Origin of the sequence: Cellulomonas sp. FA1 (assembly GCF_000986825.1) — a bacterium.
Classification (GTDB): domain Bacteria; phylum Actinomycetota; class Actinomycetes; order Actinomycetales; family Cellulomonadaceae; genus Cellulomonas; species Cellulomonas iranensis.
Map to the genome: position 1 here is coordinate 3,910,768 of NZ_LBMY01000001.1, position 57,473 is coordinate 3,968,240.

General features: G+C 74.8%; 54 protein-coding genes (2 of these 54 only partly in view). 39 read left to right on the top strand and 15 right to left on the bottom strand.

The window, feature by feature from the left end; all coding sequences use genetic code 11:
• On the bottom strand, positions 1-216 hold the 5' end (the start) of the coding sequence (locus GY42_RS17600) for an ABC transporter permease (protein ID WP_152667372.1). The gene continues 3,108 nt to the left of window position 1, outside the view; only the first 216 of its 3,324 coding nucleotides appear in the window; the start codon lies at positions 214-216; its stop codon lies beyond the left edge, outside the window.
• A 178-nt stretch (positions 217-394) separates the two neighbouring features.
• A complete protein-coding gene (locus GY42_RS17605) occupies positions 395-1,828 on the bottom strand; it encodes a class II fumarate hydratase (RefSeq protein ID WP_046530294.1) in 1,434 nt (477 codons plus the stop codon).
• Between the two features lie 134 nt (positions 1,829-1,962).
• On the opposite strand from GY42_RS17605, the gene GY42_RS17610 reads away from it, so the two are divergent.
• The 5 genes from GY42_RS17610 to GY42_RS17630 all read left to right on the top strand — a co-directional run bounded on the left by GY42_RS17610 (position 1,963) and on the right by GY42_RS17630 (position 6,738).
• Positions 1,963-3,219 carry an extracellular solute-binding protein gene (locus GY42_RS17610; protein ID WP_236686836.1) on the top strand — a complete coding sequence of 419 codons (1,257 nt, stop codon included), beginning with the start codon at positions 1,963-1,965 and terminating at the stop codon, positions 3,217-3,219.
• Positions 3,216-4,175, top strand: a complete 960-nt coding sequence (locus tag GY42_RS17615; protein ID WP_046530295.1) for a carbohydrate ABC transporter permease — start codon at positions 3,216-3,218, stop codon at positions 4,173-4,175. The genes GY42_RS17610 and GY42_RS17615 overlap by 4 nt, the downstream gene beginning before the upstream one ends.
• Positions 4,172-5,005, top strand: a complete 834-nt coding sequence (locus tag GY42_RS17620) for a carbohydrate ABC transporter permease (protein ID WP_046530296.1) — start codon at positions 4,172-4,174, stop codon at positions 5,003-5,005. The genes GY42_RS17615 and GY42_RS17620 overlap by 4 nt, the downstream gene beginning before the upstream one ends.
• A gap of 22 nt (positions 5,006-5,027) precedes the next feature.
• Positions 5,028-6,344, top strand: a complete 1,317-nt coding sequence (locus tag GY42_RS17625; RefSeq protein ID WP_046530297.1) for an ABC transporter ATP-binding protein — start codon at positions 5,028-5,030, stop codon at positions 6,342-6,344.
• A gap of 79 nt (positions 6,345-6,423) precedes the next feature.
• Positions 6,424-6,738, top strand: coding sequence for a DUF2087 domain-containing protein (locus GY42_RS17630; RefSeq protein ID WP_226236679.1), 315 nt, complete (start codon positions 6,424-6,426; stop codon positions 6,736-6,738).
• 133 nt (positions 6,739-6,871) lie between these two features.
• Here GY42_RS17630 and GY42_RS17635 read toward each other — a convergent pair whose 3' ends face one another.
• The 4 genes from GY42_RS17635 to xseA all read right to left on the bottom strand — a co-directional run bounded on the left by GY42_RS17635 (position 6,872) and on the right by xseA (position 10,188).
• Positions 6,872-7,540 carry a carbonic anhydrase gene (locus tag GY42_RS17635; protein WP_046530298.1) on the bottom strand — a complete coding sequence of 223 codons (669 nt, stop codon included), beginning with the start codon at positions 7,538-7,540 and terminating at the stop codon, positions 6,872-6,874.
• Complete coding sequence (locus GY42_RS17640; protein ID WP_046530299.1) at positions 7,537-8,487, bottom strand: carbohydrate kinase family protein; 951 nt, start codon at positions 8,485-8,487, stop codon at positions 7,537-7,539. The genes GY42_RS17635 and GY42_RS17640 overlap by 4 nt, the downstream gene beginning before the upstream one ends.
• Complete coding sequence (locus GY42_RS17645; protein ID WP_046531220.1) at positions 8,484-8,756, bottom strand: exodeoxyribonuclease VII small subunit; 273 nt, start codon at positions 8,754-8,756, stop codon at positions 8,484-8,486. Before GY42_RS17645 ends, GY42_RS17640 begins: the two co-directional genes overlap by 4 nt.
• 178 nt (positions 8,757-8,934) lie before the next feature.
• Positions 8,935-10,188, bottom strand: coding sequence for an exodeoxyribonuclease VII large subunit (gene xseA / locus GY42_RS17650; RefSeq protein WP_046531221.1), 1,254 nt, complete (start codon positions 10,186-10,188; stop codon positions 8,935-8,937).
• Between the two features lie 228 nt (positions 10,189-10,416).
• Here xseA and GY42_RS17655 point away from each other — a divergent pair, with 228 nt between their 5' ends.
• Complete coding sequence (locus tag GY42_RS17655; RefSeq protein ID WP_046530300.1) at positions 10,417-11,472, top strand: 4-hydroxy-3-methylbut-2-enyl diphosphate reductase; 1,056 nt, start codon at positions 10,417-10,419, stop codon at positions 11,470-11,472.
• 82 nt (positions 11,473-11,554) lie between these two features.
• Here GY42_RS17655 and GY42_RS17660 read toward each other — a convergent pair whose 3' ends face one another.
• The gene (locus tag GY42_RS17660) at positions 11,555-12,934 is read right to left on the bottom strand and encodes a DNA recombination protein RmuC (RefSeq protein WP_046531222.1); all 1,380 of its coding nucleotides are present in this window, start codon (positions 12,932-12,934) and stop codon (positions 11,555-11,557) included.
• A gap of 140 nt (positions 12,935-13,074) precedes the next feature.
• On the opposite strand from GY42_RS17660, the gene GY42_RS17665 reads away from it, so the two are divergent.
• The 7 genes from GY42_RS17665 to GY42_RS17695 all read left to right on the top strand — a co-directional run bounded on the left by GY42_RS17665 (position 13,075) and on the right by GY42_RS17695 (position 22,264).
• Positions 13,075-13,944, top strand: a complete 870-nt coding sequence (locus GY42_RS17665) for an ABC transporter ATP-binding protein (protein WP_082131645.1) — start codon at positions 13,075-13,077, stop codon at positions 13,942-13,944.
• Positions 13,920-15,476, top strand: a complete 1,557-nt coding sequence (locus tag GY42_RS17670) for a hypothetical protein (RefSeq protein WP_046530302.1) — start codon at positions 13,920-13,922, stop codon at positions 15,474-15,476. Before GY42_RS17665 ends, GY42_RS17670 begins: the two co-directional genes overlap by 25 nt.
• Before the next feature lie 75 nt (positions 15,477-15,551).
• Positions 15,552-16,637 (top strand): redox-regulated ATPase YchF, encoded by a 1,086-nt coding sequence (ychF, locus tag GY42_RS17675; protein ID WP_046530303.1) that lies wholly within the window; start codon positions 15,552-15,554, stop codon positions 16,635-16,637.
• A 54-nt stretch (positions 16,638-16,691) separates the two neighbouring features.
• Positions 16,692-17,342: a 4a-hydroxytetrahydrobiopterin dehydratase gene (locus tag GY42_RS17680; protein WP_046530304.1), complete on the top strand. Its 651-nt coding sequence runs from the start codon at positions 16,692-16,694 to the stop codon at positions 17,340-17,342.
• A 310-nt stretch (positions 17,343-17,652) separates the two neighbouring features.
• Positions 17,653-19,449, top strand: a complete 1,797-nt coding sequence (locus GY42_RS17685; RefSeq protein WP_233421087.1) for an ABC transporter family substrate-binding protein — start codon at positions 17,653-17,655, stop codon at positions 19,447-19,449.
• 212 nt (positions 19,450-19,661) lie between these two features.
• Positions 19,662-21,191: an ABC transporter permease gene (locus GY42_RS17690; RefSeq protein WP_046530306.1), complete on the top strand. Its 1,530-nt coding sequence runs from the start codon at positions 19,662-19,664 to the stop codon at positions 21,189-21,191.
• Positions 21,188-22,264: an ABC transporter permease gene (locus GY42_RS17695; protein ID WP_046530307.1), complete on the top strand. Its 1,077-nt coding sequence runs from the start codon at positions 21,188-21,190 to the stop codon at positions 22,262-22,264. The genes GY42_RS17690 and GY42_RS17695 overlap by 4 nt, the downstream gene beginning before the upstream one ends.
• Positions 22,265-22,293: 29 nt before the next feature.
• Here GY42_RS17695 and GY42_RS17700 read toward each other — a convergent pair whose 3' ends face one another.
• Positions 22,294-22,905, bottom strand: a complete 612-nt coding sequence (locus tag GY42_RS17700) for a PH domain-containing protein (RefSeq protein WP_052748495.1) — start codon at positions 22,903-22,905, stop codon at positions 22,294-22,296.
• A gap of 26 nt (positions 22,906-22,931) precedes the next feature.
• On the opposite strand from GY42_RS17700, the gene GY42_RS17705 reads away from it, so the two are divergent.
• The 10 genes from GY42_RS17705 to GY42_RS18485 all read left to right on the top strand — a co-directional run bounded on the left by GY42_RS17705 (position 22,932) and on the right by GY42_RS18485 (position 35,789).
• Positions 22,932-24,722, top strand: coding sequence for an ABC transporter ATP-binding protein (locus GY42_RS17705; protein WP_046530308.1), 1,791 nt, complete (start codon positions 22,932-22,934; stop codon positions 24,720-24,722).
• Positions 24,723-24,866: 144 nt separating this feature from the next.
• Positions 24,867-26,210 (top strand): ABC transporter substrate-binding protein, encoded by a 1,344-nt coding sequence (locus GY42_RS17715; RefSeq protein ID WP_160309432.1) that lies wholly within the window; start codon positions 24,867-24,869, stop codon positions 26,208-26,210.
• A complete protein-coding gene (locus tag GY42_RS17720) occupies positions 26,207-26,908 on the top strand; it encodes a hypothetical protein (protein WP_046530311.1) in 702 nt (233 codons plus the stop codon). The genes GY42_RS17715 and GY42_RS17720 overlap by 4 nt, the downstream gene beginning before the upstream one ends.
• 52 nt (positions 26,909-26,960) lie before the next feature.
• Positions 26,961-28,898 (top strand): translational GTPase TypA, encoded by a 1,938-nt coding sequence (gene typA, locus GY42_RS17725; RefSeq protein WP_046530312.1) that lies wholly within the window; start codon positions 26,961-26,963, stop codon positions 28,896-28,898.
• A gap of 23 nt (positions 28,899-28,921) precedes the next feature.
• Positions 28,922-30,676: a BCCT family transporter gene (locus tag GY42_RS17730; RefSeq protein WP_052748497.1), complete on the top strand. Its 1,755-nt coding sequence runs from the start codon at positions 28,922-28,924 to the stop codon at positions 30,674-30,676.
• Entirely contained in the window at positions 30,673-31,629 is a 957-nt protein-coding gene (locus GY42_RS17735) for a PIG-L family deacetylase (protein WP_046530313.1), read from the top strand. Before GY42_RS17730 ends, GY42_RS17735 begins: the two co-directional genes overlap by 4 nt.
• A gap of 5 nt (positions 31,630-31,634) precedes the next feature.
• Positions 31,635-32,006, top strand: a complete 372-nt coding sequence (locus tag GY42_RS17740) for a hypothetical protein (RefSeq protein WP_052748498.1) — start codon at positions 31,635-31,637, stop codon at positions 32,004-32,006.
• Positions 32,003-32,494: a flavin reductase family protein gene (locus tag GY42_RS17745; protein ID WP_046530314.1), complete on the top strand. Its 492-nt coding sequence runs from the start codon at positions 32,003-32,005 to the stop codon at positions 32,492-32,494. The genes GY42_RS17740 and GY42_RS17745 overlap by 4 nt, the downstream gene beginning before the upstream one ends.
• Positions 32,495-32,634: 140 nt before the next feature.
• On the top strand, positions 32,635-33,147 hold the full coding sequence (locus GY42_RS17750; protein ID WP_046530315.1) for a hypothetical protein: 513 nt from the start codon (positions 32,635-32,637) through the stop codon (positions 33,145-33,147).
• A complete protein-coding gene (locus tag GY42_RS18485) occupies positions 33,108-35,789 on the top strand; it encodes a VanW family protein (RefSeq protein WP_052748499.1) in 2,682 nt (893 codons plus the stop codon). The genes GY42_RS17750 and GY42_RS18485 overlap by 40 nt, the downstream gene beginning before the upstream one ends.
• Before the next feature lie 25 nt (positions 35,790-35,814).
• Here the strand turns inward: GY42_RS18485 and GY42_RS18490 are convergent, their stop codons facing one another.
• Positions 35,815-36,189: a hypothetical protein gene (locus GY42_RS18490; protein ID WP_236686837.1), complete on the bottom strand. Its 375-nt coding sequence runs from the start codon at positions 36,187-36,189 to the stop codon at positions 35,815-35,817.
• 94 nt (positions 36,190-36,283) lie between these two features.
• On the opposite strand from GY42_RS18490, the gene fdxA reads away from it, so the two are divergent.
• The 3 genes from fdxA (at position 36,284) to GY42_RS17780 (ending at position 39,325) form a co-directional block, all read left to right on the top strand.
• Entirely contained in the window at positions 36,284-36,610 is a 327-nt protein-coding gene (gene fdxA, locus GY42_RS17770; RefSeq protein ID WP_046530317.1) for a ferredoxin, read from the top strand.
• A gap of 26 nt (positions 36,611-36,636) precedes the next feature.
• Entirely contained in the window at positions 36,637-37,785 is a 1,149-nt protein-coding gene (gene dapC, locus GY42_RS17775) for a succinyldiaminopimelate transaminase (protein WP_175578568.1), read from the top strand.
• Positions 37,786-38,014: 229 nt separating this feature from the next.
• Positions 38,015-39,325, top strand: a complete 1,311-nt coding sequence (locus GY42_RS17780) for a citrate synthase (protein WP_082131647.1) — start codon at positions 38,015-38,017, stop codon at positions 39,323-39,325.
• A 34-nt stretch (positions 39,326-39,359) separates the two neighbouring features.
• Here the strand turns inward: GY42_RS17780 and GY42_RS17785 are convergent, their stop codons facing one another.
• Entirely contained in the window at positions 39,360-40,271 is a 912-nt protein-coding gene (locus tag GY42_RS17785) for a hypothetical protein (protein WP_082131648.1), read from the bottom strand.
• Between the two features lie 4 nt (positions 40,272-40,275).
• Positions 40,276-41,271 carry a 2,3,4,5-tetrahydropyridine-2,6-dicarboxylate N-succinyltransferase gene (gene dapD, locus GY42_RS17790; RefSeq protein ID WP_046530318.1) on the bottom strand — a complete coding sequence of 332 codons (996 nt, stop codon included), beginning with the start codon at positions 41,269-41,271 and terminating at the stop codon, positions 40,276-40,278.
• An 81-nt stretch (positions 41,272-41,352) separates the two neighbouring features.
• On the opposite strand from dapD, the gene dapE reads away from it, so the two are divergent.
• The 6 genes from dapE to GY42_RS17815 all read left to right on the top strand — a co-directional run bounded on the left by dapE (position 41,353) and on the right by GY42_RS17815 (position 47,566).
• Positions 41,353-42,462: a succinyl-diaminopimelate desuccinylase gene (gene dapE / locus GY42_RS17795; protein ID WP_046530319.1), complete on the top strand. Its 1,110-nt coding sequence runs from the start codon at positions 41,353-41,355 to the stop codon at positions 42,460-42,462.
• 76 nt (positions 42,463-42,538) lie between these two features.
• The gene (locus GY42_RS17800) at positions 42,539-43,420 is read left to right on the top strand and encodes a TIGR00730 family Rossman fold protein (protein WP_082131649.1); all 882 of its coding nucleotides are present in this window, start codon (positions 42,539-42,541) and stop codon (positions 43,418-43,420) included.
• Positions 43,417-44,343 (top strand): dihydropteroate synthase, encoded by a 927-nt coding sequence (folP, locus tag GY42_RS17805; RefSeq protein ID WP_046531232.1) that lies wholly within the window; start codon positions 43,417-43,419, stop codon positions 44,341-44,343. The genes GY42_RS17800 and folP overlap by 4 nt, the downstream gene beginning before the upstream one ends.
• Positions 44,340-45,650, top strand: coding sequence for a hypothetical protein (locus tag GY42_RS17810; RefSeq protein WP_236686838.1), 1,311 nt, complete (start codon positions 44,340-44,342; stop codon positions 45,648-45,650). Before folP ends, GY42_RS17810 begins: the two co-directional genes overlap by 4 nt.
• Before the next feature lie 139 nt (positions 45,651-45,789).
• Entirely contained in the window at positions 45,790-45,957 is a 168-nt protein-coding gene (locus GY42_RS18875) for a DUF3117 domain-containing protein (protein ID WP_082131650.1), read from the top strand.
• Positions 45,958-45,967: 10 nt separating this feature from the next.
• Positions 45,968-47,566 carry a leucyl aminopeptidase family protein gene (locus tag GY42_RS17815; RefSeq protein ID WP_046530320.1) on the top strand — a complete coding sequence of 533 codons (1,599 nt, stop codon included), beginning with the start codon at positions 45,968-45,970 and terminating at the stop codon, positions 47,564-47,566.
• A gap of 30 nt (positions 47,567-47,596) precedes the next feature.
• On the opposite strand, the gene GY42_RS17820 is transcribed toward GY42_RS17815, so the two are convergent.
• On the bottom strand, positions 47,597-48,229 hold the full coding sequence (locus tag GY42_RS17820; RefSeq protein ID WP_046530321.1) for an O-methyltransferase: 633 nt from the start codon (positions 48,227-48,229) through the stop codon (positions 47,597-47,599).
• 198 nt (positions 48,230-48,427) lie between these two features.
• On the opposite strand from GY42_RS17820, the gene sigE reads away from it, so the two are divergent.
• The 7 genes from sigE (at position 48,428) to GY42_RS17855 (ending at position 54,679) form a co-directional block, all read left to right on the top strand.
• Positions 48,428-49,042, top strand: a complete 615-nt coding sequence (gene sigE / locus GY42_RS17825) for an RNA polymerase sigma factor SigE (RefSeq protein ID WP_046530322.1) — start codon at positions 48,428-48,430, stop codon at positions 49,040-49,042.
• Positions 49,039-49,950: a zf-HC2 domain-containing protein gene (locus GY42_RS17830; RefSeq protein ID WP_046530323.1), complete on the top strand. Its 912-nt coding sequence runs from the start codon at positions 49,039-49,041 to the stop codon at positions 49,948-49,950. The genes sigE and GY42_RS17830 overlap by 4 nt, the downstream gene beginning before the upstream one ends.
• The gene (locus GY42_RS17835; protein WP_046531234.1) at positions 49,947-51,335 is read left to right on the top strand and encodes a S1C family serine protease; all 1,389 of its coding nucleotides are present in this window, start codon (positions 49,947-49,949) and stop codon (positions 51,333-51,335) included. The genes GY42_RS17830 and GY42_RS17835 overlap by 4 nt, the downstream gene beginning before the upstream one ends.
• A gap of 93 nt (positions 51,336-51,428) precedes the next feature.
• Positions 51,429-51,785, top strand: a complete 357-nt coding sequence (locus GY42_RS17840) for a translocase (protein WP_046530324.1) — start codon at positions 51,429-51,431, stop codon at positions 51,783-51,785.
• 92 nt (positions 51,786-51,877) lie between these two features.
• Complete coding sequence (trpS, locus tag GY42_RS17845) at positions 51,878-52,939, top strand: tryptophan--tRNA ligase (protein WP_046530325.1); 1,062 nt, start codon at positions 51,878-51,880, stop codon at positions 52,937-52,939.
• A complete protein-coding gene (locus GY42_RS17850; protein WP_046530326.1) occupies positions 52,936-53,523 on the top strand; it encodes a 2'-5' RNA ligase family protein in 588 nt (195 codons plus the stop codon). The genes trpS and GY42_RS17850 overlap by 4 nt, the downstream gene beginning before the upstream one ends.
• A gap of 112 nt (positions 53,524-53,635) precedes the next feature.
• Entirely contained in the window at positions 53,636-54,679 is a 1,044-nt protein-coding gene (locus tag GY42_RS17855; RefSeq protein ID WP_052748501.1) for a YihY/virulence factor BrkB family protein, read from the top strand.
• 75 nt (positions 54,680-54,754) lie between these two features.
• On the opposite strand, the gene GY42_RS17860 is transcribed toward GY42_RS17855, so the two are convergent.
• The 3 genes in view from GY42_RS17860 to GY42_RS17870 are tightly spaced (at most 52 nt apart) and all read right to left on the bottom strand, a layout consistent with a single transcriptional unit that may run on beyond the window.
• On the bottom strand, positions 54,755-55,540 hold the full coding sequence (locus GY42_RS17860) for a succinate dehydrogenase iron-sulfur subunit (RefSeq protein ID WP_046530327.1): 786 nt from the start codon (positions 55,538-55,540) through the stop codon (positions 54,755-54,757).
• Positions 55,540-57,372 (bottom strand): succinate dehydrogenase flavoprotein subunit, encoded by a 1,833-nt coding sequence (sdhA, locus tag GY42_RS17865; RefSeq protein ID WP_046530328.1) that lies wholly within the window; start codon positions 57,370-57,372, stop codon positions 55,540-55,542. Before sdhA ends, GY42_RS17860 begins: the two co-directional genes overlap by 1 nt.
• A gap of 52 nt (positions 57,373-57,424) precedes the next feature.
• A protein-coding gene (locus GY42_RS17870; RefSeq protein WP_046530329.1) for a succinate dehydrogenase hydrophobic membrane anchor subunit crosses the window boundary here: on the bottom strand, positions 57,425-57,473 show its 3' end. It continues 410 nt past the right edge of the window; the window shows 49 of its 459 coding nt (coding positions 411-459); the start codon falls outside the window, past its right edge; it ends in the stop codon at positions 57,425-57,427.

Below are 57,473 nucleotides of genomic sequence, written 5' to 3' on the forward strand. Positions count from 1 at the left end.
GTCCGCCCCACCGACCCTCAGCAGCACGTCGATCTGCACGTCGGCGGCCGGGGCCCGGTCGAGCGCCTCGTCGACCGCGCCGTTCGCGGTGAGGTCGAGCAGCAGGGCGAGGGTCGCGAGCAGGGACGTCGCGACGACCGCGACGAGCGTCACGGTGGCGACCACCGAGGCCTGGTCGCGCAGACGTCCGAGCAGCACGCGGGACCGCCAGGCCACGTGGTTCCCCTTCCGTGGGCGGCACCGTCGCGCACCCGTCGCGGTGATGCTAGGGGACCCCGGGCTGCGGGCGTGGTCGCGCTGCCACCACGGTTGTGCGGGTCGGTGCGCGACGACCCGGTCGGGTGGCCGGTGCGGGCGTCCGGGTGACGGCCCGGACGCCCGCACCGCGGGCGGCTCAGCCCTGCGGCGGACGCGTCATCGCGAGCACGTCGAGCGCGGTGTCGAGCTGCTCGAGCGTGAGCTCGCCGCGCTCGACGAACCCGAGGTCGAGCGTCGCCTGGCGGATCGTGACGCCCGCCTTCACGGCGTGCTTGGCGATCTTCGCGGCGTTCTCGTACCCGATGACGCGGTTGAGCGGCGTGACGATCGACGGCGACGACTCCGCGAGCGCGCGGGCGCGCTCGACGTTCGGCGTGGTCCCGGCGACCGTGCGGTCGGCGAGCACGCGCGCGCCGTTCGCCAGCAGGCGGATCGACTCGAGCACGGCTGACGCGATGACGGGGATCTGCACGTTGAGCTCGAACGAGCCCGACGCGCCCGCCCACGCGACGGTCGCGTCGTTGCCGACGACGCGCGAGCACACCATGAGCACGGCCTCGGGCACGACCGGGTTCACCTTGCCGGGCATGATCGACGACCCGGGCTGCAGGTCGGGCAGCGCGATCTCGCCGAGCCCCGTGTTCGGGCCCGAGCCCATCCAGCGCAGGTCGTTGCAGATCTTCGTGAGGCTCACGGCGATCGTGCGCAGCGCGCCCGACAGCTCCACGAGCCCGTCGCGCGAGGACTGCGCCTCGAAGTGGTCGCGCGCCTCGGTGAGCGGCAGGCCCGTGTCCTCCACGAGCAGCGCGATGACGCGCTGCGGGAACCCGGCCGGCGTGTTGATGCCCGTGCCGACGGCGGTGCCGCCCAGCGGCACCTCGGCCGCGCGGGGGAGCGCCGCCTGCAGCCGCTCGACGCCGTACCGCACGGCCGCGGCGTACCCGCCGAACTCCTGCCCGAGCGTCACGGGGGTCGCGTCCATGAGGTGCGTGCGCCCCGACTTCACGACCTGCGCCCACGCGGTCGCCTTCTCCTCCAGGGCCCCCGCGAGGTGCTCGAGCGCCGGCACGAGGTCGCGCACGACGCCCGCGGTCGCGGCCACGTGCACCGACGTCGGGAACACGTCGTTCGACGACTGCGACGCGTTCACGTGGTCGTTGGGGTGCACGTCGCGCCCCAGCAGGCGCGTCGCGAGCGTCGCGAGCACCTCGTTGGTGTTCATGTTCGAGCTCGTGCCCGAGCCCGTCTGGTAGACGTCGACGGGGAAGTGCGCGTCGTGCACGCCCGTCGCGACCTCGTCGGCCGCCGCGACGATCGCGTCGGCGACGTCCTGCGGCAGCACGCCGAGCTCGGCGTTGGCGCGCGCCGCGGCCTTCTTCACGCGCGCGAGCGCCTCGACGTGCCCGCGCTCGAGCGTGCTGCCCGAGATCGGGAAGTTCTCGACCGCGCGCTGCGTCTGCGCGCGGTACAGCGCGTGCGCGGGGACGCGCACCTCGCCCATGGTGTCGTGCTCGACGCGGTAGGCCTGCTCGCCCGCGGCCGCGCCGTCGGGACCGGTGGTGGAAGTCATGGACCCATCCTTCCACCGCTCCGGTGGCGGGAGCCCGCAGGTCGTAGTCGGATGTGGGCACACCCCTTCCCGACGACGTGAGAGGCCAGGCGCCCGTGCGACACCTGAGGCGACGACCCGCGGCTCTCCTCGCCGTGGCGCTCGCGGCCCCGCTCGCCGCCTGCTCCGCCGCCGAGGCCGGACCCCCCGAGCTGCTCTGGTACATCAACCCCGACTCGGGCGGTCAGGAGCGCATCGCGCAGCAGTGCACGCAGGAGTCCGGGGGCGCCTACCGCCTCAGCACCGTGCTGCTGCCGCGCGACGCGCCGAGCCAGCGCGAGCAGCTCGTGCGCCGCCTCGCGGCCAACGACACGTCGATCGACCTCATGAGCATCGACCCGCCGTACATCCCCGAGTTCGCCAACGCCGACTTCCTGGCACCCGTGCCCGACGACGTCGCGCAGGCCGTCACGCAGGACGTCGCCGAGGGCGCCGTCGCGGGCGCGACCTACGACGACGAGCTCGTGACCGTGCCCTTCTGGGCGAACACGCAGCTGCTCTGGTACCGCAAGTCGGTCGCCGAGGCCGCCGGTCTCGACATGACGCAGCCCGTGACGTGGGAGCAGGTCGTGCAGGCGGCGGCCGACCAGGACCGCACGGTCGCCGTGCAGGGCGTGCGCGCCGAGTCCCTCACGGTGTGGATCAACGCGCTCGTGGAGTCCGCCGGCGGGCACGTCCTGGAGAACCCCGAGGCGACGGACCCGCAGGACGTGCGCCCGTCCCTCGACTCCGACGCGGGTCGCACGGCGGCCGAGATCATCCGCGGGCTGGCCGACGCCGGCGTCGGCGGACCGCAGCTGTCCAACGCGACCGAGGACATCGACGCGTCGATGTTCGAGGGCGACACCGCGGGCTTCATGGTGAACTGGCCGTTCGTCTGGCAGCGCGCCAAGTCGGCCGTCGAGGCCGGCACGCTCGACCAGTCGGTCGTCGACGACTTCGGCTGGGCGGTGTACCCGCAGGCCGTCGAGGGCGAGCAGGCCCGGCCCCCGTACGGCGGGATCAACCTCGGCGTCGGCGCGTTCAGCGAGCACGTCGACCTCGCGTTCGAGGCCGCGCGGTGCATCGTCGCGCCCGAGAAGCAGGCCGAGTACTTCCTGTCCGACGGCAACCCGCCGTCGTCGCTCACGGCCTTCGACGACCCCGAGGTCCGCGAGACGTTCCCCATGGCGGACGTCATCCGCGAGTCGCTGCAGAACGCGGCGCCGCGGCCCCAGACGCCGTTCTACAACGAGGTGTCGTCGAGCCTGCAGCGCACGTGGCACCCGCCGCGCGCGGTGTCGCCCGACACGAGCCCGCAGCGCGCCGACGAGCTGATCACGGCCGTGCTGCAGGGGGAGGCGCTGCTGTGAGCACCACGACCACCGGCGCGGGCGCCGTGCGCTCCGCGCAGCAGCCGCGGCGCAGGCCGCAGCGCTCCGACCGTGCCCGGCAGGAGGCGCGGCTCGGGCTGCTGCTGTCCGCGCCCGCGATCCTCGTGCTCGTCGCCGTCGTCGGCTACCCGATCCTGCAGGCCGTGTGGGACTCGCTGTTCAGCTACAAGCTCACCAACCCCGACGCGCGGCACTTCGTCGGGCTCGGCAACTTCACGCTCATCCTGGGCGACCCGATCTGGTGGCAGGCCCTCGGCGTGACGGTGCTGATCACGGTCGTGACCGTCGCGGTCGAGCTCGTGCTGGGGTTCGGCCTCGCGCTCGTCATGAACAACGCGCTGCAGCGGCTGCGGCCCGCGCTGCGCACCGCGATCCTCATCCCGTACGCTATCATCACGGTCGTCTCGGCGTTCGCGTTCCGGTTCATGTTCGACCTCACCAGCGGGTTCATGAACAGCTGGCTGCCGTTCGTGCCGGCCGACACCGACTGGTTCGCGTCGTTCGGCAGCGCCGTGACGGTCATCGCGCTGTCGGAGATCTGGAAGACCACGCCGTTCATCTCGCTGCTGCTGCTGTCGGGCCTCGCGCAGGTGCCGGGCGAGCTGCAGGAGGCCGCGAAGGTCGACGGCGCGACCGCGTGGCAGCGCATGCGGCGCGTGACGATCCCGAACATGAAGGCCGCGATCATGGTCGCGCTGCTGTTCCGCACGCTCGACGCGTTCCGCATCTTCGACAACATCTTCATCATGACGAACGGTGCCGCGGGCACCGAGTCGGTCGCGTTCCTCGCGTACCGGCAGACCATCCAGCGCCTCGAGATCGGCATCGGCTCGGCGGTGTCCGTGCTGCTGACGATCGCCGTCGCGCTCATCGCCCTGATGTTCGTCAAGGGCTTCAAGGTCAACCTGGCGGCGTCGACGAGGGCGGGACGATGAACGCGCGCGGCAAGCTGTGGTGGTGGGTCGGCGGCCTGGCGATCGTCCTGTACTGCCTGTTCCCGGTGGCGTGGATCGTGTCGTTGTCGCTCAAGGCGCCGTCCGACCTCGACAACGGCTCGTTTCTGCCGTCGTCCGTGACGTGGCAGAACTACCAGCTGATCCTCACGGGCTCGGCGTCGGACCTGTTCCTGCCGGCGCTGCGCAACTCGGTGGGGATCTGCCTCATCGCCACGGCGATCGCGGTCGTGCTCGCGTCGCTGTGCGCCTACGCGGTCGCGCGGCTCGACTTCCCCGGCAAGGCGTTCGTGCTGGGCCTGTCGCTCGCGGTGTCGATGTTCCCGGTGATCTCGATCGTCACGCCGCTGTTCAACATCTGGCGCTCGATCGGGCTGTACGACACGTGGGCCGGCCTCGTGATCCCGTACCTGTCCATCACGCTGCCGCTGTCGATCTGGACCCTGACGGCGTTCTTCCGCGAGATCCCGTGGGAGATGGAGCAGGCCGCGCAGGTCGACGGCGCGACCACCGCGCAGGCGTTCCGCAAGGTCATCGTGCCGCTCGCCGGCCCGGGCGTGGCCACCACCGCGATCATCGCGTTCTTCCTCGCGTGGAACGACTTCGTGTACGGCATCTCGCTCACGTCGACCGAGGCCGCGCGGCCCGTGCCCGCCGCGCTCGCGTTCTTCACGGGCGCCTCGCAGTTCGAGGAGCCCACCGGCGCCATCTCGGCCGCCGCCGTCATCGTCACCATCCCCGTCGTGGTCCTGGTGCTGCTGTTCCAGCGCCAGATCGTCGCCGGGCTCACCCAGGGCGCCGTCAAGGGCTGACCCGGACCGAGGGAGGTTCGCCATGGCCGCGATCACGCTGAGCCACGTCGTGAAGAAGTACGGCGACGGCTACCCGGCCGTGAACGACGTCAGCCTGGACGTCGACGACGGCGAGTTCGTCATCCTCGTCGGGCCGTCGGGCTGCGGGAAGTCGACGCTGCTGCGCATGGTCGTCGGGCTCGAGGACATCACCGACGGCGAGATCGCGATCGACGGCGACGTCGTCAACGACAAGGCGCCGCGCGACCGCAAGCTCGCGATGGTGTTCCAGAACTACGCGCTGTACCCGCACCTCAGCGTGTTCGAGAACATCGCGTTCCCGCTGCGCCTCGAGAAGGGCAAGTTCTCGGACGAGGAGATCCGCGAGCGCGTCGAGCGGGCCGCGGACACCCTCGAGCTGCGCGAGCACCTCGACCGCAAGCCCGCGAACCTGTCGGGCGGGCAGCGGCAGCGCGTCGCGATGGGACGCGCGATCGTGCGCGACGCGCGCGCGTTCCTGTTCGACGAGCCGTTGTCGAACCTCGACGCCAAGCTGCGCGGGCAGATGCGCACCGAGATCGCGCGCATGCAGCGCCGGCTCGGCACCACGACGCTCTACGTGACGCACGACCAGACGGAGGCCATGACGCTGGGCGACCGGGTCGCGGTGCTCAAGAAGGGCGTGCTCCAGCAGGCCGCGAGCCCGCGCGCGCTCTACGAGCAGCCCGTCAACCTGTTCGTCGCCGGGTTCATCGGCTCGCCGCCCATGAACTTCCTGCCCGGCGAGGTCGACGGCGACACGCTGCGGCTGCCGCTGGCCGACGTGCCGCTCGCACCCGCGCTGCGCGAGCGCATCGGGGACCGCTCGCTCGTGATCGTCGGCCTGCGGCCCGAGCACCTCGAGGACGCGGACACGTTCGACGAGGGCGGCCGCGAGGGTGGCGTGACGTTCGAGGCGGACGTCGACGTCGTCGAGTGGCTGGGCGCCGAGCTGTACGCGTACGTGCCGTTCGAGACGCACGCGGACGTCGCGCAGACGCTCGAGGAGCTCGACCGCGACCTCGACGGCGAGGGCATGCGCACGCAGCTCGTCGCGTCACTCGGCGCCGAGTCGCACGTGCGCGACGGCGACGTCGCCGAGCTGTGGTTCGACCCCGCGCGGCTCATGGTCTTCGACCCCGAGACGGGTGAGAACCTCACGTACGACGAGGAGGCGGCGCGCCGGGCCGACGAGGAGAGCGTCGAGGAGCGGCGCCGCGCGACCGAGCGCGCGCAGCGCCGTGCCGCGCGCGCCGAGGAGCGCGCGTCGGCGACGGGCGGCCGCGCGTCGACGGGTGGCGGGCGGCACACCGCGGCCTGAGGCGCAGGCGGCCGAAGCGCAGGGGAGCCGGACGGGAAAGGGCTCGGCCGCCGTGCCCGCGCGCGGCAGCATGGCGGGCATGGACGCCACCACGACCCCGCCGTGCGAGGCCGCACGGTTCCTCGTGCGCGGACGCTGGGTGACGACGCCGCGACGCTCCCGCGACCGCGACGCGCTGCTCGAGCACGTCGCGGCGCTGCTCGTCGCACCCGGTGAGGAGGTCGACGAGCGCACGCTGACCGAGCGCATCGCGACGCTCGCCGACGATCCCGTGCGGGTGCGGCGCGACCTCGTCGAGGCCGGGCTGGTCGGCCGTCGGCAGGACGGGTCGCGGTACTGGCGCGAGCGCGTGACGCCGCACGACGACGAGCCGGACGCCCGGGCCGCGGGCTGACACGCGCGCGCAGACGCCCACCGGCGGACGGGCGCGTCGGGGTGGGCCGCGAACGACGTGCCACGCCGGCGAGGGACCACGCCGGTGACGTGCGGGACGCCGGCGTGGGCTCCTCGCGTCGTCGCCCGGGACGTCAGGCCGGCGCGCCCGCCGGCACGACGCCCGGTCCCGCACCGATGTCGCCGATGACCTGCGCGACCTGGGCGCGCCCGTCGGCGAGCGTGTACTCGACCGCGACGATCGCGGTGCGGCCCGCGGCGACCGACTCGGCGAGCGACACCGAGTAGCCGTGCAGCTGACGCGACGTGTGCAGCACGTGCTCGTGGCCCAGGGTCGCGGCGTCGAACGAGTCGAGCGGCCGGCCCGACGCGGTGAGCCCGACGATCGAGGGGATCACGCGGTCGACGACGGCCTGCACGAACCCGGGCGGCACGTTGCCGTGCGTGATCGCGTCCGTCGCGGCGGCGACGGCGCCGCACGAGTCGTGCGCGAGGACCACGACGAGCGGCGCGCCCAGCACCTCGACGCCGTACTCGATGGACCCGATGACGGTCGTGTCGAGCACGTGCCCGGCGGTGCGCACGACGAACAGGTCGCCGAGGCCCTGGTCGAAGATGATCTCGGCCGCGACGCGGCTGTCGGAGCAGCCGAAGACCACCGCGAACGGGTGCTGCTCGACGCTCACCTCGGTGCGGCGGGCGATGCCCTGCGACGGGTGCGCCATGCGGTCCTCGACGAACCGCAGGTTGCCGTCGGCCAGCGCGGCCCAGGCCTGCGCGGGAGTGGTCGGCGTCGTGCTCATGCGGGGGCTCCCTCGGTGTCGAGCTCGGCGGTCGTCGGCGGGTTGGCGCCCGCGCGCGAGACCGTGATGGCGGCGATGCGCGCGCAGCGGGCGAGCACCTGCTCGACCGTGCCCGCGTCGACGTCGTGCAGCGCGGCGCGGCGGTCGGCGCCGAGCAGGCCGGCGGACCACAGGCCGTCGACCAGGCCACCCATGAACGAGTCGCCCGCGCCGACCGTGTCGGCGACCGTCACGCGCGGCGCCGGGACCGTGAGGCGCGCACCGGCGGCGGTGCTCGCGAACGCGCCCTCGCCGCCGTGCGTGACGACCACGAGCGCCGGGCCCGAGCGGCTCCACTCCTCGGCGACCTCGGCCGGCGCGACGCCGGGCAGCAGCCACGCGAGGTCCTCGTCGCTGACCTTGACCACGTCGGACGCGCTCACGAGCCGCTCGACGACGGGCCGCACGTCGGCCGGGTCGCCCATGAGCGCGGGGCGCAGGTTGGGGTCGTAGGTGATCGTCGACGTCGCGCGGCGGCTCTCCAGCAGGTCGGCGACCTTGGGACCGCCGGGCGTGAGCACGGCCGCGATCGACCCGGTGTGCACGACGAGCGCGTCGCCCTCGCCCTCGTCCCACGTCGCGGGCAGGTCCCACTCGAGGTCGAAGTCGTACGTCGCGACGCCCGCGGCGTCGAGGTGCGCGGTCGCGACGGGGGTCCGGGCGGGCGCGCGGTCACCGGTCAGCACGTGCACGCCCGAGGCCGCGAGGTGCCGGCGCACGAGGTCGCCGTGCGCGTCGTCGGCCAGCCACGTGAGCAGCTCGGCGCGCCGGCCGAGCCTCGCGAGGCCGATCGCCACGTTGGCCGGGCTGCCGCCCGGGAACTCCTCGCGCGTGCCGTCGGGCCGGCGGACCGCGTCCACCAGCGCCTCGCCGATCACGAGCGCACGGCCCTGCGTGCTGCCGCTCACCGGTCCTCCTCGTCGTCCTCGCCCGGGGCGTGCGCCGTCCGGGCGTCGTCGTCCTGCAGGTCCTGCGTGCCCGGGCGGCCGCCGCGGGCGGCGGTGAGCCGCTCGCGCGCGCCGTCGAGCCACTCCTGGCAGCGCGCCGCGAGCGCCTCGCCCCGCTCCCACAGCGCGAGCGACTCCTCGAGCGTGCCCGCGCCCGACTCGAGGCGGCCGACGATCGAGGCGAGCTCGTCGCGGGCCTGCTCGTAGCCGAGCGTCGCGGGGTCGGGCAGGCGGGAGCCGGTGCCGGCCGCCCCGTCCGCCGGACCGTCGGGTGCGGTCGTCTCTCGTCGTGCCACGCGCACAGTCAACCAGTCGTCACCGACGGCGCACGCGCGGGCCCGCGCCGCGGACGGCACCGTGCGTCCTCGCACGCGCCGTGGGCACGGCGCGCCCGTCGGGCGGGGAGGCTCACGCGTCGACGACGTCCGCCGCGAGCTCGCCCGCCGCGACCCGCACCCGCAGGCGGTCCCCGGTCGCGACCTCGGCGGGATCGCGCACCACGGCGCCGTCGGCGCGCTGCACGACCGCGTACCCGCGCTCGAGCGTCGCGGCGGGGGACAGCGCACGCACCTGCCCCGCGAGCCGGGCGGTCGCGGTCGCGGCGTGCGCGAGCGCGGCGTCGAGCACCGCGCGACCGCGCGCGGTCTGGTCGCGCAGCGCGCGCTCGTGCGGGTCGACGAGCGTCTCGGGCCGCGCCATGACGGGTCGCGTGCGCCAGTGGTCGAGCGCCGCCTGCTCGCGCGCGAGGCGGTGGGTGAGCGCGGCGCGCGTGCGGGTGCGCGCCTGCGCGATCCGCGCGCGCTCCTCGGTGACGTCGGGCACGACGCGCTTGGCGGCGTCGGTGGGCGTCGACGCCCGCAGGTCCGCGACGAGGTCGAGCAGCGGTGCGTCCATGTGGTGCCCGATCGCGCTGACCAGCGGCGTGCGGCACGCGGCCGCGGCGCGCACGAGGGTCTCGTTGCTGAACGGCAGCAGGTCCTCGAACGACCCGCCGCCGCGCGCGACCACGACGACCTCGACCCGCGGGTCGGCGTCGAGCTCGGCGATCGCCGCGGTCACGGACGGCACCGCCTCGGCGCCCTGCACCGTGACGCGCCGGATCTCGAACTGCACGCCGGGCCAGCGGGCCCGCGCGTTCGAGACGACGTCGTGCTCGGCGTCGCCCTGCTGCGCGCACACCAGCCCGACCACGGCGGGCAGGAACGGCAGCGGGCGCTTGCGCGACTCGTCGAACAGGCCCTCGGCCGCGAGCACGCCCTTGAGGTGCTCGATGCGCGCGAGCAGCTCGCCCAGCCCCACGAGCCGCACGCGGTCCGCGGAGAACCCGAGCGCGCCCTTCTTCACCTGGTACTGCGGCCGCGCGTGCACCACGACGTGCGCGCCGTCGGCGAACCGGTCGCCCAGGCTCATCGCCGCGACCGCGGGCAGCGTGACCGACAGCGACATGTCGAGGTCGGTGTCGCGCAGCGTGAGGAACAGCAGCGAGTTCCAGCGCCGCACGTTGAGCACCTGGCCCTCGACCCACACGGGCGGCATGCGCGCGACGTAGTCCGCGACCTTCGGCGCGAGGTGCCGCACGGGCCACGGACGCTCGGGCGTCGTTTCCGCGGCCTTGAGCGGCAGCGGCAGCGGGGCCGCGGGGGCGGGGGAGTCGTCGGGCACGGGACCAGCCTGCCGCACCCGTGCGACACGGGTCGGGACGGGCGTGGTCGCGGCACCCGTGCCAGTCCCGTGCGGACCGGTGCGCGCGGCCTCGGTCGTGGCCGCGGCCGGCGGCGACCGGCCGGTCACGCGGACGTCCCGTCGCAGGGTCGTGGAGGTCGCGTGAGCGTGGTGGCCGTCACCCGTCCCGCCGGGGGCGCCGCGGGGCGTCCCACCTAGACTGAGGGCGTGAACCCTGCTGCCTCCGGTCCCGACGCGGCCGCCGCGCCCGCCGCGCCCCGCAAGCGCGTGCTGCTGGCGGCCCCCCGCGGGTACTGCGCGGGCGTCGACCGCGCGGTCGTCGCGGTCGAGAAGGCCCTCGAGCACTACGGCGCCCCGGTGTACGTCCGCAAGGAGATCGTGCACAACCGGCACGTCGTCGACACGCTGGCCGCGCGCGGCGCGGTGTTCGTCGACGAGACCGACGCGGTCCCCGAGGGTGCGCGTGTCGTGTTCTCGGCGCACGGGGTGTCGCCCGCGGTCAAGGAGGCCGCCGCGGCGCGCAACCTGCAGACCATCGACGCGACGTGCCCGCTGGTCACCAAGGTCCACAAGGAGGCCGTGCGGTTCGCCGCCGACGACTTCGACATCCTGCTCATCGGGCACGACGGCCACGAGGAGGTCGAGGGCACGCAGGGGCACGCCCCCGAGCACATCCAGGTCGTCAACTCGCCGGCCGACGCGGACCACGTCGTGGTCCGCGACCCCGAGCGGGTCATGTGGATCTCGCAGACCACGCTGTCGGTGGACGAGACGATGGAGACGGTCCGCCGCCTGCGTGAGCGGTTCCCGCACCTGCAGGACCCGCCGAGCGACGACATCTGCTACGCGACGCAGAACCGCCAGGTCGCGGTGAAGAAGCTCGCGCCGTCGTGCGACGTGGTCATCACGGTCGGGTCCGCCAACTCGTCGAACTCGGTGCGCCTCGTCGAGGTCGCCCTCGACGCGGGTGCGCGTGCGTCGTACCGCGTCGACAAGGCCGCCGAGATCGACCCGGCGTGGCTCGAGGGCGCGACCACGGTCGGCGTCACCTCGGGGGCGTCCGTCCCGGAGATCCTGGTGTCCGACGTCCTCGCGCTGCTCGCCGAGCACGGCTTCGGCGAGGTCGAGGAGGTGCGCACCGCGACCGAGGACCTCATGTTCTCGCTGCCGCGCGAGCTGCGCGCCGACCTTAAGGCCGCCGGTGCGCCGACCGGCCGCCCGCGGCCCGAGGGTCGTCGCTCGCTGAGCGTCCAGCCGGTCTGACGGGCCTCGCCGCCGGGCCCGCGTCGCCGGGAACGAGTTCGGCCGCCGCGCGTGACCGGGCTCCGGGCCGCTGTTCGCGCCGTCAGGCGGTCGACGAGCTCTCGTCGGCATCCCGACGGGCAGCCTCGTCCTGCCACGTGCGCGTGTCGCGTCGTGCCGCGTCGCCGCCGAGCGCGAGGTCCTCGAAGGCGACCACCCGCTCGTCGGCCGACGCGACCAGCTCGGGTGCGCTGAGGGCCGAGAGCCGCGGGTTCGCAGGCGCGGGCGTCACGAGCTCGTCGTCGACGACGTGCAGGTCGGCGAACCGTCGCGCGCTGACCAGCACGCGCGACTCGAGCGAGCCGACCGTCTGGTTGTACGCCCCCGCGGCCGCGTCGATCGCGCGGCCGAGTCGCGTGAGGTGTCCGCCCATCGTCGCGAGCCGCCCGTGCAGCTCCTTGCCGAGCGTGAGCACCTGCTGCGCGTTCGCGGCGAGCGCGTCCTGCCGCCACGCGTACGCGACGGTCCGCAGGAGCGTGAGCAGCGTGACGGGCGTCGCGAGCACCACGTTCCGCTCGAACGCGTACTCGACGAGCGTCGGGTCCTGGTCCGCCGCGGCGTGCAGGAACGACTCGGCGGGGACGAACATCACGACGAACTCGGGTGCCGGGGCGAACTGGTCCCAGTACCGCTTGGACGCGAGGTCGTCGACGTGCTTGCGCACGTGCCGCGCGTGCGCCGCGAGCCGCTGCGCACGCACCGTCTCGTCGTCGGTCTCGGTGGCCTCCAGGAACCCGAGGAACGCGACCTTGGCGTCGACGACCACGTGCTTGCCGCCCGCGAGCCGCACCACCATGTCGGGGCGCAGCAGCCCGTCGTCGGTGCGCACCTGCTCCTGCTCGACGAAGTCGACGTGCGCGAGCATGCCCGCCGCCTCGACGACGCGGCGCAGCTGCACCTCGCCCCAGCGTCCGCGCACCTGCGACGACCGCAGCGCCGTCACGAGCCGCCCGGTCTCGCCGCGCAGTTGCTCGGACGCCGCGCGCATCGCGCGGACCTGCTCGCCGAGCGCCGCGTTGCCCTCGGCCCGTGCGCGCTCGGCGGCCGCGATCTCGGCGCGCACCTGGTCCAGCGTGCGCCCCAGCGGCTCCACCATCGCCCGCACGGCCTGCTCGCGCTGCGCGAGCTCGCCGGCCTGCGTCTGGTGCTCGGCCGCGAGGCGCTGGTGCGCGAGCGCGAGGAACTGCTCGCTCGTCGCGGCGAGCGCCTCGTCCGCGAGCGCACGGAACCGGTCGCCCGCGCCCGCGCGCTCGGCCTCGAGCTGGGCGCGGGCGCGCGCGGCGTCGACCTCGGCCGCGCGCACGCGGTCCTCCGCGTCGCGTGCCGCACGCGACGCCGCGAGCACCCAGGCGACCACGCCGCCGACCAGCAGCCCGGCGAGCAGCGCGACGAGGACCGGCCAGGGCGACGCGGGGATGTCCATGCCGCGCAGCGTGCCAGCGACCTCCGACACCGGTCGTGCGCCGCTGGGCCGCCACCGCTCGTCTGCGTCCCGGGACGGAGGCGAGGGATCGGCCGCGCGACCGATCCGGCGCGGTGACGCCGCTCCCTATCCTCGGTGGGGTGACCACACCACCTCCCGTCCCGCAGCCCGGGCACGACGCCGGCGCCCCGTCCGGCGGCGGCGTGACGCCGGGTGCCGTCCCGACGCCCGCGCCCGCGGCCGCGACGACCGCCCCCGCGCTGTCCCTGCACGGCCTGTGGCGCCGCTTCGGTCAGAAGGTCGCCGTCGCGGGCGTCGACCTCGCGATCCCGGCGGGCTCGTTCTACGGGCTCGTCGGCCCCAACGGCGCCGGCAAGACCACCACGCTGTCGATGGCGACGGGCCTGCTGCGCCCCGACGCGGGCACCGTGCTGGTCGGCGGCGTCGACCTGTGGGCGAACCCGGTCGAGGTCAAGCGCAGCCTCGGCGTGCTCCCCGACGGCGTGCGCCTGTTCGACCGCCTCACCGGCGCGCAGCTCGTCACCTACGCGGGCCTCCTGCAGGGCCTCGACCGGCCGACCGTCGAGGGCCGCACGCGCGACCTGCTCGCCGCGGTCGGGCTCACGCAGGACGCCGACACGCTCGTCGTCGACTACTCCGCGGGCATGACCAAGAAGGTCGCGCTCGCGTGCGCGCTGGTGCACGCGCCGCGCGTGCTCGTGCTCGACGAGCCGTTCGAGGCCGTCGACCCTGTGTCGGCCGCCAACATCCGCGAGATCCTGCACCAGTACGTCGACGGCGGCGGCACGGTCGTCGTGTCGTCGCACGTCATGGACCTCGTGCAGCGCATGTGCGACCACGTCGCGGTGATCGCGCAGGGCCACGTGCTCGCGGCCGGCACGGTCGACGAGGTGCGCGCGGGCCGGTCGCTCGAGGAGCGCTTCGTCGACCTCGTCGGCGGGCGGATCAGCGGGGAGGGCATCGCGTGGTTGCGCACCTCGTCCGACTGAAGCTCACGCTGCTGCGCAACGGCCTGCGGCGCAGCGTCTGGCAGGTCCTCGGCATGGTCGTGGGCGCGTTGTACGGGCTGTTCCTGCTGGTCGGCGCGGTCGTGGGCCTGTTCGCGCTCGGCTTCGTCGACCTGCAGGCCCGGTCCGACGTCCTGGTCGTCGGGGGCTCGCTGCTGGTGCTCGGCTGGTGGCTGATCCCGCTGGTCGCGTTCGGCGTCGACGCGACGCTCGACCCGCGCCGGTTCCTCACGTTCGGCCTGTCGCGGCGCGACCTGCTCGTGGGGCTCACGCTCGCGGGGCTCATCGGCGTCCCGGGCGTCGTCACGGCCCTGGTCGCGCTCGCGACGCCGCTGTCGTGGTGGCGCGAGCCCGCCGCCGCCGTCGCGGCGCTGGTCGGCGCGCTCGTCGGCGTGCTCGCGTGCACGATCGGCTCGCGGGCGACCACCACCGCGCTCGCGCCGTTCATCGGGCGGCGCCGCGTGCGCGAGCTGGTCGCCGCCCTCGCGATCGTGCCGATCATGTTCCTCGGCCCGATCATGTCGACGCTCGCCGACTCGGCCGACCGCCTGGCGGGGCTCGTCACGGTGGCGCGCGTGCTGTCGTGGACGCCGGTGGGCGCGCCGTGGGCGGTCGCCCCGGCCGTCGCGGCGGGCGACTGGCTCGGCGCGCTCGCGCGGCTCGCGATCGGCGTCGCGACGGTCCTCGTGGCGCTGCGCGTCTGGTCGTGGGCGCTGGACCGCACGCTCACCGACCCGGTGTCGACGGGCGGCGACGCGCGGGCGCGCGGGCTCGGCTGGTTCGGCCGGCTGCCGGCCACGCCCGTCGGCGCGATCGCCGCGCGCGCCGCGACGTACTGGCTCCGGGACCCCCGCTACGCGATCGCCGTGGCGATCGTGCCGGCCATCCCGCTGGTGCTGGCGTTCTCGTCGCCGGGCGGTGCGCTCCTGCTCGTCGCGGGTCCGGCGACGGCGTTCGTCGTCGGCTGGAGCATCTCCGCCGACGTCGCGTACGACGGCACCGCGTTCTGGACCCACGTCGCGGCGCCCGTCCGCGGCGTGACGGACCGCTGGGGCCGCGTGCTCGTGGCCGGTGTGCTCGGGCTCGTCGTGACGGTCCTGGTCACGGTCGGGACCGCCTGGTACGCGGACCGGTTCGACGCGCTGCCCGCGCTGCTCGGCGCGAGCCTGGGCCTGCTGCTCACGTCGCTGGGCACCGCGAGCGTCACGTCCGCGCTGGTCGTCTACCCGGTGCAGATGCCGGGCGAGAACCCGTTCGGCACCAAGCAGGGCGCGAACGCGGCGTCGTTCACGTCGCAGCTGGCGGGCTTCACCGCCGTCGGCGTGCTCGGCGCACCGGCCGCCGTGCTCGCGCTGCTCGCGGTGGTGCAGCGCTCGGCCGTCCTCGGCTGGGTGGCGCTCGCGGTCGGGGCGGTGCTGGGCGCGGTGCTGCTGGTCGTCGGCGTGCGCGTCGGCGGGTCGGTGCTGGAGCGCCGAGGGCCGGAGCTGCTGCAGCGGATGCGCGCGTTCGACTGAGTCCGCGACGACCGCCCGGCCGGTCCCGCCCGCTCGGGTCGGGGCCGGCCGCGGCGCTGCGTAGACTCGTCGCCCGTGGCTCTCACCATCGGCATCGTCGGCCTGCCCAACGTCGGCAAGTCCACCCTCTTCAACGCGCTCACGCGCGCGCAGGTGCTCGCGGCGAACTACCCGTTCGCGACGATCGAGCCCAACGTGGGGGTGGTCCCGCTGCCGGACCCCCGGCTGACGACCCTCGCCGAGATCTTCGGCTCGGAGCGGATCCTGCCGGCGACGGTGTCGTTCGTCGACATCGCCGGGATCGTGCGTGGCGCGAGCGAGGGCGAGGGCATGGGCAACCAGTTCCTCGCCAACATCCGTGAGGCCGACGCGATCTGCGTCGTGACGCGCGCGTTCGCCGACCCCGACGTCGTGCACGTCGACGGGCGCGTGTCGCCGAAGGACGACATCGAGACGATCCACACCGAGCTGGTCCTCGCGGACCTGCAGACGCTCGAGAAGGCCGTGCCGCGCCTCGAGAAGGAGGTGCGCGCCAAGAAGACCGACGCGTCGGTGCTCGCGGCCGCGCAGGCCGCGCTCGGCGTGCTCGAGCAGGGCACGGTCCTGTCGCAGGGCGCGCGCGCCGCGGGCATCGACCCGGCGGACCTGGCGCCGTTCCAGCTCATGACGACCAAGCCGTTCATCTACGTGTTCAACACCGACGACGCGGGCCTGGCCGACACGGCCATGCAGGACGACCTGCGCGCGTACGTCGCGCCCGCGGACGCGGTGTTCCTCGACGCGAAGTTCGAGTCCGAGCTCGTCGAGCTCGACGAGGACGAGGCGCGCGAGATGCTCGAGGCCAACGGCCAGGACGAGGCCGGGCTGGACCAGCTCGCGCGCGTCGGCTTCCACACCCTCGGCCTGCAGACGTACCTCACGGCGGGGCCCAAGGAGTCCCGGGCGTGGACGATCCGTCAGGGCTGGACGGCGCCGCAGGCCGCGGGCGTCATCCACACGGACTTCCAGAAGGGCTTCATCAAGGCCGAGGTGATCTCGTTCGCGGACCTCGTCGAGGCGGGGTCCGTCGCGGCGGCGCGCTCGGCGGGCAAGGCGCGCATCGAGGGCAAGGACTACGTGATGGCCGACGGCGACGTCGTGGAGTTCCGCTTCAACGTGTGACCGCCGCGTGCGCCCCGCCGCGCGTCGGCGCGGTGGTGGCGTCACGATGGGCGCATGGCGACGACGCTGAGCAGGCAGGAGGTCGCGGACGCGGGCCTCACGGGCTGGACGGACCTCGGCGACGGCCTGCGCACGCGGGTCGTGACGGGCGACTTCACGACGGGCCTGGCGCTGGTCGCGGCGATCGGGGCGGCCGCCGAGGAGGCGGGGCACCACCCGGACGTCGACCTGCGCTACGGCCGCGTCGACGTGCGCCTCGTGAGCCACGACGCGGGCGGCGTGACCGAGCGGGACGTCGCGCTCGCCCGGACGGTGTCGCGCCTTGCGGCCGACGCCGGCCTGACGTGCGACGGCGCGGGCCTGCAGCGCACCGAGATCGCGCTCGACACGCCCGACGTCGCCGCGGCGCGGCGCTGGTGGGCGGCGTTCCTCGCGTACGAGGAGACCCCGGGGTCGGACGACGAGGTGCGCGACCCCGCCGACGCGCAGCCGCCCGTGTGGTTCCAGCGCTCCGGCGCGCAGGAGCCGCGCCAGCGCTGGCACCTGGACGTGTGGGTCGAGCCCGGGCGCCTCGACGAGCGGGTCGCGGCGGCCGTGGCCGCGGGCGGTCGGGTCGTCGACCGCACGCAGGCGCCGAGCTTCGTGGTCGTCGAGGATCCCGAGGGCAACCGGGCGTGCCTGTGCACGTCCCGCGACCGCGACTGACGGCGCCCGCACCTGCGCACGAGCACTGTGACGCGAACCACACCGGCCGTGCGTGTGTCATCCGTGTTACGCGGCTGTTTCCGCTTGGCGCGTCTCGTATGATGGACGGTACTCACCAGTATCAATCAGGTAACGATCGACATCGGTGTCGGCCCATGCCTGATTCGTCCCCTCTTCCGGGGCTAGCGTTGCCCCAATTCCGGCGGGCGAGCGCGCCCCGGCCCCCTGCAGCTGTACTCCGGGGGAGCCGTGCGGCCACGTCCACCACGTCTCAGGAGGAACATTGAAGATCAGGCGGACCAGCCTCGCTGTGGCCCTGTTCGCGACGGGCGCGCTCGTGCTGAGCGCGTGCGCGAACACGCCGCAGGACGAGCCCGACGGTGGCAGCAGCGCCTCGGCGGGCGCCGGCGGCGGCACCCTCACGGTGGCGGAGACGAACCAGTTCTCGTCGTTCAACCCGAACACGTCGAACGGCAACGTCGACATCAACTCGAAGATCACGACGTACCCCACGCGTGCGTGGTTCAACTACGTCGACGGCTCGTCGTTCGCCGCGGGCGACCCGAAGGTGCAGAAGGACGAGTCGTTCGGCACCTACGAGGTCGTCTCCGAGGACCCGTTCTCGGTCAAGTACACCGTCAACGAGGGCGTGACCTGGTCCGACGGCGAGCCCGTCGACGCCGACGACCTGGTGTTCGCGTGGGCCGTGCAGTCGGGCCACTACAACTCCGAGTCGGGCGACGTCACCTACTTCGACTACGCGGGTGACTCCACCACGCTCGGTCTGACGGACTTCCCCGAGATCGGCGAGGACGGCCGCTCGATCACGCTGAACTACAGCGCGCCCGCCGCCGACTGGGAGGTCGCGTTCGCGGCCGAGGCGCCGGCGCACGTCGTCGCCAAGAAGGCGGGCCTCGCCGACGGCCAGGCCCTGCTCGACCTGCTCGAGGCGCAGGCCGACGTCGCGCCCACCGCGACGGCGGACAACGCCGAGCTGCGCGCCGTGGCCGACTTCTGGAACACGGGCTACGACTCGACCGTGCTGCCCTCGGACCCCGAGCTCTACCTGTCCTCGGGCCCGTACATCGTCTCGGACGTCGTCGAGAACCAGTCGGTGACCCTCGTCCCGAACGAGAAGTACACGGGCGACCTGAAGGCGCAGCTCGACACGATCATCATGCGCACCATCCCGGACGCCACGGCGGCCGTGCAGGCGCTCGGCAACGGCGAGGTCGACGTGATCTCCCCGCAGTCGTCGGCCGACACCCTGACGGCGCTCAAGGCGCTCGACGGCGTGACGCTGCACCAGGGCGACCAGCTCGCGTACGACCACATCGACCTGACCTTCAACAACGGCGGCCCGTTCGACCCGGCCACCTACGGCGGCGACGCCGCGAAGGCGCAGAAGGTGCGTGAGGCGTTCCTCAAGACGATCCCGCGCCAGCAGATCCTCGACGCGATCATCACGCCGCAGAAGGACGACGCGCAGATCCTCAACTCGCAGCTCTTCGTGCCGGCGCAGGCCTCGTACGAGGACTCCGTCGCGGCCAACGGCTCGGCCGACTACCCGGGTGAGCCCGACGTCGAGGGCGCCAAGCAGCTGCTTGCCGAGGCCGGTGTCACCAGCCCGACGGTCCGCGTGCTCTACAACGTCAACAACCCGAACCGCGTGAACGCCTACACCCTGATCGCCGCCTCGGCGACGCAGGCCGGCTTCGTCATCGACGACCAGGGTGACGCGGCCTGGGGCTCGCGTCTGTCCGACGGCACGTACGACGCGGCGATCTTCGGCTGGATCAACAGCGGCATCGGCGTGGCCGGCGTCCCGCAGATCTTCTCGACGACCGGTGGCGGCAACTACAACGGCTACTCGAACAGCAAGGTCGACGAGCTCGCCGCGAAGCTCGTGGTCACGCTCGACACGGACCAGCAGGCGCAGATCCAGGAGGAGATCGACCCGCTGATCTTCGCCGACGCGTACGGCCTCCCGCTGTTCCAGTCGGTCGGTCTCGACGCGGTCGGCGACCGTGTCAGCGGCATCGACGACTACAACCCCAACCAGGCCGGTGTCTGGTGGAACGTCTGGGAGTGGACGGTCAACGACTGATCCGTTGACACCTCCGGTGTGACATCGACGGCGCCGGGACTCGCGAGCTCGCAGTCCCGGCGCCGTCGCGCGCGGGCCCGAGAGGGCCCGACCGGGGGATACAGTTCTGTCCACCCGCGCCCGTGCACAGATCGGGCGTCCCCCTGCACGTCCCGTCTCGACGGCCCGGCGCGACCCCGCGTCGCCGGTGCCGCCGTGCGAGAGCGAGAGTCATGACTTCCTACGTCTTGCGGCGCCTCGGTGTGTCGCTGCTGATCCTGCTCGGTGCGTCGTTCCTCGTGTACCAGCTCGTCGCCCTCTCGGGCGACCCCCTGCAGGAGTTCCGCGAATCGACCCGCCCGAACAAGGAAGCGTTGATGGCGCAGCGCACGGCGCTGCTCAACCTCGACGTCCCCGCGCCGGTGCGGTACTTCCTCTGGCTCGGCGGCGCCGTCAAGTGCGTCATCCCCGGGCAGTGCGACCTGGGCGTCACGCTCCAGGGCCAGCCGGTCACGCAGGCGCTCGGGTCGGCGATCCCGTCCACGCTGCAGCTCGTCGCCGCGGCGACCGTGCTCGCGATCGTCGTCGGCATCGCGATCGGCATCGTCACCGCCCTGCGGCAGTACTCGGCGCTCGACTACGGCGTCACCTTCCTGACGTTCCTGTTCTTCTCGCTCCCGGTCTTCTGGGTCGCCGTCCTCCTCAAGGAGTTCGGTGCGATCCGGTTCAACGACTTCCTCGCGGACCCGAGCGTGCCGATCACCACCGTGGTCGTGGTGGGGCTGGTCTCCGGACTGGTCTGGGCCCTCATCATCGGCGGCGACCTGCGCCGGCGGCTCATCACGTTCGCGGTCGCCGCGGTCGCCGCGGGTGGCGTGCTCTGGTACCTCGGTGCGACCCAGTGGTTCCGGTACCCCGGGCTCGGTCCCGCGCTCGTCGCCGTCACGGGCGTCGGCATCGCGATCGGCCTCTCGGCGCTCATCGCCGGCTCCCAGAACCGTCGGGCGCTCTACGCCTCGCTCGTCACCGTGGCGCTCGCGCTGGTCGCGATGTTCGCGCTGCGCCCGCTGCTCGACCGCGCGACGTTCCCGCTGATCCTGCTGCTGGGGGTCCTCGCGGTCGGCGCCGGCGTGCTGGTGGGCTACCTGTTCGGGGGGTACGACCGCCGCCAGTCGATGCGCGTCGCCGGGCTCACGTCGTTCCTCGTGGCCGGGCTCGTCATGCTCGACCGCTTCATGATCGCGTGGCCCAGCTACTTCACGCAGGTCCGCGGCCGCCCGATCGCCACGATCGGCTCCGAGACCCCGGGCCTGGGTGGCGACTTCTGGGTCTCGGGCCTCGACAAGTACACGCACCTCGTGCTGCCGACGCTCGCCCTGATGCTCATCTCCCTCGCGTCGTACACGCGCTACTCGCGCGCGTCGATGCTCGAGGTCATGGGGCAGGACTACGTCCGCACGGCGCGCGCCAAGGGCCTGCCCGAGCGCGTGGTCGTCGTCCGGCACGCGTTCCGCAACGCGCTGATCCCGCTCGCGACGATCGTCGCGTACGACATCGGCGGCCTGCTGGGCGGCGCCGTCATCACCGAGAACGTGTTCTCGTTCAAGGGCATGGGTGCGTTGTTCATCAACGGGCTCAGCCACCAGGACCCGAACCCGGTCATGGGGACGTTCCTGGTCGTCGGGATCACGGCGGTGGTGTTCAACCTCCTGGCCGACCTGGCGTACTCCGCACTCGACCCGCGCGTGAGGGTGAAGGCATGAGCAGCACGACGCAGACCGACGAGCGCGAGTCCCGGGAGGTGCCCGGCGAGCTCCGCGGCATGAGCCAGGGCGCCCTCGTCCGCAAGAGGTTCCTCGGGCACACGGGGGCGATCGTCTCCCTCGTGCTCCTCGTCCTGGTGGTCCTGCTGGCCCTGACGTCGGTCGGCATCGGCCCGATCAAGGGCTGGTGGCAGTTCCGCTGGACCGACACGCCGCCGCTGCAGAACGGCGGGCGTCCGACGCTCCAGCTGTTCCCGTTCTCGCTCGGCGACCACCCGTTCGGCCAGGACACGGTCGGCCGCGACTACTTCGCCATGACGATGCGCGGGACGCAGATCTCCCTCGCTATCACGTTCATGGTCGGCGCGATCTCCGCGATCATCGGCGTCGTCTTCGGTGCCGCCGCCGGCTACTTCCGTGGCTGGATCGAGGCGGTGCTCATGCGCCTGACCGACATGGTGATCATCATCCCCGTGCTGCTCATCGGCGCGGTCATCGCGTACAACTCGAAGGCCGGCGTGCTCGTCCTGGGCGTGCTGCTCGGGCTCACCACGTGGACCGGCATGGCACGTCTGGTGCGCGGCGACTTCCTGTCGCTGCGCGAGCGCGAGTTCGTCGACGCGGCCCGGCTCGCCGGGGCGTCCGACGCGCGGATCATCTTCCGGCACATCCTGCCCAACGCGGTCGGCGTCATCACGGTCAACGCGACCCTGCTGATGTCGTCGGCGATCCTGCTCGAGACGGCCCTGTCCTACCTCGGCATGGGTGTCCGCGCGCCGGACACGTCGCTCGGTCTGCTCATCAGCGCGAACCAGGCCGCGTTCTCGACGCGCCCGTGGCTGTTCTGGTTCCCCGGCCTGTTCATCGTGCTGATCTGCCTGTGCATCAACTTCATCGGTGACGGCCTGCGCGACGCGTTCGACCCGCGGCAGCGCAAGATCTCGCTGCGGCGCATGAAGGAGACCGGTCCCGGTCGGCCCGACGCCGCCGGCGTCGCGCCCGCCGTCGCCGCGCCCGAGCGCACCGACGGTCAGCCGCGGTCGGGACCCGCCGGGTCCGTGGACGGCCCGTGACGGCGGCGACCGCCGTGCGGTCCGCGCGCTCAGCCGAGGTACGGCACGACCGCGGCGACCAGCAGGACGGCCACGGCCGCCAGCAGTCGTCCGTGCGTCCGTCGTTCGACCGGGGTCTCGTCCGCGAGGCCCGCCTCGAGGCGGCCCGACTCGACGAGCGCGGACCAGCGCTCACGCACGTGGTGCGCGACGACCGCGGACGGCGAGCCGGGCAGCTCGCCGATGCTCACGGCGCCGCGGCCGTCGGCCGCGCCGCGGGCGACCGCGCGCACCTCCTGCGCGCTCGCCGAGGCGGCGCTGTGGCGGCCGGGACCCGGCGCGGCGAAGACCTCGACCGACGCGTGCGGCGTGACGAGCGTGCACGTGAAGCGTGTGCGCACGTCGATGAGCGCCGCCCAGGGCACGCGGGTCGTGCTCAGCGGGTTCACGACGAGCACCCCGGCGTCGTCGACCGCGACGTGCGGGCGGTAGAAGACCGCCCAGCCCAGCAGCGCCACCAGCAGGGCGGCGGGCAGGACGCGCAGCCCCGCGGCCGCGCCACCGGCCAGGACCTCGGCGGTCGTCAGACCGACGGCGACGAGCCAGGTGGCTCCGGTGAGCACGGCCGAGCTGCGCGGCCGGTACGTCCACTGCTGTTCCACCCCGTCATGATCTCAGGAGCACCGCGATGACCACGTCCGACGCGACCACGACCCCGGTCCTGCAGGTCAGCGACCTGTCGGTGGACTTCGCCGTGGACCGACGCTGGGTCCCCGCCGCGATCCGCCTCAACTACGAGGTGCGCGCCGGCGAGGTGCTCGCGATCGTCGGCGAGTCCGGCTCCGGCAAGTCCGTGAGCTCGATGGCGATCCTCGACCTGCTGCCGCGCAACGCGCGCATCTCCGGGTCGATCAAGCTGCGCGGCGAGGAGCTGCGCGGCATCTCGGCGCAGCGCATGCGTCGCGTGCGCGGCGACGACATCGCGATGATCTTCCAGGAGCCGATGACCGCGCTGAACCCCGCGTACACGGTCGGCGCGCAGATCGTCGAGACGCTGCGGCTGCACCGCGCGATCTCGCCGACCGAGGCGCGCGAGCGTGCGATCGAGCTCCTGCGGATGGTCGAGCTCCCCGACCCCGAGAAGGCGTTCCGCTCGTACCCGCACCAGCTCTCGGGCGGTCAGCGGCAGCGCGCGATGATCGCGCAGTCGCTGTCGTGCGACCCGGCGCTGCTCATCGCCGACGAGCCCACCACCGCGCTCGACGTCACCGTGCAGGCCGAGATCCTCGACCTCATGCGCAACCTGCGCGACCGGCTCGACTCGGCGGTCATCCTCATCACGCACGACATGGGCGTGGTCGCCGACCTCGCCGACCGCATCGCGGTCATGCGCCACGGCGTGATCGTCGAGACCGGCCCGGCGGAGGAGATCTTCGCGCGGCCCCAGCACCCGTACACGCAGGAGCTTCTCGCGGCCGTCCCGCACCTGGGCGGCCCCGAGATCGACCTGACCGCCGCGCTCGCGTCGGTCACGGGTGCCGAGGAGCTGGTCGAGGCGGTGACGCCCGAGGAGCTCGCCGCGCGCGAGGCCGAGAACGCGCGTCGCCTCGCCGAGGCGGCCGAGGCCGAGCGGCAGCGTCTCGAGCGCATCGGCGAGCCCGTGCTGTCGCTGCGCGGGGTCGCGATCGAGTACCCCAAGCAGGGCCGCATGCCGGCGTTCCGCGCCGTGTCCGACGCCGACCTGGTGGTGCACGCCGGTGAGGTCGTCGGCCTGGTCGGCGAGTCCGGGTCGGGCAAGACCACGATCGGCCGCGCCGCGGTCGGCCTGCTGCCCGCCGTCGAGGGCGAGCTGACCGTGGCGGGGATCGACGTGCGCACCGCGCGACGCAAGGAGATGGCCGCGCTGCGACGCAAGGTCGGCATGGTCTTCCAGGACCCGTCGTCGTCGCTGAACCCGCGCCTGCCGATCGGCGAGAGCATCGGCGAGCCGCTGCGCCTCGCGGGCGAGGCGAAGGGCCAGGCCCTGCAGCGGCGGATCGAGGAGCTGCTCGACCAGGTCGAGCTGCCCCGGGCCTACCGCAACCGCTACCCGCACGAGCTGTCGGGCGGGCAGAAGCAGCGCGTCGGCATCGCGCGGGCGCTGTCGCTGTCGCCCGAGCTGCTCGTCGCGGACGAGCCCACGTCGGCCCTCGACGTGTCGGTGCAGGCGCACGTGCTGGAGCTGCTCCAGGAGCTGCAGCAGCGCCTGCGGTTCGCGTGCCTGTTCGTCACGCACGACCTCGCGGTCGTCGACCTGCTGGCGGACCGGATCGCGGTGATGCGGCGCGGCGAGATCGTCGAGCAGGGCTCTCGCGACGAGATCCTGCGCCGGCCGCAGCACGCGTACACCCAGCGGCTCATCGCCGCGGTGCCGCTGCCGAACCCCGAGAAGCAGCGCGAGCGGCGGCGCCTGCGCGCGCTGCTCGTCGACGCGGGCTGACGCCCCGCGCACCCGCCACGGCGGGTGCCGCGACGCTGTGCCGCCGTGCCGGGTCCGACCACGTCGGGCCCGGCACGGCGGGTTCCACCGGGCGCGCACGTGCCCGGCCCTGGTAGGTGGTGCACAGCTGCGGGAGGTCGGTCGGTGCTGCGGACACGGGTGGGTGCGACGCGCGGCGTCGCGGCGGGGCTGGTGCTGGTGCTCACGGGTGCGCTCGCCGCGTGCACGTCGGACCCCGTGGACCCGGCACGCGCCGGGACGGTCGCCGTGGGCGTCGACCTCCCGTTCGTGTCGCTCAACGGCGCGACGGCCGCCGGTCGCGCACCGGGCAGCGTGCTGGTCCGCGGGCTCGTGCAGTCCGGGTTCACGACGCTCGCCGCCGACGGCACCGTCGAGCAGGACGCGTCGTTCGGCACGGTCGAGAAGGTCGCCGACGACCCGCTGACCGTGCGGTACACGATCGCCCCGACCGCACGGTGGTCCGACGGCGTCGCGGTCACCCCGGCGGACCTGCTGCTGGAGTGGGCGGCACGGAGCGGGCAGCTCGACGAGGTGGTGCCCGAGCTCGACGCCGACGGCGCACCGGCGGGCGACCTCGACGACGTCGTCGCGTTCGGCGCGACGTCGGCGGCGCTCGCGCACGCGTCCGCGGTGCCGGCGGTGGACGGGGCCACCTTGACGGTCGTCTACGACACCCCCGTCGCGGACTGGCAGGTCGCGCTCGACGTCAACCTTCCCGCGCACGTCGTCGGGCGGCTCGCGCTGGACCCGGCCGCGCCGAGGTTCCCCGCGCAGGAGCCGGCCGCGGACGCCACCGCGCGGGCCGAGGCCCCGGCGCCGGGAGCGTCCGGCACCGCGGCGTCGGACGCGACCCCGGCTCCCGGCGCGACCCCGGACGCCACCACGACCTCCGCGCTCGAGGCGACCTCGACGCCCGGCGCGACCGCCGCACCCGATCCGGCGCAGGACGCGGAGCGCTGGGCCGCGGCGGTCGTGGCGGCGGTGCAGCAGCAGGACCGGGCCGCGCTCGTGCCGCTGTCGCGCGTGTGGCGCGGCGCCGGGCGCGCGGGCGCGGTGGCGGCCGACCCGACGCTCACCACGACGACCGGGCCGTACGTCCTCGAGCGTGTCGACGACGGCGGTGTCGAGGCCGTGCGCAACGAGGCGTACGCGGGCGAGCGTCCTGCCGCGTTCGACCGCGTGCGGCTGCGGACCGACCTCGACCCGCTCGCGCAGGTCGCGGCCGTCGGGTCCGACGAGCTCGACGTCGCGGCGCCGCTGAGCACGGCCGACGTGCTCGCCGCCGCGGTCGACGCCGACGACGTCACGGTCGTCACGGGCGGCGACGCGGTGCTCCAGCTCGTGGTGCAGGAGGCGGCCGGGGGAGCGTTCGACCCGGCCGCGCACGCGTCCGCGGCCGACCCGCGGCAGCGGCGGCCGAGCTGCGGCGGGCGTTCCTCGCGGGCGTCCCCCGTGAGCAGGCCGTGAACGACGTCGTCGCGCCGCTGTGGGAGGGAGCCGAGGTCTCCGACGTGGTCGCCGCCCAGGTCGGCGCCGAGGCGCCCGCCGCGCCGCAGCCGGGCGAGGGCGACGCGGACGCCGAGGACGCGGACGCCGGGGACGCGCAGGCCGGGGACGGGGGTGCACCTGCCACGACCGACGCGGCGCCGGAGCGCGTGACGGTCCGCGTGCTCGCGAACACCGCCGACCCGGTCCGCGCGGGTGTGGTCGACGCCCTGGTGGAGGCCGGGCGGCGTGCGGGCTTCGACGTCGAGCCGGTCGAGGCGACGGACCCCGCGGGGACCCTGCGCACGCGCCCCGAGGACTGGGACGTGGCCGTCGTGCCGGTCGCGCAGGAGGACCTGCCGGTGGCCGCGCTGGCCGCGCGCTGGCGCACGGGCGGCGCCACCAACGTCACGGGGCACGCCGACGCCGCGCTGGACGCGACGCTCGACGCGCTCGTCGCGCAGCGCGACCCCGCGGTCGTCCCGGCGCAGGTCGCGGAGGTGTCCGCCGCCCTGGTCGCGTCGGGCGCGGTGCTGCCGCTCGTGCGCACCCCGGTCGTGACGCTGACCGCGGAGCGGTCGGCGGACGAGGACCCGGGGCTGCCCGTGCTCGACCCCGTGCCCGCGCTGACGCCGGGAGCGGCGGACCTCACATGGTGGTGGCGCTGGACACGGCGGTAAGATGGACGCCGCGTCGCGCCCGGCGTGCCCCCCTCTTGAGATGAGTACCCGCATGCCCGCCACCGACCAGGCCTCCGGCACGGCCGTCCGTTCCGACCTGCGCAACGTCGCGATCGTCGCGCACGTCGACCACGGCAAGACGACGCTCGTCGACGCGATGCTCTGGCAGTCCGGCGCGTTCGGCGCGCACGACCACGTGGACGAGCGGGCCATGGACTCGGGCGACCTCGAGCGAGAGAAGGGCATCACGATCCTCGCGAAGAACACCGCGGTCCAGTACGCCGGTCCCGCGGCCGCGAAGGTCGGGCAGCCCGACGGCATCACCATCAACGTCATCGACACGCCCGGGCACGCCGACTTCGGCGGCGAGGTCGAGCGCGGCCTGTCGATGGTCGACGGCGTCGTGCTGCTCGTCGACGCGTCCGAGGGGCCGCTGCCGCAGACGCGGTTCGTGCTGCGCAAGGCGCTCGCCGCGAAGCTCCCCGTCATCCTCGTCGTCAACAAGGTCGACCGCCCCGACGCGCGCATCGAGGAGGTCGTGCACGAGGCGACCGACCTGCTGCTCGGCCTGGCGTCCGACCTGCACGAGGAGGTGCCGGACCTCGACCTCGACGCGATCCTCGACGTGCCCGTGGTGTACGCCGCCGCCAAGGTCGGCAAGGCGTCGCTCGAGCAGCCCGCCGACGGCGGGCTGCCGGACAGCCCCGACCTCGAGCCGCTGTTCGCGACGATCCTCGAGAAGATCCCCGCGCCGTCGTACGACCCCACGGCGCCGCTGCAGGCGCACGTGACCAACCTCGACGCGTCGCCGTTCCTCGGGCGTCTCGCGCTCCTGCGCATCCACAACGGCACCCTGCGCAAGGGCCAGACCGTCGCGTGGGCCCGGCACGACGGCACGCTGCAGAACGTGCGCGTCACCGAGCTGCTCGAGACCAAGGCCCTCGACCGCGTGCCGACCGAGCAGGCGGGCCCGGGCGAGATCGTCGCCGTCGCCGGCATCGAGGACATCACGATCGGCGAGACGCTCACCGACCCCGACGACCCGCGCCCGCTGCCGCTCATCCAGGTCGACGACCCGGCGATCTCGATGACCATCGGGATCAACACGTCCCCGCTGGCCGGCAAGGGCGGCAAGGGCCACAAGGTCACGGCCCGCCAGGTGAAGGACCGCCTCGACCGCGAGCTCATCGGCAACGTGTCGCTGCGCGTGCTGCCCACCGAGCGTCCCGACGCGTGGGAGGTGCAGGGCCGCGGCGAGCTCGCGCTCGCGATCCTCGTCGAGCAGATGCGTCGTGAGGGCTTCGAGCTCACGGTCGGCAAGCCGCAGGTCGTCACCCGGACCATCGACGGCAAGGTGCACGAGCCCACCGAGCGCATGACGATCGACGTGCCCGAGGAGTACCTCGGCGCCGTCACGCAGCTCCTCGCGCAGCGCAAGGGCCGCATGGAGACGATGAGCAACCACGGCACCGGCTGGGTGCGCATGGAGTTCGTCGTGCCGGCGCGCGGCCTCATCGGCTTCCGCACGCGGTTCCTCACCGACACGCGCGGCACCGGCATCGCGTCGTCCATCGCCGAGGGCTACGAGCCGTGGGCCGGCCCGATCGAGACCCGCACCAACGGCTCGCTCGTCGCCGACCGTGCGGGCGTCGCGACGCCGTTCGCGATGCTCAACCTGCAGGACCGCGGCGTGTTCTTCGTCGACCCGACGTCCGAGGTGTACGAGGGCATGGTCGTCGGGGAGAACTCCCGCAACGACGACATGGACGTCAACATCACCAAGGAGAAGAAGCTCAACAACATCCGGTCGTCCACGTCGGAGTCGTTCGAGAACCTGGTGCCGCCGCGCAAGCTCACGCTCGAGGAGTCGCTCGAGTTCGCGCGCGAGGACGAGTGCGTCGAGGTCACCCCCGAGGTCGTGCGCATCCGCAAGGTCGTGCTCGACCAGACCGAGCGCGCACGTCAGACCGCACGCAACAAGCGCGCCTGACCCGCAGGGGCGAGGATGACGGCATGACGACGCCGACCGACGAACCCAGCGCCGCCACCCCCGCCCCGTCGCCGGCCACGTCCGGCGTGTCCCGCGTCTCCTGGCGCGTGTTCGCGCCGGCCGCCGCGGTGATCGTGCTGCTCGCGGGCCTGGCGATCCTCTTCCCGGACCGGGCGGAGTCGGTCGTGGAGGCCGTGCAGGCCGACGTCATCGGCGCGTTCGGCTGGTACTACGTGCTGATCGTCGCGGGCTTCGTGCTGTTCGCGCTGTGGATGGGGCTGAGCCGCTTCGGCGACATCATGCTCGGGGACGACGACGACGAGCCCGAGTTCTCGCTCGGGTCGTGGTTCTCGATGCTGTTCGCCGCGGGCATGGGCATCGGCCTGGTGTTCTGGGGCGTCGCCGAGCCGCTCAGCCACTACGCCGAGCCCAAGCCGGGGACGTCGGGCAGGCCCGCCCAGCTCGCCGAGACGGCGATGGTGCAGACGTACCTGCACTGGGGCGTGCACGCGTGGTCGGTGTACGTCGTGGTGGGCCTGGCGCTCGCGTACGCGGTGCACCGCCGTGGCCGCCCCGTGTCGATGCGGTGGGCGCTCGAGCCGCTCGTGGGGGAGCGACGCGCCGCCGGGCGCCTGGGCGACGTGGTCGACGTGATCGCGGTCGTGGGCACGGTGTTCGGCCTCGCGACGTCGCTCGGCCTCGGCGTGCTGCAGATCGCCGGCGGCCTCGAGCACCTGGGCGTCGTGACCGCGTCGACCGGGCTCGAGGTCGTGCTCGTCGTCGCGATCATGGCCGTCGCGACGGTGTCGGTCGTGTCGGGCCTCGACAAGGGGCTCAAGTGGCTGTCGAACGTCAACGTCGCGCTCGCCGGGCTCCTCATGGTGTGCGTCCTCGCGCTCGGCCCGACGCTGTTCCTGCTGCGCGAGTTCGTGCAGTCGATCGGCGTGTACCTCGCGCGCGTCGTCCCGATGTCGTTCAACGTCAGCGCGTTCTCGGGCGCCGAGGGCGAGGCCTGGCAGGCCGCCTGGACGACGTTCTACTGGGGCTGGTGGATCTCGTGGGCGCCCTTCGTCGGGGTGTTCATCGCGCGGATCTCGCGCGGCCGCACGGTCCGTGAGTTCGTCGTCGGCGTGCTCGGCGTGCCGGTCGTCGCGACGTTCCTGTGGTTCTCGGTGCTGGGCGGCTCCGCGCTGTGGACCGAGCTGTTCGGCGGCGGCGGCCTGGTCGGCGCCGACGGCCAGGTCGACCAGACGAACGCGTTGTTCGACCTGCTCGGGCGGCTGCCCGGCGGGGTCGCGCTGTCGGTGGGCGCGGTCGTGCTCATCGGTCTGTTCTTCGTCACGAGCGCCGACTCGGGCTCGTTCGTCGTCGCGATGCTGACGACCGGCGGCCACCCCTCGCCGCGCACGTGGACGCGCGTCGCGTGGTCGGCCGTGACGGCGCTGCTCGCGGCGTCGCTCCTGGTCGCGGGCGGCCTGGTGACGCTCCAGACGGCCGCCATCCTCATCGCGCTGCCGTTCTCGTTCGTCATGCTCGCGATGGTCGCCGCGACCGTCCGGGCGTTCCGCGCCGAGCACCACGCGCGCCTGGTCGCGGAGCGGCTCGCGCAGCGCGAGCTGCTCGAGGAGGCCATCGGCGAGGGCGTCGCCGCCGAGCGCGGACGCCTCGTCGCGAGCGGCGCCAACCGCCGTGTCCGGAAGATGCTCGCGCAGCGCCGCGACGCGAGCGCTGCGGGCACCGGCGCGGGCGACGGCGAGAGCACGGAGGCCGACGCGTGAGCGGCGGGCTGCTGGCGGTGCACGCGCACCCCGACGACGAGTCGCTCGCGACCGGTGCGCTGCTCGCCACCTGGGCGGCCGCCGGTCGGCCCGTGACGGTCGTGACCGCCACGCGCGGCGAGCGGGGCGAGGTCATCGGGCAGCGGTGGGCGCACCTGGAGGGCGACGGCCCGGCGCTCGCGGAGCACCGCACCGGCGAGCTGGCGCAGGCGCTCGCGGCGCTCGGCGTGCAGGACCACGGGTTCCTCGACGAGGCCGTCGGCCAGGACGAGCGGTACGAGGACTCGGGCATGGCGTGGGTCGCCGCGGGTCGCGCGGGGGCCGCGGGCGACGCACCGCCCGGCGCGTTCGCGTTCGCGTCGCTCGAGGAGGCCGCGGAAGGGCTCGCGCGCGTGCTGCGCTCGCGCCGCCCCGACGTCGTCGTGACGTACGAGCCCGGCGGCGGCTACGGGCACCCGGACCACGTGCGGACGCACGAGGTCACGGTGCGAGCGCTCGAGCTCGCGGCCCGCGGGGACGACCCGCTGTCGCCCGCGCACGTCGTGCCCGTCGCGCTGTGGGCCGTGACGGGCCGGGCGGTGCTGCGCCGCGCGCAGACCGCGCTCGCGGGCGAGGCCGTCCTCGCGTCCCTCGGGCCGGCGATCGAGGGGCTCACGCTGCCGGACCCGGCCGCCGAGCCGCCGTCGGTCGCCGTGCCGGACGACCAGGTCGACCTCGTGGTCGACGTCGCGCCGGTGCGCGCCCGCGTGCTGGCCGCGCTGCGCGCGCACGCGACGCAGGTGCAGGCCGTGCGGGCCGTCGACGGCGACGACGGCCTGGTCGGCTGCTACGCGCTGAGCAACGACGTGCTCGCCGCCGTCCCGACCGTCGAGGGCTACCGCTACGCACCCGGGAGCCTGCGCGCGCACGAGGCGGGGGTCGTCTGGCCCGCCGGGGTGCGGCCGGTAGCCTGAGCGCCGTGCCGCAGCTCACCGTCACCACCCTGGGCCGGACCGCCGCCTCGCTCGGCACGGGCCTGCTCGCCGGCGCCATCGGCACCGTCATGCACCGCTCGATCCGGCCGTGGGGGCTCGTGCTGTGCCTCGCCCTGGTGCTGGCCGTCGCGCTGACGACGCGCGCGTGGGCCGGCTGGCCCGCCTACGTCGCGGCCTCGGTGGGGGTGCTCGTCGCGGTGCAGGTGCTGTCGAGCGAGGGACCCGGGGGCGACGTGCTCGTGCCGGCCGGCGACGGCTGGGGCTGGGCGTGGGTGATCGGCGCGGTGGTCGCGCTGGGGTCGGTCGCGCTGGTGCCGCGGCGGTGGGTCGAGGACACGCCGCCGGACGCGCCGTGACGGACGTCGATCCCGCGGACTACCGCGCGGTCGCGGCCCGGCTCGCGGCCGGGGTCGTCGTGGTGACGGCGGTCCGGCACGGCGTCGCGCACGCCGCGACCGTGTCGTCGGTCGCGTCCGTGTCGCTCGACCCGCCGATGCTGCTCTTCTGCGTGCACGTCGACGCGCGGCTGCGCGACGTGCTCGACGGGACCGAAGCGTGGGCCGTCTCGGTGCTCGCGGACGGCCAGGCGGACGTGGCCGACTGGCTCGCCTCGCCCGGGCGCCCGGCGGTCGGCCAGCTCGACCGGGTCGCGCACGTGGCGGCGCCCGTGTCGGGCGCCCCGTGGCTGGACGGCGCGGCGGCGTGGTTCGACTGCCGCACCGAGGCCGTGCACGGCGCGGGGGACCACGACGTCGTGATCGGGCGCGTGGTCGCCGCCCGCGAGGGTGCACCCGACGCGGGTGGCCTGGTCCACCTGCGCGGACGGCTCCGCGGCGTCCGCTGAGCGGCAGGACGCGCCGCCGCCGGGGGCGGGTGGTGCCGCGCGCGGCACGCGCGCGGGCGACGGCCCGTGCGCGGGTGCCGCGGCCGTAGAATCGCCGCGCGCGCGGAACGCGTGCGCCCAAGCACCACCTCGGGGGATCGATGACGCACGGGACCGACCGCGACGGACCGGACGAGCGCACGGCGGGCGACGCCGTCGTGCCCGGGCCGCACGAGGACGGGGTCTCCGTCGAGCACGCCGACGCCCTCGACGCGGACGCGCAGACGGCGGGTGCGCCCGTGCGCGAGCCCGCGGACGGGACGGCGACGGGCGACGCGCCCGCCGACGTCGCGCCTGCGGACGTCGCGACTGCGGACGCGGAGCCTGCGGACGCCGCGCCTGTGGACGCCGAGCCGGTGTCCGGCGCGGCGGTGGCCGACGAGCCGGTGGACGCCGTGCCCGCGCCCGCCGAGCCGGCGGACGCCGCCCCCGCGGACGACGACGGCGAGGACCCGGCCCCCGCGGACGACGACGGCGAGGACCCGGCCCCGCGGACGACGACGGCGAGGACCCGGCCCCCGCGGACGACGACGGCGAGGACCTGGCCCCCGCCGGCGACGCGCCCGAGCCTGCCGTGCGTCGCAGCCTCGCGCCCGAGCCCGCCGCGCCCCTGACGGCCTGGCCCTCGTGGGACGACGTCGCGGTGACGGCACCGCCCGCCGACGAGCCGGCCCCGGACGCGTCGGAGCGCGACGGCGCGGCCCCGTCGGACGACGCGGGCGCCGTCCGTGCCGCCGCCGACGACGTGGTCGCCGATCACAGCGTCGCTGATCACGCCGTCGCCGATCGCGCGGCCGACGACGCCCCCGGCGCGGCGCCGTCCGAGCGGCAGGAGGAGTCCTCGGCGCCCGCGACCGAGGAGCCGGCCGCCGACGGTGACGCGGCCCCGGCCCCGGCCGCCGGTCCGCTCGACCTGTCGGCCCTCGCGTTCGCCGCGCTCAACGCGGCGGCCGTCGGCGTGCCCGCGCACGCGCTGCCCCGCAGCCCGCTGGCGGACGACGGGTCGCGCGTCACGGTCACGCCCGAGGGCCCGGCGAGCGGCACGTCCGCGGAGCCGGCCACCGGCGACGCCGTGCCCGCCGCCGACGCCCCCGACGGGACGGCCGCGGACGTGACCGCGCCCACCGCCGACGGGGCACGCGACGACGCCACCGCCGTCGGCGACGCGGCTGCCGGCGGCGCGGCCGCGGACGCCGCGACCGTGGCCGCCGCCGACACGGCCGGCGACGGCGCGGCCGACGACGCGGTCCCCGAGGTCGCCGCTCGTCCGGCCGGCGCCCCGGCAGCGCCTGCCGCGGGCGGGGCGAGCGACGCCGCGACGACGGCGCCGCCCGACGCCGCGACGACCGCGCCCGACGCCGCGACGACCCCGCCTGACGCCACGGCGGTGCTGCCCCCGGTCGTGGACGACGACGCGGCGCGCACCACGGCGTGGCCCGCGACGGCCCAGGGTGCGGGTGCCGCACCGGGATCACCGGGAGGACCCGTCGTGCGCACGTCCGTGACCGAGCGCGAGGGCTCGCCGCTCGACGGCTTCGACGAGGAGACGCGCCGGCGGCGCTGGCCGCGCGCGCTCGCGATCGTCGGCGGCGTCGTCGTGCTGCTCGCCGCCGGGTACGTCGGGGCGTCCTACGCGCTCGCCGACCGGGTGCCGCGCGGCGCGACCGTCGCGGGCGTCGAGATCGGCGGCATGACGGCGGACGAGGCGCAGAAGGCCCTCGTCGACGGTCTCGCCGACCGCACCGCGGGCCCGGTGCCGGTCGTCGCGCAGGACGTGCAGGCGGAGATCGACCCCGCGACGGCCGGTCTCGCGCTCGACGCGCCCGCGACGGTCGCCCGCCTCACGGGCGTGGACCTCACGCAGCCCGTGCGGCTGTGGCGCCAGCTGGTCGGCGTGCGGGAGCAGCCGCCCGTGTCCCGGGTGGACGACACCGCGCTCGAGGGTGCGCTCACCGAGCTGTCCGGGTCGCTCGTCCTGGCGCCCGTCGACGGCACCGTCGTGTTCGCCGACGGCGCGCCGCACGCGACCGAGGCGGTCGACGGCTGGGACCTCGACGTCACCGGTGCGGCCGACGTGCTCGCGGACGGCTGGCTCACGCAGCCGACGCCCGTCGAGCTCCCGACGACGGTCGTCGAGCCCGCCATCACGCAGGCGGAGACCGACCGCGTGCTCACGCAGGTCGCGCAGCCGCTCGCCGCCGCCCCCGTCACGGTGCAGGTGGCGGACCGGCAGGCGACCCTCGACGTCGCGACGCTCACCGCGAACGCGTCCTTCGCGCCGGTGGACGGCACGCTCGAGCTGCAGCTCGACGGCCAGGCGCTGACCGACGCGATGCTGTCCCAGCTGCCGGACCTGCTCACGACGGCGTCCGACGCGCGCTTCGAGTTCCAGGACGGCGCGCCCGTGATCGTCCCGGGCGTCGCCGGCACGACGCTGGACCCGGCGGGCGTGGCGTCGGCCGTCGCGACGGCCGCGACGTCCGGGACGGGCAACCGTCTCGCGACGGTGGACCTGGTCGAGAGCGACCCCGCGGAGACGACGGCCGCGCTCGAGGCGCTCGGCGTCAAGGAGGTCGTGTCGGAGTTCTCGACGCCCCTGACGAGCGAGCCGCGCCGCACGTCGAACATCTCGACGGGGCTGCGCAACATCACCGGGACGCTCGTGCGGCCGGGGGAGACGTTCAGCCTGACGGAGGCGCTCGGCCCGGTGGACGCCGCGCACGGGTTCGTGCAGGCTGGTGCGATCGTCAACGGCGAGCACGCCGACGCGTGGGGCGGCGGCCTGTCGCAGGTGTCGACCACGACGTACAACGCGGCGTACTTCGCGGGCTTCGAGGACGTCGAGCACACGCCGCACTCGGAGTGGTTCCAGCGGTACCCCGAGGGTCGTGAGGCCACGATCTTCACGGGCGTCATCGACATGAAGTGGAAGAACAACACGCCGTACGGCGCACTCGTGCAGGGGTACGTGGCCGACGGTCGCGCGACCGTGCGCATCTGGAGCACCAAGCACTTCACGGTCGAGACCGAGAAGAGCGGCCGCTCGGGCGTCGTCTCGCCGACGACCGTGTACTCGCAGTCGGCGACGTGCCAGCCGCAGAGCGCCGGGAACCCCGGCTTCACGGTGACGAACACGCGCCGCGTGTACCTCGCGGGCGATCTGGTCGACACCGAGTCGAGGACCTGGCGGTACAAGCCGCAGAACCGCGTGGTGTGCGGCAGCCCGCCGGCGCCGGGGGCGCCCGCGACGCCCTGACGTGCGGACGGCCCGGACCGGCGGCTCAGGCCGAGCGGTCCGGGCCGTCGTCGTCCGCGCGGCCGTGGTCGTGGCCGTCGTCGTGCCGGGCGTCCGCGCCGCCCTCGTGCCGGGCGTCCGCGCCGCCGGGGGCGGCTGCGCGCGGCGCGCGCCGGGGCGGGGCGGGCGGCACGGTCTTCGCGCGCACGACCGCCGCGGCGGGCACGTGGACGTCGCCGCGGCGCGTGCGCAGCGTGAGCCCGGCGTCGTCCACCGCGAGCACGTCGCCGAGGACGTCGGTGAACGGCGGCTCGCCGCCGTTCAGCGTGCCGGTCGGCGCACCGGCAGGCAGGTCGTCCCGCAGCCGACGCACGACGACGCGCGTCCCGGGGGTCCAGTCCCGCCACGTGGCGCGCCTCACGTCGTGCACCGCGTGTCGGGGGTTGGACGGGGGCTCGTGGGGACGGTCACGTGGGGGATACTAGGTCGACCGCTGCACCCGTGGAGGACCCGCCGTGACGTATGTGATCGCCGAACCCTGCGTGGACGTCAAGGACAAGGCGTGCATCGAGGAGTGTCCGGTCGACTGCATCTACGAGGGCAAGCGGTCGCTGTACATCCACCCCGACGAGTGCGTGGACTGCGGCGCCTGCGAGCCGGTGTGCCCGGTCGAGGCCATCTACTACGAGGACGACGTCCCCGAGCAGTGGTCGTCGTACTACGAGGCGAACGTGCACTTCTTCGACGAGATCGGCTCGCCCGGCGGCGCCGCGAAGATGGGTGAGATCGCGCACGACCACCCGATCATCGCCACGCTGCCGCTGCGCGTGCACGGCGACTGACGCCGCGCACCGCGGACGACGCGCACGTGGGACTGCTGACCGGCGCGCTGCCGGACTTCCCGTGGGACTCGCTCGTGCCGCTGGCCGATCTGGCCCGCGCGCACCCCGACGGCATCGTCGACCTGTCGGTCGGCACGCCCGTCGACCCGACGCCCGCGGTCGTGCGCGACGCGCTCGCCGCGGCCGCCGACGCGCCGGGGTACCCGACGACGCACGGCACGCGCGCGCTGCGCGAGGCGGTCGTCGACTGGTTCGCGCGCCGGCGCGGCGTGCCGGGCCTGGACCCGGACGCGGTGCTGCCGACGGTGGGCTCGAAGGAGCTCGTCGCGCTGCTGCCGTCCCTGCTGGGCCTGGGGGCGGGCGACGTCGTGCTGCACCCCGCCACGGCGTACCCGACGTACGACGTCGGTGCGCGGCTGGCGGGCGCGACGCCCGTGCCCGTCGAGGACCCGGCGGCCGTGCTGGCGCAGCGTGACGACGTGCGCCTCGTGTGGCTGAACTCGCCGGGCAACCCGGACGGGTCGGTGCTGGACGTGGCGCAGCTGCGGGCCGTGGTGGACGCGGCGCGCGCCGCGCAGGCGCGCACGGGCCGACCGGTCGTCGTGGCGTCGGACGAGTGCTACGCCGAGCTCGCGTGGGACGCGCCGTGGGCGACGGACGGCGTGCCGAGCGTGCTGGACCCGCGGGTCACGGGCGGCGACACCGCCGGGCTGCTCGCGGTGTACTCGCTGTCCAAGCAGTCGAACCTCGCGGGCTACCGGGCCGCGTTCGTCGCGGGCGACGGCGCGCTGGTCGCGGGTCTGCTCGAGACGCGCAAGCACGCGGGGATGATCGTGCCGGCTCCCGTGCAGGCGGCGATGACGGTCGCGCTCGGGGACGACGCGCACGTCGCGGAGCAGCGCGAGCGCTACCGGCGCCGGCGGGGCGCCCTGCGGGCCGGTCTCGAGGCCGCGGGGTACGTCGTCGACCGCTCGCACGCGGGGCTGTACCTGTGGGTGCGGCCCGACGGCGGGTTCCAGGACTCGTGGACGACGGTGCGCGACCTCGCGTCGCTGGGCGTGCTGGTCGCGCCCGGCGCGTTCTACGGCGCGGCGGCCGCGGGTCACGTGCGGGTCGCGCTGACGGCGTCCGACGAGCGCGTCGCGCAGGCCGCGGCCCGGCTGTCCGGCGCGTGAGCCGGCGGGTCGTGCGTCGGGTCCGCGCGGACGGCGGCCCGGCGCCCTACCCCCTGTGAGGCGTGTCACATACGGACCAAGGTCCGTTCGCACGGTCGTCACGACGCCGGATTCGCAGGTACCGTCACTGCGGGCCGACGAGGGTCACCACCGCGCGCCGGCCACCGAAGATGGTCGCGGCGCACCCGCCGGGGCCGGTCGCACGCTCGTCGGCGCAGGAAGGAACACCATGTCGGACGTCGTCACCGCACCGGTGCAGGCCCCCGTCCAGCTCGTGGTCGGCGGGGAGGCCCACGACCTGCCCGTGGTCCCCGCGACCGAGGGCAACGACGGCATCGTCGTCTCGTCGCTGCTGCGCGACACCGGCATGGTCACCGTGGACCCCGGGTTCATGAACACCGCGTCCTGCGAGTCGCAGATCACCTACATCGACGGCGACGCGGGCATCCTGCGCTACCGCGGCTACCCGATCGAGCAGCTCGCCGAGCACTCGTCGTTCCTCGAGGTCGCGTACCTGCTCATCAACGGCGAGCTGCCGACGCCCGACGCGCTGAGCTCGTTCGAGGAGCGCGTCAACCGGCACACGCTCGTCCACGAGGACTTCCGCACGTTCCTCGGCTCGTTCCCGCGCGGCGCGCACCCGATGACGGTCATGGCGTCGGCGCTCAACGCGCTGTCGACGTTCTACCCGGAGTCGCTCGACCCGTTCGACCCCGAGACCGTCGAGCTCGCGACGGTCCTCATCCTCGCCAAGACGCGCACGATCACGTCCTACGTGCACCGCACCGCCAAGGGTGAGCCGCTGCTGTACCCGGACTACTCGCGCGGGTACGTCGAGGACTTCCTGCGCATGACGTTCGCGGTGCCCTACCAGCAGTGGGATCCGGACCCGGTCGTCGTCAACGCGCTCGACAAGCTGCTGATCCTGCACGCCGACCACGAGCAGAACTGCTCCACGTCGACCGTCCGCATCGTCGGCTCGAGCCACGCCAACGTGTACGCGTCGGTCGCGGCCGGCATCAACGCGCTCTCGGGCCCGCTGCACGGCGGCGCGAACGAGGCCGTGCTGCGCATGCTCGACCAGATCAAGGCGAACGGCGGCGACGCCACCGACTTCATGCGCCGCGTGAAGAACAAGGAGGACGGCGTCCGCCTCATGGGCTTCGGCCACCGGGTCTACAAGAACTACGACCCGCGTGCCGCGATCGTGAAGCAGAGCGCCCACGAGGTGCTGCAGGCGCTCGGCAGCACCGACGAGCTGCTCGACATCGCGATGGGCCTCGAGGAGATCGCGCTGCACGACGACTACTTCGTCTCGCGCAAGCTGTACCCGAACGTCGACTTCTACACGGGTCTCATCTACAAGGCGATGGGCTTCTCGGAGCAGATGTTCACGCCGCTGTTCGCGCTGGGCCGCATGCCCGGCTGGATCGCCCAGTGGCGCGAGATGATGAACGACCCGCAGACCAAGATCGGGCGCCCGCGCCAGGTCTACACGGGCGCCACCGAGCGCGCGTACGTGCCCGTCACCGACCGCTGACGGTGGGCGGCGCCCGCGTGCCGGGCGCCGCGGGTCAGCCCGTGACCGTCACCCGCACCTGACCGGTCGGCAGCGCGGGCGCACCGGTCGGGCGCCACGTCGGGTCCTCGCGCGACCACCGCTGGTCGGCGACGGTCACCGCGTCGGCGCCCGTGTCGCGCGCGACCGCGACGGCCCACTGCGCGAGCCCCCACGCGGCGCGCGGCACGTCCTGCGGCGCGATCGAGGTCGCGTCGAGGTCGACCGTCGACGCCGTGCCCTCCGGTCCGTCCGCGAGCGTCACCACGGCGGGCAGGTCGCCCCAGTCCCGCGCGACGCGGTCGGTGACGGGCCCGGTGCCGGTCGGCGTCTCGACGGGCCGCAGCGTGCAGCGCAGCGCGGCGGGCGAGAAGCCGGTCAGCGCCGAGGCCCAGGCGCGCGACCGGGCCTCGTGCTGCGCGTACGCGTCGGGGAAGCCGCTGCGCTGCACGGCCTGCGCGGCCTGCGTGACCGGCATGTCCTGGTAGCCCGCGACCTTCTCGAGCCCGTCGTAGAACTTGGTCGTCGAGTAGACGGGGTCCATGATCTGCTCGACCGTGCCCCAGCCCTGCGACGGGCGCTGCTGGAACAGCCCGATCGAGTCGCGGTCGCCGTAGTCGATGTTCTCGAGGCGCGACTCCTGCAGCGCGGTCGCGAGGCCGATGGTCACGGCGCGCGCCGGCAGGCCGCGCCGCACGGCGAGCGACGAGACGAGCGCGGCGTTCTGCGCCTGGTCGGGGCTCAGGCTCCAGTCGGTGCCGTCGAGGTGCGCCACGCAGCGCTCGGCGACGGGGCGCTCCGGGCGGGCGCGGTCGAGCAGCGCGACGACCCCCGCGACGCCCAGCCCCACGACGAGCACCGCGAGGACGGCGACGCCGAGCGCGGGCAGGCAGCCGCCACGACGACGGCGCCTGCGGGGTCGGGCCACGGCGTCAGTTCGCGTGCAGGGCCGCGTTGAGGTGCACCCCGGCGCCCGACCGCGCGACGGCCTCGACCTCGCCCGTGCGCGAGTTGCGGCGGAACAGCACGTTGTCGGCCCCGGCCAGCGCACGGGCCTTCACGACGCGCGCGTCGCCGTCGTCGACGGCGCCCTCGACGTCGAACCCGACGAGCCGCACCTTGGTGCCGGCCGTCACGTAGAGCCCCGCCTCGACCACGCAGTCGTCGCCGAGCGGGATGCCGAGGCCCGAGTTGGCGCCCAGCAGCGAGCGCTCACCGATCGACACGACCTCGCGGCCACCGCCGGACAGCGTGCCCATGATCGACGCGCCGCCGCCGACGTCGGACCCGTCGCCGACGACGACGCCGGCCGAGATGCGGCCCTCGACCATCGACGTGCCCAGCGTGCCCGCGTTGAAGTTGACGAACCCCTCGTGCATGACGGTCGTGCCCGGTGCGAGGTGGGCGCCCAGCCGGACGCGGTCGGCGTCCGCCACGCGCACGCCCGACGGCAGCACGTAGTCGACCATGCGCGGGAACTTGTCGACGCCGTACACGGTCGCCGGCGTGCCGGTGGCGGCGCGCAGCCGCAGCCGGGTGGCCTCGAAGTCCTCGACCGCGCACGGGCCCCGGTCGGTCCACACGACGTTCGGCAGCACCGCGAACAGGCCGTCGAGGTTCTGCCCGTGCGGTGCGACGAGCCGGTGCGAGAGCAGGTGCAGGCGTAGGTAGGCGTCGGCCGTGCCGGCGGGGGGCGCGTCGAGGTCGACGACGGTCGCGACGAGGCGCACGTGCACGCGGCGCGCGGCGTCGTGGCGCTCGCACGCCGCGAGGTCGGCCGGCGCGTGCTCGTGCACGGACGCCGCGTCGTCGGCGACGAGGGACGCGGGCGGCTCGCCCAGGGCGGGGGTCGGGTACCAGACGTCGAGGGTCGTGCCGGACTCGGTGACGGTGGCCAGGCCGAGGCCCCAGGCCGTGCGGTCGGTCATGGCGCCAGCCTACGGCGCGGCCCCGTCCGCGCGGCGGCCCGTCCGCGGTGCGGGAGCGGACGGACGCGTAGGGTCGGCGCCGTGGCTGCCGACGACCTGCTCGACCTGTCCGCCGACGTCGTGACGCTCACGCGCCAGGTGTGCGACCTGCCGTCCGTGAGCGGCGACGAGACGCGCCTCGCGGACGCGGTCGAGGCCGCGCTGCGCGCGCACCCGCACCTGGAGGTGCTGCGCGACGGTGACACCGTGGTCGCACGCACGCACCTGGGGCGCGAGCGTCGCGTGGTCGTCGCGGGCCACCTCGACACCGTGCCGCTCGCGGGGAACCTGCCGACGCGCCTCGAGGGTGACGTGCTGTGGGGCCGGGGCACGGTGGACATGAAGGGCGGCGTGGCGGTCGCGCTGTCGCTCGCCGCGTCGCTCACCGCTCCCGTGCACGACGTGACGTGGGTGTTCTACGACCACGAGGAGGTCGCGTCCGAGCTGAACGGCCTGGGCCGCGTCGTGCGGCACCACCCCGAGTGGCTCGCCGCGGACTTCGCGGTGCTCGGCGAGCCCAGCGACGGCGGTCTCGAGGGCGGCTGCAACGGCACGCTGCGCGTCGAGGTGCGGCTGGCGGGCGTCGCGGCGCACTCGGCGCGCGCGTGGGTCGGCGTCAACGCGGTGCACGCCGCGGGCGAGGTGCTGCGCCGGCTCGAGGCGTACGAGCCCGCGACGGTCGAGGTCGACGGGCTCGCGTACCGCGAGAGCCTCAACGCGGTCCTCATCAGCGGCGGCGTCGCGACCAACGTCATCCCCGACGCGTGCGTCGTCACGGTCAACTACCGGTTCGCGCCGTCGCGGTCGGTCGACGAGGCCGTCGCGCACGTGCGGGACCTGTTCGCGGGCTACGACGTCGAGGTCACCGACGCGGCCGCGGGCGCCCGCCCCGGGCTCGACGCGCCTGCCGCGCAGGACTTCGCGGCCGCGGTCCTCGCGGTGACCGGGGGCAGCCCGGCGCCCAAGTACGGCTGGACGGACGTCGCGCGGTTCAGCGAGCTCGGGGTGCCCGCCGTGAACTTCGGGCCCGGCGACCCGCTGCTCGCGCACAAGGACGACGAGCGCGTGCCCGTCGCGCAGATCGAGCTGTGCCACCGCGCGCTGCGCGCGTGGCTCACGGGCGAGCAGCCGGACGGCCCCGGCACGGCCTGACGCGGCGTCCCCGGGCCTGCGGCGAGCGGCGCGCTTCCCGCCGCGACGCGTCCCACCTGCACCTAGGCTCGGGGCCATGACCCACGAGACGTCGGCACCCGCACCGGAGTACCGCCGCGGCCCCGTGCTGCTGCGGCGCGACCAGATCCCCGCCACGACCTCCGACCAGCGGCTGCTGTCGCGCGGCGAGGGCGCCTCCTGGCTGCACTCGGACCCCTGGCGCGTCATGCGGATCCAGAGCGAGTTCGTCGAGGGGTTCGGCGCGCTGGCCGAGGTCGGGCCCGCCGTGAGCGTGTTCGGCTCGGCGCGCGTCAAGCCGGGCGACCCGTACTACGCGATGGCGCAGGACGTCGCGCGCGGCCTCGTCGACGCGGGGTACGCGGTGATCACGGGCGGCGGTCCCGGGATCATGGAGGCGGCCAACCAGGGCGCGACCGAGGCCGAGGGCCTGTCGATCGGCCTCGGGATCGAGCTGCCGTTCGAGCAGGGCATGAACCGCTGGGTCGACCTCGGCGTCAACTTCCGCTACTTCTTCGCCCGCAAGACGATGTTCGTCAAGTACTCCGAGGGCTTCGTCGTGCTGCCCGGCGGGTTCGGCACGTTCGACGAGCTCTTCGAGGCGCTCACGCTCGTCCAGACCCACAAGGTCACGGGCTTCCCGATCGTGCTGCTCGGCGGCGACTACTGGGACGGGCTGCTCGCGTGGCTGCGCGGTCCGGTCCTCGAGAACGGCATGATCGCCGCCGCCGACGTCGACCTGCTGCACGTCGCGTCGACCGCCGAGGAGGCCGTCGACGTCGTCGTGCGGCGCAACGCCGAGATCCGTGCCGAGGAGGCCGCGGCCGCCGAGGCGACCGAACGGGCGAACCACGACGCGCAGGTCGCCAGCGGCGGCCCGGTCCCGGAGGCCGTCGGCGGCGAGCCGCAGGACGAGCAGCTCGCCGGCGGCGGGTGGTGACGAGCGGCCCGCTGCCCGGCGTCCCCGCCGGTGCGGCGCCGCTGCGGCTGCGCGGTCGGACGTTCGCGCCCGACCGGCCCGTCGTCATGGCGGTCGTCAACCGCACGCCGGACTCGTTCTACGCCGCGGCGCGCTACCGCGACGACGACGTCGACGCGGCCGTCGACAGGGCCGTCGAGCAGGGCGCCGACGTGCTGGACGTGGGGGGCGTGCGGGCGGGCCGCGGTCCGGCGGTCGACGAGGCCGAGGAGGTCGCGCGCGTCGTGCCCGTCGTCGAGCGCGTGCGCGCGCGGCACCCGGAGCTGCTGGTGAGCGTCGACACGTGGCGCGCGGGCGTCGCGCGCGCGGTCGCCGACGCGGGTGCCGACCTGCTCAACGACACGTGGGCGGGGCACGACCCGGGGCTCGTCGAGGTCGCCGCCGAGCGGGGGCTCGGCGTCGTGTGCTCGCACACCGGCGGCGCGACGCCGCGCACCGACCCGTTCCGCGTCACGTACCCCGCGCCGCCGGGCGTCGACCCGCTCGACGGCGTCGTCGACGACGTGGTCCGCACGCTGACGGCCGCGGCCGCGCGGGCGGTCGCGCTCGGGGTCGACCCCGCCGCGGTGCTCGTCGACGCGACGCTCGACTTCGGCAAGACCACGTGGCACTCGCTGCACCTGCTCAGAAGCACCCCGCAGATCGTGCAGATCGGGCACCCTGTGCTCATGGCGATCTCGCGCAAGGACCTGGTGGGGGAGACGCTCGACCTGCCGCCCGACGAGCGGCTCGAGGGCACGCTCGCCGCGACGGCGGTCGCGGCGTGGCTCGGTGCGCGCGTGTTCCGCGTGCACGACGTCGCGGCGACGCGGCGCACGCTCGACATGGTCGGGGCGATCCGCGCCGAGCGGGCGCCCGCGGTCGCGCTGCGGGGCATGGTGTGAGCGCGGCGCAGGGCGGGAACGGCGACGGCGCCGTGGCCGCCGCGGACGCGGCCGGGGCACCGACCGGGTACGACGCCGCGCCGGAGCGGCGGCCCGCGGGGTGGTGGGAGCGCGTCCGTGCGTGGCCCTGGTGGGTGCACGTGCTGCTCGTGTTCGCTGCGTCGCGGCTGCTCGCGGGCGTGGTCTTCGTGTGGACGTCGACGGTCCAGGAGGCGAACCTCTGGACCGACGCCAACCCGCCGTACCAGCAGTACGTCGCGCTCATGTACGACGGCGGCTGGTACCGGCAGATCGCCGAGAGCGGCTACCCCGCGGAGCTCCCGCGCGACGCGCAAGGGCTCGTGCAGCAGAACCCCTGGGCCTTCTTCCCGCTCTACCCGATGCTCGTGCGGGGCCTCATGGCGCTCACGGGCGGCTCGTGGGTCGTCGTGGCGCCGACCGTCTCGCTCGTGCTCGCGGCCGCGGCCGCACTGGTCGTGCACGAGGTGGTCCGGCAGGGTGCGCCTCGCGCGGTCGCGGCGCGGCCCGGGCTGCCGCTCGCGTCGGTCGCGCTGGTCTGCGCCTTCCCGACGGCCGCGGTCCTGCAGGTGGCGTACACCGAGTCCGCCGCGCTGCTGCTGGTCGCGACGTCGCTGCTGCTGATCGTGCGGCGGCAGTACGGCTGGGCCGCGCTCGCGGTCGTGGCGCTCGGCTTCACGCGCGCGGTCGCGCTGCCGATGGCCGTCGTCGTGGTGGTCCACGCGGGTGTGCGCTGGTGGCGTGCGCGCCGCGGCGAGGACACGTTCGGGCGGCGCGACGGCCTCGGCCTCGCCGGGCTCGCGGTCGCCGCGGGGGTGTCGGGCGTCGCGTGGCCGGCGATCTGCGGCTGGGCGACGGGCGTGCCGGACGGCTACCTGCAGACGCAGGAGGCGTGGCGCGGCATCCGGGAGGTGACCCCGTTCTACGGCTGGACGTACGTGCCGCAGTTCTGGTTCGGCGACGCCGGGCCGTGGCTCGTCGCGGCCGGTGCGGCGCTCGTGCTGGCGGTGCTGCTGGTGCCGGCCGCGTGGCGCGTCGGGCCCGAGCTGCACGCGTGGTCGGCCGCGTACGTGCTGTACATCGTCGCGGTCATCGAGCCGGGCTCGAGCCTCGCGCGGTTCCTGCTGCTCGCGTTCCCGCTGGCAGCGGTGACGGCCGGGGCCGTGACGCGGCCCCCGTGGGCGCGTCGGCTGTGGTTCGGCGCCGTCCTCGTGCTCATGCTGGGGCTGCAGGTGCTGTGGATCCGCCAGATGTGGGAGTTCAACCCGCACGGCGACTGGCCGCCGTGAGCGGTCCGTGGTGCGGGCACCGGGGCGGTGTCCGCCCTCGGTGAACTAGGATGGTCGGCGGACAACCGGCTGACCAGTGAGGTTGCCGGGGCCGCCGACGAACGTCGGACGGCCGTAGACGAGGCGAAGGAGAGGCCGCATGGCCGCGATGAAGCCGAGGACCGGCGACGGACCGCTCGAGGTGACCAAGGAGGGTCGCGGCATCGTCATGCGCGTCCCGCTCGAGGGCGGCGGACGGCTGGTGGTCGAGCTCAACGCGACCGAGGCCGCCGAGCTGGGCGAGGCCCTGTCCTCCGTCGTCGGCTGACGACCGCCGCATGAGCCCTCGCTCCACCGGCACCGCCGCGACCGCCGCCCTGCGCACGCCGCCGCTCGTCACGCTGCACGGCGCCACCGTCGTCGACTCCCCGCTCCTCACGGACGGGTCGGTCGACGCGGTGGCCGTGCAGGTCGCCCCGCCGCGGCCGGGCGACGACGCGCTGCAGCCCCGCTCGGGGACGCCGCAGGCGGCGGCGCGGTACGGCGTCGACCTCGCCGAGCTGGCGGAGCGCGCCCGGCTCACGGGTGCGGCGGGCGAGGCGTTCACGGTGCACCTGCCGCTGCCCGTCGGGTCGTCCGTCGCGCTGCCGTGGGCGGGGCTGCCGCCGCGGCTCGTGCTCGTGGGCGTCGGTGACGAGAGCCCGACGGCGCTGCGCCGTGCGGGTGCGGCGCTCGCACGCGCGACGCGCGACCTGGGCCGGGTCGCGACGACCGTCGGCGCGCAGACCCACCACGACGCCGCCGGCGCCGCACGTGCCGCGCGCGCGGTCGTGGAGGGCTACCTGCTCGCGGCGTACACGACGCCGCGCGTCACGGCCGAGCCGCCGACCGCGCGCGCCGCCGAGCTCGTGCTGCTCGGGCGGGACGGCGACGAGGTGGCGACGGCCGTCGAGGCCGCCCGCACCGGGGCCACCGCGACGTGGCTCGTGCGCGACCTCGCCAACACGCCCTCGAACGTCAAGGACCCGGCGTGGCTCGCGGACCGTGCGCGCCGGCTCGGCACGGACGCGGGGCTCGAGGTCCAGGTGCTCGGCTCGCGCGAGCTCGCCGCGGGCGGGTTCGGCGGGATCCTCGCGGTGGGCGGCGGTTCCGCCTCGCCGCCGCGCCTCGTGCGGCTCACGTACACGCCGGAGGGCGGCGGGGGCCGGCACGTCGTCGTCGTGGGCAAGGGCATCACCTACGACACGGGCGGTCTGTCGATCAAGCCGCGCGAGGCCATGGTGCCCATGAAGACGGACATGGCCGGTGCCGCGGTCGCGCTCGCGACCGTCCTCGGCGCCGCGCGCTCCCGCGTGCCGCACCGCGTGACCGCCGTGCTGCCGCTCGCCGAGAACCACGTCGGCGCCGCCTCCTACCGGCCCGGCGACGTGCTGACGCTGCACGGCGGCACGACCGTCGAGATCGCCAACACCGACGCCGAGGGGCGCCTGGTGCTCGCCGACGCGCTCGCGTGGGCCGACGCGACGCTCGAGCCCGACGTGCTCCTCGACGTCGCGACGCTCACGGGCGCCGCGAGCCTCGGCCTCGGCAAGCAGCACGCCGCGCTGTACGGCACCGACGACGCCCTCGTCGCCGCGCTCGCCGCCGCGGGTGAGCGCACGGGCGAGCTCGCCTGGCCGATGCCGCTCGTCGCGGACTACGCCGAGGCCGTGCACTCGTCCGTCGCCGACCTGCGGCACGTGCCGCAGGACCGCACGATCGGCGGCGGCTCGATCACCGCGGCCCTGTTCCTGCAGCGCTTCGTCGGCGAGCGGACCTGGGCCCACCTCGACATCGCCGGCCCTGCACGTGCGACCGCCGACAAGCACGAGGTCACCGAGGGCGCGACCGGCTACGGCGCTCGGTTGCTCCTGGAGTACCTGGACGCGCTGGTCTGACGCGTGCCCGCGCCCCCGGCGGGGGAGCGGTCAGCGCCGCACGGCCACCAGCAGGCCGTCGCCCGTGGGCAGCAGCGCGGGCACCAGGCGCTCGTCCGCACGGACCTGCCGGCCGACGTCCCGCACGGTCGTCGTGGTCTCGTCGCGGCGCGCCGGGTCGGCGACGCGGTCGTACCAGAGCGCGTCGTCCACGACCAGCACGCCGCCCGGGCGCAGCAGCCGCACGGCCTGCTCGACGTAGCCCGGGTAGCCCTCGACGTCGGCGTCGACGACGACCATGTCGTAGCCGCCGTCGGTCAGACGCGGCAGCACGTCCAGCGCGCGGCCCGAGATCGCGCGCGTGCGCGTGCTGCGGACGCCCTCCTCGGCGAACGCCTCCTTGGCGGCACGCTGGTGCTCGAGCTCGATGTCGATCGTCGTGAGCACGCCGTCCGCGGGCATGCCGCGCAGCAGGTAGAGCGAGCCGACGCCGGCACCGGTGCCGACCTCGACGACCGCGCGCGCCTGCACCGCGGCCGCCAGCACGCGCAGCGCCGCACCCGCACCGGGGGCCACGGGGGTGCACCCGAGGTGCGACGCGCGCTCGCGGGCCCGCAGCAGCACGTCGTCCTCGTCGAGGAACTCCTCGCAGTACACCCAGCTCTGGGCCTTGTCGGTGGAGATGTCGGCCTCCTCGTCGTGCGCCCCGGGCGGGGGCGTCCCTGGCGGTCAGCGTAGTCCCGGGTGTGTCGGCCGTCGGTCACCGCGCGCGCGTGGCGGACGGGCGCGCACGGGTTCGCCCACGACGAACACGGGTCGAGGTCCTGGCGTCGACCTGGGACACTGGTGGTCAGCGTCCCGACCCGGAGAGAACCCACGCACATGAGCGATCAGCCCGCCGACTGGCAGGCACCGTCGTGGGAGGAGATCGTCCGCGAGCACTCGGCGCGCGTCTACCGTCTCGCGTACCGCCTGACCGGCAACCGGCACGACGCCGAGGACCTCACGCAGGAGACGTTCGTGCGGGTCTTCCGGTCGCTGCACACGTACAGCCCCGGCACGTTCGAGGGGTGGTTGCACCGCATCACGACCAACCTGTTCCTCGACCAGGCTCGCCGCCGCCAGCGCGTGCGGATCGAGACCATCGGGGACGACACCGAGCGCTGGGCCTCGCCCGACGCGCTCGCGACGCCCGAGCGCGCGTTCGAGAACGGGAACCTCGACCACGACGTGCAGCGCGCGCTCGACGCGCTGCCGCCCGAGTACCGCGCGGCCGTCGTGCTGTGCGACATCGAGGGGCTGTCGTACGAGGAGATCGCCGTCACGCTGGGCATCAAGCTCGGCACCGTGCGCTCGCGGATCCACCGGGCCCGCGCCCGGCTGCGGGTCGCGCTCGAGCACCGGCGGCCGTCCACCGCGACGTCCGCCGACCCGGACGCGTCCCTGCCGGGGGTCGTGACCGGCACGGCGGACGCCCCCGCGGGGGTGGCCCGATGATGCACCTCGGCTCGCGCATCAGCGCGCTCGTGGACGGGCAGCTCGACCCCGCCGCGACCGAGCGCGCGCTCGCGCACGTCGCGCTGTGCGGTGCGTGCGCGCGCGAGCTGGCCGACGCGCGTGCCGCGCGGCGCGCGCTCGCGGCCGCGGAGCCGGTGCAGCCCACCGAGGACCTCACGGCCCGTCTGCTCTCGCTGTCCGCGCAGGGGGCGCCGCCGGACGCGCCCCGGTGCGACCCGTTCGCCGTCGGCGGCGGCGCCGCGCTGCCCGTCGCGGCCACGCGTGCGCTGCGCGGCGACGTCGTCGCGCGCCGTTCACCCGTGCGCCTCGTGGTGGGCTCGGTGGCGGGGCTGGGCGCGGTCGCCGCGAGCCTGTTCGTCCTCGGCGGCCGTCCCGTCGTGACCCCCACGAGCCACCCCGCGGCGGTGCTCGGGCTCCTCGCGCACCCGTCGGCCGTCGCGGTCGACGGACGCACGCTGCGTGCCGACGACGACACCGTGTCGCGGCTGCGCGGCCAGGGGTGGACGTTCCCGCAGAGCCTGCCCACCGACTGGCGCGTCGCGGGGATCCGCTGGTCGCCCGGCGACGTCGACACGCTCGAGGTCGACGTCGCAGGCCCCGACGGCACGTTCGTGGTGACGGAGCAGCAGGGACGCCTCGACACCGACGCGCTCGCGGGCGCCCCCGTCCGCGAGATCGGCGGTCGCGAGGTCCACGTGCTGTCGTACGAGCCCTGGCACGTCGCGTGGCAGTCCGAGGCGACGGTCGTGCAGGTCGTCGCCGCGCAGGACGACGGCGACGTCGACGCGCTCGTCGCGGCCTTCCCGGCCGGCGGCTACGACGACACCATGACCGGACGCATCGGCCGCGGCTGGCAGACCGTGTCGACGGTGTGGGAGCGCCCGTGAGCGACGCCGACGGGACGCGTCCCGCCGAGCCGGCGGCCACCGGTCCCGTGCCCGCCCCGGCGCCGTCCGCGCCGCTGTTCGCGGCCCCGTCGTCGTACCGGCACGTCGCGCGCCCGGCCGCCGCGGACGCGCCGGTCGCACACGCCGCACCCGTCCCCGGCGCGCACCCCGGGTACGCACCCGTGCCGCCCGCGACGGCCCCGGGGCACGCGTCGCCCGTGCCGCTCGGCCCGCCGACCCCCGGCGGCGCCGCCGCCGCGCCGCAGGTCGTCCGCCGCCGGCGGCGGCGGGCGCTGTCGGTCGCGTGGGTCGCGCCGCTGGTCGTGCTCGCCCTCGTCGCGGGCGTCGGGGGTGGCGTGCTCGGCGCGCGCCTGCTGCCGGACGACGCGCGACCGGCCGACGCGGCGCTGCCCACGGTCGCGGTCCCTGGTGGGACCGGCGCGCCGGTGGACCGCGCGCCCGACTCGGTCGCGGGCATCGCCGCGGGCGTGCTGCCCAGCGTCGTGTCGATCGAGGTCCGCACGCCCGACGGCGAGGGCTCGGGCTCGGGCTTCGTGCTGCGCGAGGACGGCTACGTGCTGACCAACAACCACGTGGTCGCGGGCGCGGACTCCGGCTCGCTCGTGGTCGTGTTCGGCGACGGCTCCGAGCTGCCCGGCACGGTGGTGGGGGCGACCGGCGAGTACGACCTCGCGGTCGTCAAGGTCGAGGCCTCCGGGCTCACGCCGCTCGTGCTGGGCGACTCCGACGCGGTCGTCGTCGGCGACCCGGTGGTCGCGGTCGGCGCGCCGCTCGGGCTCGTCGGGACCGTGACGACGGGGATCGTGAGCGCGCGGAACCGACCCGTCGTCGCGGGGGACTCCAGCGACGCGGCCTTCATCAACGCGATCCAGACCGACGCCGCGATCAACCCCGGGAACTCGGGGGGGCCGCTCGTCAACGCCGCGGGCGAGGTCGTCGGCATCAACTCCGCGATCGCGCAGCTCCCGGGGCGTCTCACGAGCGCCGGCAGCATCGGGCTCGGCTTCGCGATCCCCTCGAACCAGGCGCGCCGCACGGCCGAGCAGCTCATCGAGACGGGCCGCGCGACGTACCCCGTGATCGGCGTGCTGCTCGACAACGAGTACTCCGGCGAGGGCGTGCGGGTCTTCGAGCAGGACCCGGACGGTCAGTCGGCGGTCACGCCCGACGGCCCGGCCGACGCCGCCGGGATCCGGCGCGGCGACGTCATCCTCGCGATCGACGGCCGGCCCGTGACCGCGTCCGAGGAGCTCATCGTCGCCATCCGGGCCCACCGGCCGGGAGACACGGTGGTGCTGCGGGTGCGGACCGGCGAGAGCGAGCGCGACGTGCGCGTGCGCCTCGACGAGGCGCCCTCGGACTGAGCTGTCGCGCCGTCACCGCGGCCCCGACGCGCGGCCTCCCACCGACCGGACGGACCGCCGGGGACGGGGCGCGCCGCGCGGTAGCCTGGTCGGGTGTTCGGGATCAACGGAGGCGAGCTGATCATCCTGCTGCTCGTCGTCGCGCTGGTCGTCGGACCCGAGCGGCTCCCGGGGTACGCCGAGCAGCTCGCGGGCTGGGTGCGCCAGGCGCGGGACGCGGCGCGGGACGCTCGCCGCCGCGTCGACGACGAGCTGGGTGGCACGGACGTCGACTGGGAGGCGCTGGACCCGCGCCGCTACGACCCCCGCCGCATCGTGCGCGACGCCCTGCTCGACGACCCGGGCCCCCGCTCCGCGCGGCCGCCCGGGCCCGCGGGGCCCGTCGCCGCGGCGTCCGTGGCGACGCTCGCCCCGGGCACCCCGGCCCCGTTCGACGACGAGGCCACCTGACCCGTGACGCGCCGCCCGCACGCCCGCCCCGCGCACGCCCGACCCGCCCCCGACCGGCCCGCGCGCCGGTCACCCCTCCAGGAGGCCCACGCATGACCCAGGTGCTGCCCACGGCGCAGCCCGCCGCGACGTCCACGTCCGGCGCCCGGATCTTCTCCGGCATGCAGCCCACGTCGGACTCGTTGCAGCTCGGCAACTACCTCGGGGCGCTCACGCAGTGGGTCGCGCTGCAGGAGACGCACGACGCGATCTACTGCGTCGTCGACCTGCACGCCCTGACCGTCGCGCCCGACCCGAAGGTGCTGCGCGAGCGCACGCGCCGCACGGCCGCGCAGTACCTCGCGGCGGGTGTCGACCCGCAGCGCTCGATCCTGTTCGTGCAGTCGCACGTGCCGGAGCACGCCGAGCTCGCGTGGATCCTGTCCTGCCACACGGGTTTCGGCGAGGCCGGTCGCATGACGCAGTTCAAGGACAAGTCCGCCAAGCAGGGCACCGAGGGCACGACGGTCGGGCTCTTCACGTACCCCGTGCTCATGGCGGCGGACATCCTGCTCTACGACACGCAGCTCGTGCCGGTGGGGGAGGACCAGCGGCAGCACCTCGAGCTCACGCGCGACCTCGCGCAGCGTCTCAACTCGCGCTTCGGCCGTGGCACGGTGGTGGTCCCCGAGCCGCACATCGTCGCGGCCACGGCCAAGATCTACGACCTGCAGGACCCGACGTCGAAGATGAGCAAGTCCGCCGAGAGCCCCAACGGGCTCATCGAGCTGCTCGACGACCCGAAGGTCGTCGCCAAGCGCATCCGCTCCGCGGTGACGGACGCCGAGCGGGAGATCCGCTACGACGTGGCGGCCAAGCCGGGCGTGTCGAACCTGCTGACGATCTTCTCGGCCCTCACGGGGCGCACGGTCCCGTCGCTCGAGCAGGACTACGCGGGCAAGGGGTACGGCGACCTCAAGAAGGACCTCGCGGACGTCGTGGTGGACTTCCTCACGCCGTTCCAGGAGCGCGTCCGGCACTACCTGTCGGACCCGTCGGCGCTGGACGACGTCCTCGCGGACGGGGCGGACCGGGCACGCGACCTCGCGACGCCGACGCTCGAGCGGATCTACGACCGCTCGGGCCTGCTCCCGCGTCGCCGGACGCGCGCATGAGGCTGCCCCGGGCGGGTGCCGACGAGACGGTGGTGGGGGTCGCGCTCGCGATCCCCGAGCCGTTCCGCACGCAGCTGCACGACGCCCGGGTGCGCTTCGGCGACCCCGAGGCGCACAACATCGTGCCGCACGTGACGCTCGTCGGGCCCACGCCTGTCGCGCTCGACGCGCTCGACGCGCTCGACGCGCACCTCGCGCGCGTCGCGGGCTCGCACGCGCCGTTCCGGGTGGTGCTGCGCGGCACGCAGACGTTCCGGCCCGTGTCGCCCGTGGTGTTCGTCGCGCTCGAGCGCGGCGGCGACGACTGCGCCGCGCTCGAGCGGGCCCTGCGCGCGGGACCGCTGGACGTGCCGTCGGCGTTCCCGTTCCACCCCCACGTCACGGTCGCGCACGACCTGGACGACGCCGCCCTCGACGGCGCGCAGCGCGACATGGCCGGCTACGAGGCCGCGTTCGACGTCACGCACCTGCACCGGTTTGTGCACGACGGGGCGGCGTGGCGTCCCGTCCGGCAGTTCGCGCTCGGCGGCGACGGCTCGGCCGGCGCCGACCGCGCGGCGTCGACGCCCGCCCGCACCGTCTGAGACGACGGCGCCCCGCCCCGCGCCGGGCACGCCGCGGCCGACGTGTCGCGCGGCACGGCCCGCGTCGTCCGCAGCGGATGCCGCGTCGCGGAGGCCCACCTAGATTCGGCGCATGAAGCGCCGCACCCGGTCCGAGCCGTCCGTCGTCCGCCCGCCCGCCGGCGCGGGCGAGGCGCACCGGCACGCCGCCGAGCTGGCCCCCGACCCCGAGGGGCCGCGCCGCAGCGCCGGGTTCGCGGGTCTGGTCGAGCGCGTCCAGGCGCTGCTGGCGTGGTGGCAGCGGACCCGCGCGGCACGGGCCAACGCGCGCTTCGGCGCGGCCGGGGGCGGCCTGCTCACCGGCGGGATCGCGTACGCGACGCTCTTCTCGGTGTTCGCCGGCCTGACGATCGGCTGGACCGTGTTCATGGCGGTGCTCGGCGGCGACGAGGCCCTGCGGCAGCGGGTGCTCGACACCGCCGCGTCCTCGCTGCCCGGGCTCATCGACACGGGCGACGGGCAGGGCATGCTCGACCCGTCGGACCTGCAGATGAGCACGGGGCTGAGCGTCGCGGGCGTCGTCGCGTTCGTCGTGCTGCTCGTGAGCGCGATCTCGGCGGTCGCGGCGCTGCGCACGGCGGTGCGCGCGATGTTCGCGGCGGACGACGCCGTCACCGCGGTCGCGGGCAAGCTGCGCGAGCTCGGCGGCTTCGTCGCGATCGGCGCGGCCGTGCTCGTGTCGGCGCTCCTCGGGCTCGCCGTGACGACGGCCGCGGACTGGCTCATGGGCACGCTCGGGTGGTCCGACGGCACGGGCCTCGTGGTGCGCGTGCTCGGTGTGCTCGTGGCGTTCGTCGTGGACGCGGGCGTGTTCGTCATGGTCGTCCGCGTGCTGGCCGGGCAGCACCCGCCCCGGCGGGACCTCCTGGGTGGCGCCGTGATCGCGGGCGTCGGGCTCGGCGTGGTCCGCGTGCTGGGCACGTCGGTCGTCGCGGGATCGGTCGACCGCAACCCCGTGCTCGCGTCGTTCGCGGTGATCGTCGTGCTGCTGCTGTGGATCAACCTCATCGCGCGGATCGTGCTGCTCGCCGCGGCCTGGACGGCCGACCCGCCGCAGGCGGAGCCGGCCGACGACCGCGGTGCCGACCACCACGGGGCGGGCTCCCGCGGGCGCTGAGCCGAGGTCGCCGGGCGTGCGACGGCCCCGCCGGACCGGGGGTCCGACGGGGCCGTCGCGGCGTCCGGGCGGGCGTCAGAAGGCGCGCGTGATCATCGCGCGCTTGACCTCCTGGATCGCCTTGGTGACCTCGATGCCGCGCGGGCACGCCTCGGTGCAGTTGAAGGTCGTGCGGCAGCGCCACACGCCCTCCTTGTCGTTGAGGATCTCGAGGCGCTGCGTGCCGCCCTCGTCGCGGCTGTCGAAGATGAACCGGTGCGCGTTGACGATCGCGGCGGGGCCGAAGTACTGCCCGTCGGTCCAGAACACCGGGCAGGACGACGTGCACGCGGCGCACAGGATGCACTTGGTCGTGTCGTCGAACCGCTCGCGCTGCTTCGGGGACTGCAGGCGCTCCTTGGTGGGCTCCGTCCCCGTGGTGATGAGGAACGGCATGATCTCGCGGTAGGACGCGAAGAACGGCTCCATGTCGACCACGAGGTCCTTGACCACGGGCAGGCCCTTGATGGGCTCGACCACGATCGGCTTGGACGGGTCGAGGTCCTTGAGCAGCGTCTTGCAGGCGAGCCGGTTGCGGCCGTTGATCCGCATCGCGTCCGAGCCGCAGATGCCGTGCGCGCACGACCGGCGGAACGTCAGCGAGCCGTCCTGCTCCCACTTGATCTTGTGCAGCGCGTCGAGCACGCGGTCCGTGCCGTGCACGTCGACCGTGAACTCGTCCCAGCGCGGCTCGGCCTCGAAGGCCTCGCCGAACGTGGGGATCGCGTCGTCCGACGGCAGGAACCGGCGGATCTTCAGCGTGACCTGGAAGGACGGCACGGCGCCGGCCTCGGGTGCGGGGGCGTCCAGGGTGGCGGTCATCAGTACTTGCGCTCCATCGGCTGGTAGCGGGTGACGGTGACGGGCTTGGCGCCGAGGACGAGCTGGTACCCGTCGAACTCCTCGGCCCGGGAGAACGCCCCGTCGTCGTCGCCCACGGTGACGGCACCCGTGGCGAGCGGGCGGCGGTACGCCATGGTGTGCTGCATGAACCTCGCGTCGTCGCGCTGCGGGAAGTCCTCGCGGAAGTGACCGCCGCGGGACTCCTCACGGTTGAGCGCGCCGACGACGACGGTCTCGGCGATGTCGAGCAGGAAGCCCAGCTCGACGGCCTCGAGCAGGTCGGTGTTGAACGTGCGGGTCTTGTCCTGCACCGACACGGCCTCGTACCGCTTGCGCAGCGCCTTGAGGTCCTCGAGCGCCTGCGTGAGGGACTCCGCGGTGCGGAACACCTGCGCGTTGGCGTCCATCGTCTCCTGCAGCGCGCGGCGGATGTCGGCGACCCGCTCGCCGTCGGGGCGCGTGCGGATCGTCTCGAGCTCGGCCTCGACGGTCGTCGCGGGCGACTCGGGCAGCTCGACGAACGACGCGGTCGCCGCGTACGCGGCGGCCGAGCGGCCGGCGCGCTTGCCGAACACGTTGATGTCGAGGAGCGAGTTGGTGCCGAGGCGGTTGGACCCGTGCACCGAGACGCACGCGACCTCGCCGGCGGCGTACAGGCCCTTGATGACGTCGTCCGCGTTGCGCAGGACCTCGCCCTCGATGTTGGTCGGGATGCCGCCCATCGCGTAGTGCGCGGTCGGGTAGACGGGCACGGGTTCGGTGTACGGCTCGATGCCGAGGTACGTGCGCGCGAACTCCGTGATGTCGGGGAGCTTGGCGTCGATGTGCGCGGGCTCGAGGTGCGTGAGGTCCAGCAGGACGTAGTCCTTGTTGGGCCCCGCGCCGCGCCCCTCGCGCACCTCGTTGGCCATCGACCGGGCGACGATGTCGCGCGGGGCGAGGTCCTTGATCGTGGGCGCGTAGCGCTCCATGAAGCGCTCGCCGTCCGCGTTGCGCAGGATGCCGCCCTCGCCGCGCGCGGCCTCCGACAGCAGGATCCCCAGGCCCGCGAGGCCGGTCGGGTGGAACTGGAAGAACTCCATGTCCTCGAGCGGGATGCCGCGGCGGTAGGCCAGGGCCATGCCGTCGCCCGTGAGGGTGTGGGCGTTCGACGTGGTCTTGAAGATCTTGCCGGCGCCGCCGGTCGCGAACACGACGGCCTTGGCCTGGAAGACGTGGATCTCGCCGGTCGCGAGCTCGTACGCCACGACGCCCGAGACGTTGACCTCCTCGCCCGCGGGCACGTCGCCCGCCGCGAGGTCGTGGTCGACCAGCAGGTCGAGCACGTAGAACTCGTTGAAGAACTCGACGTCGTTCTTCACGCACTGCTGGTACAGCGTCTGCAAGATCATGTGGCCGGTGCGGTCGGCCGCGTAGCAGGACCGCCGCACGGCGGCCTCGCCGTGGTTGCGCGTGTGACCGCCGAACCGGCGCTGGTCGATGCGGCCCTCGGGCGTGCGGTTGAACGGCAGGCCCATCTTCTCCAGGTCGAGCACCGCGTCGATGGCCTCCTTGGCCATGACCTCGGCGGCGTCCTGGTCGACGAGGTAGTCGCCGCCCTTGACGGTGTCGAACGTGTGCCACTCCCAGTTGTCCTCCTCGACGTTGGCGAGCGCGGCGCACATGCCGCCCTGCGCCGCCCCGGTGTGGGAGCGCGTCGGGTAGAGCTTGGAGATGACGGCCGTGCGCACGCGGGTCGAGGACTCGAGGGCCGCGCGCATGCCGGCGCCGCCCGCGCCGACGATGACGACGTCGTACTGGTGGGTCTGCATCGGCTGGGATGCCTTCCTTCGCTGGGGGCGTCCGGTCGGGGCGTCCGGTGGGTCAGGCCGTGCAGAACGACGGCAGGAGGGAGGCCGGGCTGTTCGGCGGG

Bases quoted from the DNA above. Each gene is read 5' to 3' on its own strand.
- GY42_RS17605 (WP_046530294.1), bottom strand. From the start codon at position 1,828: ATGACTTCCACCACCGGTCCCGACGGCGCGGCCGCGGGCGAGCAGGCC.
- GY42_RS17620 (WP_046530296.1), top strand. From the start codon at position 4,172: ATGAACGCGCGCGGCAAGCTGTGGTGGTGGGTCGGCGGCCTGGCGATC.
- GY42_RS17625 (WP_046530297.1), top strand. From the start codon at position 5,028: ATGGCCGCGATCACGCTGAGCCACGTCGTGAAGAAGTACGGCGACGGC.
- GY42_RS17630 (WP_226236679.1), top strand. From the start codon at position 6,424: ATGGACGCCACCACGACCCCGCCGTGCGAGGCCGCACGGTTCCTCGTG.
- GY42_RS17635 (WP_046530298.1), bottom strand. From the start codon at position 7,540: ATGAGCACGACGCCGACCACTCCCGCGCAGGCCTGGGCCGCGCTGGCC.
- GY42_RS17660 (WP_046531222.1), bottom strand. From the start codon at position 12,934: ATGGACATCCCCGCGTCGCCCTGGCCGGTCCTCGTCGCGCTGCTCGCC.
- GY42_RS17680 (WP_046530304.1), top strand. From the start codon at position 16,692: ATGGCGACGACGCTGAGCAGGCAGGAGGTCGCGGACGCGGGCCTCACG.
- GY42_RS17690 (WP_046530306.1), top strand. From the start codon at position 19,662: ATGACTTCCTACGTCTTGCGGCGCCTCGGTGTGTCGCTGCTGATCCTG.
- GY42_RS17695 (WP_046530307.1), top strand. From the start codon at position 21,188: ATGAGCAGCACGACGCAGACCGACGAGCGCGAGTCCCGGGAGGTGCCC.
- GY42_RS17705 (WP_046530308.1), top strand. From the start codon at position 22,932: ATGACCACGTCCGACGCGACCACGACCCCGGTCCTGCAGGTCAGCGAC.
- typA (WP_046530312.1), top strand. From the start codon at position 26,961: ATGCCCGCCACCGACCAGGCCTCCGGCACGGCCGTCCGTTCCGACCTG.
- GY42_RS17730 (WP_052748497.1), top strand. From the start codon at position 28,922: ATGACGACGCCGACCGACGAACCCAGCGCCGCCACCCCCGCCCCGTCG.
- GY42_RS17750 (WP_046530315.1), top strand. From the start codon at position 32,635: ATGACGCACGGGACCGACCGCGACGGACCGGACGAGCGCACGGCGGGC.
- GY42_RS17780 (WP_082131647.1), top strand. From the start codon at position 38,015: ATGTCGGACGTCGTCACCGCACCGGTGCAGGCCCCCGTCCAGCTCGTG.
- dapD (WP_046530318.1), bottom strand. From the start codon at position 41,271: ATGACCGACCGCACGGCCTGGGGCCTCGGCCTGGCCACCGTCACCGAG.
- GY42_RS17800 (WP_082131649.1), top strand. From the start codon at position 42,539: ATGACCCACGAGACGTCGGCACCCGCACCGGAGTACCGCCGCGGCCCC.
- GY42_RS18875 (WP_082131650.1), top strand. From the start codon at position 45,790: ATGGCCGCGATGAAGCCGAGGACCGGCGACGGACCGCTCGAGGTGACC.
- GY42_RS17815 (WP_046530320.1), top strand. From the start codon at position 45,968: ATGAGCCCTCGCTCCACCGGCACCGCCGCGACCGCCGCCCTGCGCACG.
- sigE (WP_046530322.1), top strand. From the start codon at position 48,428: ATGAGCGATCAGCCCGCCGACTGGCAGGCACCGTCGTGGGAGGAGATC.
- GY42_RS17830 (WP_046530323.1), top strand. From the start codon at position 49,039: ATGATGCACCTCGGCTCGCGCATCAGCGCGCTCGTGGACGGGCAGCTC.
- trpS (WP_046530325.1), top strand. From the start codon at position 51,878: ATGACCCAGGTGCTGCCCACGGCGCAGCCCGCCGCGACGTCCACGTCC.
- GY42_RS17850 (WP_046530326.1), top strand. From the start codon at position 52,936: ATGAGGCTGCCCCGGGCGGGTGCCGACGAGACGGTGGTGGGGGTCGCG.
- GY42_RS17855 (WP_052748501.1), top strand. From the start codon at position 53,636: ATGAAGCGCCGCACCCGGTCCGAGCCGTCCGTCGTCCGCCCGCCCGCC.
- GY42_RS17860 (WP_046530327.1), bottom strand. From the start codon at position 55,540: ATGACCGCCACCCTGGACGCCCCCGCACCCGAGGCCGGCGCCGTGCCG.
- sdhA (WP_046530328.1), bottom strand. From the start codon at position 57,372: ATGCAGACCCACCAGTACGACGTCGTCATCGTCGGCGCGGGCGGCGCC.